General features: G+C 70.3%; 53 protein-coding genes and 1 pseudogene (1 of these 54 only partly in view). 24 read left to right on the forward strand and 30 right to left on the reverse strand.

The window, feature by feature from the left end; genetic code table 11:
- Positions 1-102 precede the first annotated feature (102 nt).
- The gene (locus DDV73_RS07440) at positions 103-741 is read right to left on the reverse strand and encodes a YczE/YyaS/YitT family protein (protein WP_154402648.1); all 639 of its coding nucleotides are present in this window, start codon (positions 739-741) and stop codon (positions 103-105) included.
- Entirely contained in the window at positions 734-1225 is a 492-nt protein-coding gene (locus tag DDV73_RS07445) for a MarR family winged helix-turn-helix transcriptional regulator (protein WP_109506621.1), read from the reverse strand. The genes DDV73_RS07440 and DDV73_RS07445 overlap by 8 nt, the downstream gene beginning before the upstream one ends.
- A gap of 58 nt (positions 1226-1283) precedes the next feature.
- On the opposite strand from DDV73_RS07445, the gene DDV73_RS07450 reads away from it, so the two are divergent.
- Together DDV73_RS07450 and DDV73_RS07455 are read left to right on the forward strand one after the other, a co-directional pair.
- Complete coding sequence (locus DDV73_RS07450) at positions 1284-2201, forward strand: EamA family transporter (protein WP_240617172.1); 918 nt, start codon at positions 1284-1286, stop codon at positions 2199-2201.
- A 163-nt stretch (positions 2202-2364) separates the two neighbouring features.
- Positions 2365-3573 carry an MFS transporter gene (locus DDV73_RS07455; protein WP_109506623.1) on the forward strand — a complete coding sequence of 403 codons (1209 nt, stop codon included), beginning with the start codon at positions 2365-2367 and terminating at the stop codon, positions 3571-3573.
- A gap of 1168 nt (positions 3574-4741) precedes the next feature.
- Here the strand turns inward: DDV73_RS07455 and DDV73_RS07460 are convergent.
- Both DDV73_RS07460 and DDV73_RS07465 read right to left on the reverse strand, forming a co-directional pair.
- Positions 4742-5320, reverse strand: a complete 579-nt coding sequence (locus tag DDV73_RS07460; protein WP_109506624.1) for a hypothetical protein — start codon at positions 5318-5320, stop codon at positions 4742-4744.
- Between the two features lie 66 nt (positions 5321-5386).
- Positions 5387-5806 carry a nuclear transport factor 2 family protein gene (locus tag DDV73_RS07465; RefSeq protein ID WP_109506625.1) on the reverse strand — a complete coding sequence of 140 codons (420 nt, stop codon included), beginning with the start codon at positions 5804-5806 and terminating at the stop codon, positions 5387-5389.
- 46 nt (positions 5807-5852) lie between these two features.
- Between DDV73_RS07465 and DDV73_RS07470 the strand changes: the two genes are divergently transcribed.
- The 3 genes from DDV73_RS07470 to DDV73_RS07480 are packed head-to-tail and all read left to right on the forward strand — an operon-like array spanning position 5853 to position 9000.
- Complete coding sequence (locus DDV73_RS07470; protein WP_109506626.1) at positions 5853-6731, forward strand: TIGR03619 family F420-dependent LLM class oxidoreductase; 879 nt, start codon at positions 5853-5855, stop codon at positions 6729-6731.
- Entirely contained in the window at positions 6728-7870 is a 1143-nt protein-coding gene (locus DDV73_RS07475; RefSeq protein ID WP_109506627.1) for a hypothetical protein, read from the forward strand. Before DDV73_RS07470 ends, DDV73_RS07475 begins: the two co-directional genes overlap by 4 nt.
- The gene (locus tag DDV73_RS07480) at positions 7867-9000 is read left to right on the forward strand and encodes a sulfotransferase family protein (RefSeq protein ID WP_206050765.1); all 1134 of its coding nucleotides are present in this window, start codon (positions 7867-7869) and stop codon (positions 8998-9000) included. Before DDV73_RS07475 ends, DDV73_RS07480 begins: the two co-directional genes overlap by 4 nt.
- Before the next feature lie 69 nt (positions 9001-9069).
- Here the strand turns inward: DDV73_RS07480 and DDV73_RS07485 are convergent, their stop codons facing one another.
- The 12 genes from DDV73_RS07485 to DDV73_RS07535 form a co-directional block, all read right to left on the reverse strand.
- Positions 9070-10257 carry a family 43 glycosylhydrolase gene (locus tag DDV73_RS07485; RefSeq protein ID WP_154402649.1) on the reverse strand — a complete coding sequence of 396 codons (1188 nt, stop codon included), beginning with the start codon at positions 10255-10257 and terminating at the stop codon, positions 9070-9072.
- The gene (locus DDV73_RS07490; RefSeq protein ID WP_161962313.1) at positions 10254-11138 is read right to left on the reverse strand and encodes an exonuclease/endonuclease/phosphatase family protein; all 885 of its coding nucleotides are present in this window, start codon (positions 11136-11138) and stop codon (positions 10254-10256) included. Before DDV73_RS07490 ends, DDV73_RS07485 begins: the two co-directional genes overlap by 4 nt.
- An 86-nt stretch (positions 11139-11224) precedes the next feature.
- A complete protein-coding gene (locus DDV73_RS07495; RefSeq protein WP_109506630.1) occupies positions 11225-12592 on the reverse strand; it encodes a cytochrome P450 in 1368 nt (455 codons plus the stop codon).
- Positions 12593-12778: 186 nt separating this feature from the next.
- Complete coding sequence (locus DDV73_RS07500) at positions 12779-13681, reverse strand: sucrase ferredoxin (RefSeq protein ID WP_109506631.1); 903 nt, start codon at positions 13679-13681, stop codon at positions 12779-12781.
- Positions 13678-14817, reverse strand: coding sequence for a cupin domain-containing protein (locus tag DDV73_RS07505; protein WP_240617173.1), 1140 nt, complete (start codon positions 14815-14817; stop codon positions 13678-13680). Before DDV73_RS07505 ends, DDV73_RS07500 begins: the two co-directional genes overlap by 4 nt.
- 7 nt (positions 14818-14824) lie before the next feature.
- Positions 14825-15112 (reverse strand): hypothetical protein, encoded by a 288-nt coding sequence (locus DDV73_RS28380; RefSeq protein ID WP_154402650.1) that lies wholly within the window; start codon positions 15110-15112, stop codon positions 14825-14827.
- A 100-nt stretch (positions 15113-15212) separates the two neighbouring features.
- On the reverse strand, positions 15213-16055 hold the full coding sequence (locus DDV73_RS07515) for a sucrase ferredoxin (RefSeq protein WP_109506634.1): 843 nt from the start codon (positions 16053-16055) through the stop codon (positions 15213-15215).
- Between the two features lie 103 nt (positions 16056-16158).
- Entirely contained in the window at positions 16159-19116 is a 2958-nt protein-coding gene (locus tag DDV73_RS29450; protein ID WP_161962314.1) for a helix-turn-helix transcriptional regulator, read from the reverse strand.
- Between the two features lie 74 nt (positions 19117-19190).
- The gene (locus DDV73_RS27800) at positions 19191-19364 is read right to left on the reverse strand and encodes a hypothetical protein (RefSeq protein WP_154402651.1); all 174 of its coding nucleotides are present in this window, start codon (positions 19362-19364) and stop codon (positions 19191-19193) included.
- A 160-nt stretch (positions 19365-19524) separates the two neighbouring features.
- A complete protein-coding gene (gene hutI, locus DDV73_RS07525) occupies positions 19525-20688 on the reverse strand; it encodes an imidazolonepropionase (protein WP_109506636.1) in 1164 nt (387 codons plus the stop codon).
- Positions 20685-22064 (reverse strand): formimidoylglutamate deiminase, encoded by a 1380-nt coding sequence (locus tag DDV73_RS07530; RefSeq protein WP_109506637.1) that lies wholly within the window; start codon positions 22062-22064, stop codon positions 20685-20687. Before DDV73_RS07530 ends, hutI begins: the two co-directional genes overlap by 4 nt.
- Positions 22061-23320: an allantoate amidohydrolase gene (locus tag DDV73_RS07535; RefSeq protein ID WP_109506638.1), complete on the reverse strand. Its 1260-nt coding sequence runs from the start codon at positions 23318-23320 to the stop codon at positions 22061-22063. Before DDV73_RS07535 ends, DDV73_RS07530 begins: the two co-directional genes overlap by 4 nt.
- An 87-nt stretch (positions 23321-23407) precedes the next feature.
- On the opposite strand from DDV73_RS07535, the gene DDV73_RS07540 reads away from it, so the two are divergent.
- Both DDV73_RS07540 and DDV73_RS07545 read left to right on the forward strand, forming a co-directional pair.
- Positions 23408-24031 (forward strand): nitroreductase family protein, encoded by a 624-nt coding sequence (locus DDV73_RS07540; protein WP_109506639.1) that lies wholly within the window; start codon positions 23408-23410, stop codon positions 24029-24031.
- A gap of 186 nt (positions 24032-24217) precedes the next feature.
- Complete coding sequence (locus tag DDV73_RS07545; protein ID WP_240617174.1) at positions 24218-25612, forward strand: M20/M25/M40 family metallo-hydrolase; 1395 nt, start codon at positions 24218-24220, stop codon at positions 25610-25612.
- On the opposite strand, the gene DDV73_RS07550 is transcribed toward DDV73_RS07545, so the two are convergent.
- Positions 25609-26784: an ROK family transcriptional regulator gene (locus tag DDV73_RS07550; RefSeq protein WP_161962315.1), complete on the reverse strand. Its 1176-nt coding sequence runs from the start codon at positions 26782-26784 to the stop codon at positions 25609-25611. The genes DDV73_RS07545 and DDV73_RS07550 overlap by 4 nt on opposite strands.
- A gap of 94 nt (positions 26785-26878) precedes the next feature.
- On the opposite strand from DDV73_RS07550, the gene DDV73_RS07555 reads away from it, so the two are divergent.
- Complete coding sequence (locus DDV73_RS07555) at positions 26879-28348, forward strand: MFS transporter (RefSeq protein ID WP_240617175.1); 1470 nt, start codon at positions 26879-26881, stop codon at positions 28346-28348.
- Between the two features lie 4 nt (positions 28349-28352).
- Here DDV73_RS07555 and DDV73_RS07560 read toward each other — a convergent pair whose 3' ends face one another.
- Complete coding sequence (locus DDV73_RS07560; RefSeq protein WP_109506642.1) at positions 28353-28784, reverse strand: HIT family protein; 432 nt, start codon at positions 28782-28784, stop codon at positions 28353-28355.
- A 78-nt stretch (positions 28785-28862) separates the two neighbouring features.
- On the opposite strand from DDV73_RS07560, the gene DDV73_RS07565 reads away from it, so the two are divergent.
- Positions 28863-29471: a TetR/AcrR family transcriptional regulator gene (locus DDV73_RS07565; protein ID WP_161962316.1), complete on the forward strand. Its 609-nt coding sequence runs from the start codon at positions 28863-28865 to the stop codon at positions 29469-29471.
- On the opposite strand, the gene DDV73_RS07570 is transcribed toward DDV73_RS07565, so the two are convergent.
- The gene (locus DDV73_RS07570; protein WP_109506644.1) at positions 29432-29698 is read right to left on the reverse strand and encodes a peptidoglycan-binding protein; all 267 of its coding nucleotides are present in this window, start codon (positions 29696-29698) and stop codon (positions 29432-29434) included. The two genes, DDV73_RS07565 and DDV73_RS07570, sit on opposite strands and share 40 nt — an antisense overlap.
- Positions 29699-30001: 303 nt before the next feature.
- On the opposite strand from DDV73_RS07570, the gene DDV73_RS07575 reads away from it, so the two are divergent.
- Together DDV73_RS07575 and DDV73_RS07580 are read left to right on the forward strand one after the other, a co-directional pair.
- Positions 30002-32575, forward strand: coding sequence for a hypothetical protein (locus DDV73_RS07575; RefSeq protein WP_109506645.1), 2574 nt, complete (start codon positions 30002-30004; stop codon positions 32573-32575).
- A gap of 33 nt (positions 32576-32608) precedes the next feature.
- Positions 32609-33079, forward strand: a complete 471-nt coding sequence (locus DDV73_RS07580) for a DnaJ family domain-containing protein (RefSeq protein WP_109506646.1) — start codon at positions 32609-32611, stop codon at positions 33077-33079.
- 10 nt (positions 33080-33089) lie between these two features.
- Here DDV73_RS07580 and DDV73_RS07585 read toward each other — a convergent pair whose 3' ends face one another.
- The gene (locus DDV73_RS07585; protein ID WP_109506647.1) at positions 33090-34103 is read right to left on the reverse strand and encodes a M48 family metallopeptidase; all 1014 of its coding nucleotides are present in this window, start codon (positions 34101-34103) and stop codon (positions 33090-33092) included.
- A 44-nt stretch (positions 34104-34147) separates the two neighbouring features.
- Between DDV73_RS07585 and DDV73_RS07590 the strand changes: the two genes are divergently transcribed.
- From DDV73_RS07590 to DDV73_RS07600, 3 genes are all read left to right on the forward strand, one after another.
- Positions 34148-34864, forward strand: a complete 717-nt coding sequence (locus DDV73_RS07590) for a hypothetical protein (protein ID WP_240617176.1) — start codon at positions 34148-34150, stop codon at positions 34862-34864.
- 143 nt (positions 34865-35007) lie between these two features.
- A complete protein-coding gene (locus DDV73_RS07595; RefSeq protein ID WP_109506649.1) occupies positions 35008-36918 on the forward strand; it encodes a M14 family zinc carboxypeptidase in 1911 nt (636 codons plus the stop codon).
- Positions 36919-37065: 147 nt separating this feature from the next.
- Positions 37066-39120, forward strand: coding sequence for a hypothetical protein (locus DDV73_RS07600; protein ID WP_109506650.1), 2055 nt, complete (start codon positions 37066-37068; stop codon positions 39118-39120).
- 16 nt (positions 39121-39136) lie between these two features.
- Here the strand turns inward: DDV73_RS07600 and hutU are convergent, their stop codons facing one another.
- From hutU to DDV73_RS07615, 3 genes are read right to left on the reverse strand one after another with little or no spacing between them, the layout of a single operon-like run.
- The gene (gene hutU, locus DDV73_RS07605) at positions 39137-40792 is read right to left on the reverse strand and encodes a urocanate hydratase (RefSeq protein WP_109506651.1); all 1656 of its coding nucleotides are present in this window, start codon (positions 40790-40792) and stop codon (positions 39137-39139) included.
- Entirely contained in the window at positions 40789-42336 is a 1548-nt protein-coding gene (gene hutH, locus DDV73_RS07610) for a histidine ammonia-lyase (RefSeq protein WP_109507143.1), read from the reverse strand. Before hutH ends, hutU begins: the two co-directional genes overlap by 4 nt.
- A gap of 58 nt (positions 42337-42394) precedes the next feature.
- Positions 42395-42832, reverse strand: a complete 438-nt coding sequence (locus DDV73_RS07615) for a hypothetical protein (protein ID WP_109506652.1) — start codon at positions 42830-42832, stop codon at positions 42395-42397.
- Positions 42833-43015: 183 nt separating this feature from the next.
- On the opposite strand from DDV73_RS07615, the gene DDV73_RS07620 reads away from it, so the two are divergent.
- From DDV73_RS07620 to DDV73_RS07635, 4 genes are all read left to right on the forward strand, one after another.
- Positions 43016-43846, forward strand: a complete 831-nt coding sequence (locus DDV73_RS07620) for a hypothetical protein (RefSeq protein ID WP_109506653.1) — start codon at positions 43016-43018, stop codon at positions 43844-43846.
- Positions 43847-43882: 36 nt separating this feature from the next.
- Positions 43883-44857: a hypothetical protein gene (locus tag DDV73_RS07625; RefSeq protein WP_109506654.1), complete on the forward strand. Its 975-nt coding sequence runs from the start codon at positions 43883-43885 to the stop codon at positions 44855-44857.
- A gap of 28 nt (positions 44858-44885) precedes the next feature.
- The gene (locus DDV73_RS07630) at positions 44886-45638 is read left to right on the forward strand and encodes an IclR family transcriptional regulator (protein ID WP_109506655.1); all 753 of its coding nucleotides are present in this window, start codon (positions 44886-44888) and stop codon (positions 45636-45638) included.
- 80 nt (positions 45639-45718) lie between these two features.
- The gene (locus tag DDV73_RS07635) at positions 45719-46288 is read left to right on the forward strand and encodes a type I restriction-modification enzyme R subunit C-terminal domain-containing protein (protein WP_109506656.1); all 570 of its coding nucleotides are present in this window, start codon (positions 45719-45721) and stop codon (positions 46286-46288) included.
- Here DDV73_RS07635 and DDV73_RS07640 read toward each other — a convergent pair.
- From DDV73_RS07640 to DDV73_RS07660, 5 genes are read right to left on the reverse strand one after another with little or no spacing between them, the layout of a single operon-like run.
- A complete protein-coding gene (locus DDV73_RS07640; RefSeq protein ID WP_161962317.1) occupies positions 46183-47259 on the reverse strand; it encodes a Gfo/Idh/MocA family oxidoreductase in 1077 nt (358 codons plus the stop codon). The two genes, DDV73_RS07635 and DDV73_RS07640, sit on opposite strands and share 106 nt — an antisense overlap.
- Entirely contained in the window at positions 47256-48137 is an 882-nt protein-coding gene (locus DDV73_RS28190; protein ID WP_161962318.1) for a hypothetical protein, read from the reverse strand. Before DDV73_RS28190 ends, DDV73_RS07640 begins: the two co-directional genes overlap by 4 nt.
- Positions 48109-49143: a Gfo/Idh/MocA family protein gene (locus DDV73_RS07650; RefSeq protein ID WP_109506659.1), complete on the reverse strand. Its 1035-nt coding sequence runs from the start codon at positions 49141-49143 to the stop codon at positions 48109-48111. Before DDV73_RS07650 ends, DDV73_RS28190 begins: the two co-directional genes overlap by 29 nt.
- Positions 49140-50054 (reverse strand): sugar phosphate isomerase/epimerase family protein, encoded by a 915-nt coding sequence (locus DDV73_RS07655; protein ID WP_109506660.1) that lies wholly within the window; start codon positions 50052-50054, stop codon positions 49140-49142. The genes DDV73_RS07650 and DDV73_RS07655 overlap by 4 nt, the downstream gene beginning before the upstream one ends.
- A complete protein-coding gene (locus tag DDV73_RS07660) occupies positions 50044-50502 on the reverse strand; it encodes an NUDIX domain-containing protein (protein WP_109506661.1) in 459 nt (152 codons plus the stop codon). The genes DDV73_RS07655 and DDV73_RS07660 overlap by 11 nt, the downstream gene beginning before the upstream one ends.
- A 97-nt stretch (positions 50503-50599) precedes the next feature.
- Here DDV73_RS07660 and DDV73_RS28385 point away from each other — a divergent pair, with 97 nt between their 5' ends.
- Complete coding sequence (locus tag DDV73_RS28385; RefSeq protein ID WP_109506662.1) at positions 50600-50818, forward strand: hypothetical protein; 219 nt, start codon at positions 50600-50602, stop codon at positions 50816-50818.
- Here the strand turns inward: DDV73_RS28385 and DDV73_RS29675 are convergent.
- Positions 50789-51208, reverse strand: a pseudogene (locus DDV73_RS29675) (histidine phosphatase family protein); the annotation flags it as partial. The gene DDV73_RS28385 and the pseudogene DDV73_RS29675 overlap by 30 nt on opposite strands.
- Entirely contained in the window at positions 51205-52458 is a 1254-nt protein-coding gene (locus tag DDV73_RS07675) for a methionine adenosyltransferase (RefSeq protein WP_109506663.1), read from the reverse strand. The gene DDV73_RS07675 and the pseudogene DDV73_RS29675, both read right to left, overlap by 4 nt.
- Positions 52459-52733: 275 nt before the next feature.
- Here DDV73_RS07675 and DDV73_RS07680 point away from each other — a divergent pair, with 275 nt between their 5' ends.
- The 5 genes from DDV73_RS07680 to DDV73_RS07700 all read left to right on the forward strand — a co-directional run.
- Complete coding sequence (locus DDV73_RS07680; RefSeq protein ID WP_154402653.1) at positions 52734-54032, forward strand: NsdA family TPR-like regulatory protein; 1299 nt, start codon at positions 52734-52736, stop codon at positions 54030-54032.
- Positions 54019-54600: a GNAT family N-acetyltransferase gene (locus DDV73_RS07685; protein ID WP_154402654.1), complete on the forward strand. Its 582-nt coding sequence runs from the start codon at positions 54019-54021 to the stop codon at positions 54598-54600. Before DDV73_RS07680 ends, DDV73_RS07685 begins: the two co-directional genes overlap by 14 nt.
- A 244-nt stretch (positions 54601-54844) precedes the next feature.
- A complete protein-coding gene (locus DDV73_RS07690; RefSeq protein ID WP_109506666.1) occupies positions 54845-55543 on the forward strand; it encodes a DUF1932 domain-containing protein in 699 nt (232 codons plus the stop codon).
- A gap of 119 nt (positions 55544-55662) precedes the next feature.
- Complete coding sequence (locus tag DDV73_RS07695) at positions 55663-57168, forward strand: methionine--tRNA ligase (RefSeq protein WP_109506667.1); 1506 nt, start codon at positions 55663-55665, stop codon at positions 57166-57168.
- Between the two features lie 7 nt (positions 57169-57175).
- A protein-coding gene (locus tag DDV73_RS07700; RefSeq protein ID WP_109506668.1) for a class IV adenylate cyclase crosses the window boundary here: on the forward strand, positions 57176-57279 show its start. Its footprint extends 433 nt past the window's final position; only the first 104 of its 537 coding nucleotides appear in the window; it begins with the start codon at positions 57176-57178; its stop codon lies off the right edge, out of view.

The following is a 57279-nucleotide window of genomic DNA, read 5'->3' on the forward strand; positions in this document are numbered from 1 at the left end:
CGAACTCAACGACAGGCCCCGCAAACGCCTCGACTACGCTCGCCCCTCAGAGGCCATCCAAGACCTCTTGTTGCGTTGACCGCCCGAACTCGCCCAAGGTACCTAGTGAAACCGTCCCTCCCCGTCGGAAACATCCAGCGGGGAGGGACAGTTTCGCGTGGGCAATGTGGCCGGGAAGAGCGGGATCAGGCGGTCGACGCACCAACCCAGGCCGAGTACGACGACGAAGGTGCCGATGCCGAAGGTGGCGCCGCACAGCCAGCCGATCAGCGCTCCGACGACCTGAACCACGGTGTAGCTCCAGCGGAAGGGCACCGGCGGGTCCCAGGCGAGCGCGGCCACCTCGGTCGGGCCGGCACCGAGGTCGGCGGCCAGGTAGCCGGCGACGCCGATCGCGAGCACTACGAAGGCGAGCGCGAACTCCACCGATCGCGCGGTCCACGACTCCGGCGTCGGCAGCACTGGCAGCAGGGCGCTGACCACGGCACCGACGACGACCGGCTGGGTGATCGTGCCGAGGCCGGGCTTGCGGCCGCGCACCCAGGCCATCGCCACGAGAGCGACGCCGACCACGACATTGACCAGCAGGAACTCCACGTCGCCTGCGAGGGAGAGGCCGTTGATCATCATCGAGTAGCCGTCCGAGCCGAGCCGGGCGTCCAGCAGCAGGGCCACGCCGACGCCGAGGGCCGCACACGACAAGACGAGCTGGACCACCCGGCGTACGCGCCCGTCATACACCGAGCGTCCGGCCCAACGTCTCGAGGAGGCGGGCGAGGCGGGTGCGCTCGAGGTCGGACAGACCGGCCAGCAGCCGGTGCTCGTTGGCGATGTGGGCGGTGACCGCGCGGTCGATCAGCTCCACGCCGGCCGGCGTCAGCGTGATCCGGCGGCCGCGCGCGTCCTCCTCGCGGACGCTCCGGGTGACCAGGCCGCGGGCAACCAGGACATCGACCCGCTTGGTGACCGCGCCGGAGGTCAGCATCGTGCTCGCGCCGAGCTCACCCGGCGTCAGTGAGTACGGCGCGCCCGAGCGTCGCAGCGACGCGAGCACGTCGAAGTCGGTGGTGGTCATGCCGTACTCCTCGAACACCGTCCGCAGCTCGATAGCGAGCGCGTCCGCGAGCCGGTGCAGCCGGCCGATCACACCGATCGGCGAGGCGTCGAGGTCGGGTCGCTCGCGGGCCCACTGCTCAAGGATCCGGGCGACGTGGTCGGGCTCCATGACTTGGAATATATCTTCCGCGTAAGGGATTATAGTTTCCATGGAAGATAAACTGCGCGTGACGCTGCTGACGGCCTTCACGCCGGCCGCGTGGGGCACGACGTACTACGTCACCGCGGAGTTCCTTCCACCTGACCGGCCACTCTTCTCCGGCCTGGTCCGCGCGCTGCCGGTCGGCCTGGTGATCCTGGCGTTCACCCGCGAGCTCCCTCGCGGCATCTGGTGGCTGCGCGCGCTGGTGCTCGGCATCCTCAACATCGGCGCGTTCTTCACGCTGATCTTCCTGGCGGCGTACCGGCTGCCCGGCGGCCTCGCCGCCACCCTCACCGCCACCGCCCCGATCCTGATGATGCTGATGGCCTGGGTGCTGATCCGCGAGAAGCCGCACGCACTGTCGGTGCTCGGCGCCGTGGTCGGCTTCGCCGGGGTCGCACTGCTGGTGCTGCGGGCCGGCTTCGTGGTCGACGCGGTCGGCGTGCTCGCCTCGTTCGCCGCGATCGCGATGGCCTCGCTCGGCTTCATCCTTGTCAAGCGCTGGACACCGCCGGTCTCGCTGGTCACCTTCACCGGCTGGCAGCTGGTCGCCGGTGGCCTGGCGCTGCTTCCGGTAGCGCTGATCGTCGAAGGCGCCCCGCCGGCGCTCGACGCCCGCGCGGTCGGCGGCTTCCTGTGGATCTGCATCGTCGGCACGGGCCTCGCGTACGTCGTGTGGTTCAACGGGCTCCGGCAGCTCGAGGCCGGCTCGGTCGCGCTCATCGGGCTGCTGAACCCGGTCGTCGGCACCCTGGTCGGCGTCGTCCTCGCGGGTGAGGCCTTCGGCTGGACGCAGGCCACCGGCATGGCCCTCGTTCTCGGCGGCGTGCTTCTCGGCCAGCCGGCGGTGCGCGACCGGCTGATGGCCCCAGCGGCCACCCGAGAGGTGCATCACACCCCCGCCCGGCCGCAGCACGAGCTGGTCGGCAGTGCCGCAGACTGAAGGGCGTGTCTAGTGGTTATGCCCGGAGGTTCTTCGAGGGTCTGAGTGGTCAGGGTGCGTGCAGCGCAAGGCGTCGGAGGGAGGCGGGCCGGTGGCCCGTCGACCGACGACAACGCAGCGATGTGCGTGCCCTGGCCGCTCATACCCCGATGAACCTCCGGGCATGACCAATGGCCTGACTGCGACCGAGTTCCGGCTGAGGGACCTCGCCTTCGCGGCGTACGCGCCGACCGTCGTCAGCACGATCGGGCACGGCGCGGTGATGCCGGTCCTGGCGCTGCGGGCCCGCGAGCTCGGCGCCGACGTCGGTACGGCGGCGCTCGTGGTCGCGCTGCTCGGAATCGGGATGCTGGTGTCCTCGCTGCCCGCCGGCGCACTGGTGGCGCGGATCGGCGAGCGGCGCACCTTGATGATCGGCGGCTTCGTCGACGCGGTCGCGATGATCGCCGCTGCCGCCACCGGCTCGGTGCTCGGACTGTCCGTGGCGGTGCTGGTCAGCGGAGCGACCTGGACCGCATTCCTGCTCGCGCGGCAGGCCTACATGATCGACGCGGTGCCGCCGAGCCATCGCGCCCGGGCGCTGTCGCTGCTCGGCGCCAGCGCCCGCGTCGGCGTGCTCATCGGGCCGCTGCTCGGTGCCGGCCTGATCCACGTCTACGGTCTGCGCGCGGCGTTCCTGCTGGCCGCGGCGATGTCGGCGGGCTCGGCGCTGATCGCGATGACCGTCCCGGACCTCGGCGCCGCGAATCGCGCCCATGACGCCGCCAACGGCCGGGCGTCGGTCTGGTCCGTCCTGCGCGCGCACCGGCGCACGTTCCTGACGCTCGGTATCGCCGTACTGATCCTTGGCGCGGCCCGGTCGGTCCGGGCCAGCCTGCTCCCGCTGTGGGCCGACCACGTCGGCCTGGCAGCTAGCACCACCTCACTGATCTTCGCGGCGGCCGCCGCGATCGACATCGCGTTCTTCCTCCCGGGCGGCTGGCTGATGGACCACCGCGGCCGGATGGTGGTGGCGATCCCGGTGGTGCTGTCGGTCGCCGCCGGCGCCTTCCTGATGCCGCTGACGTCGCGCGCCCTGGCCGTCGGCGCGGTCGCCATGCTGATCGCGGCCGGCAACGGCCTCGGCTCCGGGATTGTGATGACGATCGGCGCCGACACCGCTCCCGAGTCCGGACGCTCCCAGTTCCTGGGTGGCTGGCGGCTGTGCGGCGACCTCGGCAACACCGGCGGGCCGCTGCTGATCAGCGCCATCGTCACCGCCGCCCCGCTGGCCGCGGCCTGCGTCGCCGTCGGCGTACTGGCGGTGCTGGGCGCCGCCTGGACCGGCTACTGGACCCACGACCTCGACGTACGCCGAGCGAAGGCCGGCTGATTCTGGACGATCCTGCTCCTGCTCACGTCGCACAGGACCTGAACGTTCAGAACGAGCGAGTCTGTGGATGAGGCGAGCGACGAGCGCCCAGATTCGGCAACATTGCCGACATGGGGGAACACAAGTGGGCTCGCGTGTGCCGACCGCCCAAGGGGTTGGTCAGGCCAGTGCGGGCCGACCCGACCGGAGTCGCCGGCCCCACGCCTGGAGCGGCACGCGGCAAACACTGGCGTCGGACCTCGCACGGTTGGTTTGTACCGGCTGACACTTCGCTCGAGTTACCGGAGCAGCGCATCCTCGAACAGTCGGTGCGACTGCCGGCCGGAGGCGCAGTGACCGGCTGGGCCGCATGTCGCTTGCATGGTGCGGGCCTCATCGACGGCCTCGCACCGGATGGGCGGACCCGTCACCCGGTTGGCCTCGCGCTCGGGGGTGCCGACCGGAGAATCCGGTCGGACCGAGCGGTCCGGTTGAGCTTCGAACAATTACCCGCGAGCGAGGTGATGACCCGCCAGCGTGTCCGAGTGATGATCCCGCTGCGGGCAGCCTTCGAGGTGGACATGATGGGCGCAGCGGAACTGGTCACGCTTGATGACGTACGGCGCGCGAAGCCGGGCTGACTCATCGCTGTAGCGGAGACCCCCAAAGGCCGGCGCTGGTTGGATGCCGCCCCACGTCTGGCTCGGCTAGGAGCACGTGCTGGGGAAGGGCCACTTGACCGTCCACGCGGAGTCCGGACCAAAGATTGGACTGGGGGGAGAGTTGTGACCGGCAGCCCAGACACAGGTATGGCCGGTTTTTGCTGGGCCCGCGTAGTAGGAGAACTTTCCTTGATCCACCTGACTCGCCTGATCGCTGTGGTACTTCCCGATCGCGGCTCCCACCCAGGTCGGCGTTCCAATGTGTCGCGTCTTGATGGTCACGACACATTTCCAACCGTTGGACGGATTGCGCCGCACGTAGGTTGTCGCCACGTCACTGATGACGAAACTGCCTAGCGCTTGGGTGTAGGCAGAGCCGCAGACCTCTTGAGGGGTGTACGGGTTTGCGGCAAACGTTGCGGGCGCTGGCAACAGCACAGCGACAACGAGGGCGACAGCGGACGCCAGGACGGTAAGGAATCGGCGCATCGGATCTCCTAAGCCCGGCGACTTTGACGTAGATTGCCTCAACCGACTCGGACTCGCACCGAGTTGGAAGCCAGGCCCGTGTCAGTATCGACGACCCGGAAGACGTTGATTCCAGGATGGCTGGTCTGGATGACGGTGGTGAAGATTCCACCGCTGACATTCACTGTGACCGAGTAGAAGTCCTCCCAGGCTTTGCCTTCCTGGCGCTGGACCTGGAGGATCGCGCCCTCGCCCTTCTGATAGATGCCGGTAAGGTCAAGGCGCTCCATCGGGCCGATCTGTGTCGCGCCCGCAGACAGCGCGATCTCGGGCTTGGCCGGCTTGGTCGGCGAGGTCTCCTCCTCAGGAGTCTCCTCGTCGTCACCCTCGTCGGCCGTCTCCTCCTCGCCGGCCGGGAGTGTGACGAGCGGGTCGTCGCCAGACTTGGTGGGCTTCGGGTCGGGGAGGTAGAGCGACTGCTGTCCCGTGGAGTCGTCGGAGGCCGAGCTGTCGCCACCGACACCGACGAACTGGGTGCCGGCCAGCACCACCAGTCCGGCGACCAGTCCGACCACCAGCCCGACACCGACCAGCGCCAGCAGACCAGTCAGAACTGGCTTGTCCTCTTCCACCGACACCGAGCGGTCCCTTCCGTCGCACTGCACCCGCGCACATTGTTGCAAAGGGCTGGAAAGCGAAGGTACTCAGAACCCTTTGGTCCACACGTTCTCGTCGACCAGCTTGGCCGAGCGCCAGCCGTCCGGCGTACGCACGAGATCGTGATGGTAGTAGCCGCCGACCTCGAGCAGCGTCTCGGTGCCGTCGGGAGCGCGCGCCACCATCGGGTTGGTGAAGTACGCCGTGGCGCGGGCCCGGTCGCCGTCCAGCTCGATCGCGACCTGGCCGACCAGGTGCTGCCAGCGCTCGAAGCCGGCCAGGTTGGCGATGAACGGCTTGGCCTCGGCGAGGTCGCCGGCCGGCCCGCCGACCGAGCTGTAGTCGAGTACGGCGTCCTCGGTGAACAGCGCGTCGAGGTCGTCCCAGCGCGAGGTGTCGATGGCGCGGGTGTAGCGGGTGATCAGGTCGGCGATCTCGTACCGGTCGCTGAGCTCCTGGTGGTCCATGACTGTCAGCCTTCCACAAAACTGAAACACGTTCTAGGCTGGCGGAATGCGGTTCACCTACGCCGAGGCGATGACCCAGGCCAGCTACTACGCGCCGCTCGCGCAGGCGGCGGAGGCGGCCGGCTACACCTCGATGACCGTCGCCGACTCGCTGATCTACCCAGCGGACTCGGACGCGCGCTATCCGTACACCGACAAGGGCGACCGGGAGTTCCTGGAGGGCAAGGAGTTCATCGAGACGCTGGTGATGTGCTCCTACCTCGCCGGCGTCACGTCCACGCTGCGCTTCACGCCGTTCGTGCTGAAACTGCCGGTACGGCCGCCGGTGCTGGTCGCCAAGCAGGCCGCATCGATCGCGCACCTGTCCGGCAACCGGCTCGGCCTGGGCATCGGCCTCTCGCCGTGGCCGGAGGACTTCGCGGCGATGGGGGTGCCGTGGGCCAAGCGCGGCAAGCGGATGGACGAGTGCATCGACATCCTGCGCGGGCTGTGGACCGGCGACTACTTCGAGTACGACGGCGAGTTCTACCAGGTGCCGCCGCTCAAGATCTGCCCCGCGCCGTCCGAGAACCTGCCGCTGCTGGTCGGCGGCCACGCGGACGCGGCCCTGCGCCGCGCCGTACTCAAGGGTGACGGGTGGATGCACGGCGGCGGCCCCCACGAGGACCTCGACGACCTGCTCACCCGGCTGGCCGCGATCCGGCGTCAAGAGGGAGTCGAGGGCGACGCATCGTTTGAGGTGCACGTGATCTCGTTCGACGCGTATGACGCCGACGGGATCAAGCGGCTGGAGGACAAGGGCGTCACCGACTGCATCGTGGGCTTCCGCGACCCGTACATCGTCGGCCCGGACCAGGAGCCGCTGGAGAAGAAGATCCGGCACCTGGAGAAGTACGCCGAGAACGTGATCGCCAAGGTCTCATGACCGACGACAGCCTCACCGCGCCGTTCCAGGCGGCCATCGCCCGGGCCGAGGAGCTGATTGCGGGCGCGCCGTTCATCCGCACCGAGCAGGACCTGCTCGAGGGCTACGACTACCTCGCCGGCCGGATCCGGGCGTCGCTGCAGATGGCGTTCGACCATGACCTGGACCGGCCGCTGTTCATCAACACCACCCACCAGTTCTCGCGGCAGGGGCTCGACAACCCGGACACGCTGTACTTCCACTGCTACCTCACCGACGACGTGGAGTACGTCGTCCGCGGGCGCCGCGGCAGCACCGCCGACCTGAGCTTCCAAGTGATGGGTGGTGGCTATACGCCGGAAGGGGTGCCGCCGTCGCTGGCGGCCTTCGACGACCGCGAGCTCGACATCGCCTCCGATGGGACCTTTGAGCTGCAGCTGGGGCCGTTCGAGGGAGCCAAGACGCTGATCGTGCGCGAGGTCTACAACGACTGGGAGACCGAGGAGCGCGGCACCCTGTGGGTGGAGCGGGCCGACCGGGCCGGCGTACCGGCGAAGCCGCTGACCAGGCAGCGGCTGGCCCAGCGCTACGAGGTCGCCGGCAAGCTGCTGACCGGCTCCGTCGAGACTTGGCTGGCGTTCCCGCACTTCTTCTACCTGAAGGAGCCGGTCAACACGCTGACCGCGCCAGCGTCGACACCGGGCGGCCTGTCCTCGCAGTTCTCCTCGATCGGCCACTACGAGCTGGCCGAGGACGAGGCGATGATCGTGACCGTCCCGGTCTGCGACGACTGCTCCTACCAGGGGATGCAGATCGGGTCGGACTGGTACATCTCCACCGACTACGAGTCGCACCAGACCTCGCTGACCAAGGCCCAGGCGGCCGTCGATCCCGACGGTCAGCTGCGGTTCGTGATCTCCGAGGCCAACCCCGGCGTGGCCAACTGGCTGGAGACGCTCGGCCACCGGACCGGGCCGATCATGCTGCGCTGGCAGCGGCTGACCCGCGACCTCGGCGCCGCGGACGGGCCGACGGTGGAGGTGGTGCGGTTCGCCGACCTGCCGTCGAAGCTGCCGCACTACACCCCGATCACCGACGACGAGTACGCCGTACGGATCGCCGCCAGGCAGCGGGCGGTGGCGCGGAGGATGCTGTCGTGAGGGAGCGCGACTCGCTGGGCTCGTACGACGAGATCGTGGCCGCCGCGGTCCGGACCACCGGGCTGTCCGACTTCGGCGGCACCGACCACGAGGAGGGCGTGCGGATCCTGGTCGAGGCGCTGACTGCCGAGGCGGGGCTGACGCCGGTCGGCAACTACCGGATGCGCGGCTCGGTCAAAGGGCTGCTGGTGGCGCGGCTGCTGGCCGAGCAGGGCTTCGCCGCGCACCCGTCGTACGCCGACATCGCGATCGAACGGCCGATCTTCATCACCGGGCTCCCGCGCTCGGGCACCACCCTGCTGCAGCGGCTTCTCACCGCCGACCCCGCGCACCAGGGGCTGGAGCAGTGGCTGGCCGACCTGCCGCAGCCGCGACCGCCGCGGGAGAGCTGGCCGGACGACCCGATCCTCAGTGCCATGCAGGCCGGCTACCAGGCGTTCCACGCCGCCAACCCCGAGCTCGCCGGGCTGCACTACTCCGACGCCACCACCCACGAGGAGTGCTGGCGGCTGCTCCAGCAGTCCGGGACCTCGGTCTCGTTCGAGACTCAGGCGCACGTGCCGTCGTACGCCGCTTGGCTGGACAAGCAGGACTGGACTCCGTCGTACGCGCGGTACCGGCGGCTGCTCCAGCTGATCGGGCTGAACGACCCCGGCAGGCGCTGGATCCTGAAGAACCCGAGCCACCTGGTCGCGCTCGATGCGCTGCTGGAGGTCTTCCCGGACGCGATCGTGCTGGTCACCCACCGCGACCCGGTCACCTGCGTGGCGTCGATGTGCTCGCTGGCGGCCGCGTCGACCCGCGACACCTCGACCGTGTTCACCGGCGCGACCATCGGCCGCACCCAGCTCGACCTGCTGGTCCGCGAGCACGCGGCGTACCGCGCCACCCGCGAGTCAGCGGCGCCCGGCCACTTCCTCGACGTGGCGTACGACGACCTCGTGGGCGACCCGGTCGGCACGGTCGAGGCGGTCTACCGGCACTTCGACCTGCCGTGGGAGACCACGGTCGCCGGAGCGGTCCGCGCCGAGCTCGACGCGTCCCGCTCCGGCGTCCGGGCACCCTCCCACAGGTACGCCCTGGCCGACTACGGACTGACCGAGGACCAGGTCAGGTCCGCCCTCAGCTAGCCCGATGCCGGGATAGTCCAGAACGATTCGCATCATTCTGCGGCCGAAAGTGATGTCGAATGTTCTGGACTATCGCCTCCACGCCACGTCGACGTCGATCGAAGTGCCGGAGCCGGTGATCCGGATCGGGGCGATCCGGCTGTTGCGCCAGATCCGCTGGCCCACCACGACCGGGCTGCTGTCGCGGATGTAGTTCCACGACGCCCACCAGCTGCCATCCGGCGCCTGGAAGACGTCGAAGGCGCCGGGTCCGCGCTTGTTGCCGGGCAGCGTCTTGTTCCGCATCCGGGGTGGCAGCGCGTTGGCGAAGCCCGGGCCAGCGTCCGGGCGCGGCTTGTAGGCGAAGTAGGCCCGCTGGGCGTCCAGCGGCGGGCAGCGGCCGTCGGCGAGGTGGGCACCGCAGAGCGCGATGCCGGTGCCGTACCGGTTGGAGTCCCAGTCGTTGCCGGAGAAGAACAGGTACCACTTGCCGCCGCGGTAGATCGCGTTCGGGTTCTCCACCGTGATCACGTCCGCCTCGTCGTCGAGGTCGGCCTCGTGGTGGGTCCACGGGTTGTTGTTGCTGCGCAGGATCTCGGTCGGCGGCTTGACCAGAGTGGCCTTCCGGCCGCCCAGCCGAAGCTCGCTGGCACCGAGCGCGGTGTGGTCCTTCCTGGTCCAGGCGCCGTTGCGCAGCGTCATCCAGAACCGGCCACGCGGCCCGGTGGTGACGTCGGCGTCGATCGCCCATCGGCCCTGCGGGCAGTACAGCGGATTCTTGGCCGCCTTCCAGCTGGTCCACCACTTCGACGACGTCGCGTAGCCGATGCACCGGCGGCCGGTGCTGCTGTCACGGTGCTGCGCGCTGTAGAAGAGGTAGTAGACGACCTTCTTCTGTGGCCCCTCGCGGTGCGGCACCACGGCCGGTGTCCACAGCGTCGAGTCCGGCTTCGCCCAGTAGCCCGCCGGGAACGTGCGATCCCGCCGCTCCCACGCGTCGCCGTCGATCGCGCTCCGGCGGACGAAGCTGACGTTCTTGAACTCGACCGTCGTGAACGGCAGCTTCTCCGCCTTCGGCAGGCTGGCCCCGTACGCGACGTACTTCGGCGTGCCGGGGATCCGCATCAGGTCCGCGCCGGGGAACTTGAAGTCGGCAGCCTCCGACGTCGGGCCTGGCACGGATCCGGGTGGTCGAGCAGGTTGCGCAGCAACCGTCGTCGAGACCACCAGGCTGCCGGCCAGGGCCACGCACGCGACGAGCAGAATCGGCGCTCTCACCGCGTGACCGTGAGGTCGACCTGCACCGGCTTGTGGTCGCCGCCGAAGCCGTCCAGGGCCTTGACCGTGCCCTTGGCGTTCCTCTTCGACCAGACGTAGTCGATCGCCCGGTTGTCGTGGCTCTCGTCGGTCCAGGGCTTGGCCCTGTCTCGAAGCTTCTCGAGAAGGTTGTAGCGGTGGCCGAGGGTGGCGTTGAAGTCGCCCATCAGCAGCGGCTCCGACTTGAGGCCCTTCCACCATGCGGCGCAACGGGCCACCTGCTCGAGGTGGAGCTTCCTGGTCAGGCCGCCGAGCCGCTCCGCGGACGCCACGAGGTGTACGACGCCGGCAGTCCAGCGCAGCCCGTCGGTCTTGATCCGCACCCAGTTGACCCACTTGCGGGCCGCGATCCCGTCTTTGGCGCCGGCGGTCCCCTTCTCCACATTGGCCGCCTCGGTGAGCAGCTTGGCGCCATCGTCCAGCACCGTGACGCCGCGCTTGCGGACCAGGATCGCGTTGTGCCGGCTCACGGGGCCGTAGTCCTTCTGGAACAGCCGGTAGCCCGGGTTCGCCCGCGCCACCTGCTTGAGCAGGTCCTTGCGGTCGGCGACCTCCTGAAGACCGAGTACGGCGGGCTTGCGGTCCAGCAGCCGGCTCAGCTGGGCGCGGAGTGTCGGCGCCGACTTGTCGCCGACGTTGTAGGTGATCACCCGGATCGAGTGCACCCCCGCCCGCTCGGTCTGCTGGCTGGTCGCCGGAGCGGCCGTGGCGGGCGCCGCCGCGGGAGTGAACCCGCTCCCGACGAGTGCGGCGGCCGCCGCGGCAGTGCTGGCCAGCAGGCGAATCCGCCGACTGGTCGATCCGTTGGTCCCCGTGCGCTGCATGTGCTTCCTCCAGGTCATGTTTGGACGTGAAGGGAGTCCATCAGTTCGCATTCCGGGCAACAAGACAGCCGTGGTTACGAAGTCCTTACCCGGCCAGAAGCTGGCTAGCCGACCCGGATCCGGGCGCCCTTCTCCGGCACGCTGGTGATGTTGCGGACCTTGGGCTGCTCGTCGCCGACCGCGGTGACGGCGTACTCCTTGAGGATCTCGCGCAGCGCGGCGGTGCCCTCCATCAGCGAGAACCCGGCCCCGATGCAGCGGCGTACCCCGCCACCGAACGGGATCCAGGTGTTCGCCGGCGGGTTGTGGTCGAGGAAGCGCTCGGGGCGGAACTCGAGCGGGTCGGCGTGGTTGTCCTCGCGGGCGTGGGCGATCAGGATCGAGGTGCCGACGAAGATGCCGGTCGGCAGGTCGATGCCGCCGATGGTGACCGGTGCCATCAGCTGGCGGACCACCATCGGGATCACCGGGTGCAGCCGCATCGACTCCTTGAGCACCGCCTCCAGCCAGGCGTCGTCGCCGTCGCGGGCGGCGGCGCGGGACCGGTCGAGCAGGGCGGGCGATCGGCCGAGCTCGTAGAGCGACCAGGCCAGCGCGGTCGCGGTGGTCTCGTGGCCGGCCAGCAGCAGGGTGACCAGCTGGTCGCGCAGCTCGGTGTCGGTCAGTGCGTCCTCACCCTCGCCGCTCCGGATCAGCTGGGAGAGTACGTCGGTGCGCTCGGCGAGGTCGGGCACCTCACGACGCTCGGCGATCTCGTCGTACATCAAGCGGTCGAGCCGCCGCTGGTTCTCCTCGAGCCGCTGCCAGGGCCGGAGCCTGCGGAGCCGGGGGAACGCCCAGCCCAGCAGCAGCGCCGGGTTGATATCGACGATCTTCTGGACCGTCGGCCGGAGCGCGGCGAGCCGCTGCTCGTCGGCCACTCCGAAGACCACGCGCAGGATCACCTCGAGCGTGAGCGCGTTCATCCGGTCGAGCGCGCGGAACTCCTCGCCGCTGCGCCAGGTCGCGACCTCGTCCCGGGCGACCTCGGTGACCAGGTCCTGGTAGCCGCGCAGCGCGTGACCGTTGAAGGCCGGCATCAGCAGCCGGCGGGCCCGCTTGTGCTCGCCGGAGTCCTGCAGCAGAAGCGAGTGCTCGCCCATGATCGGGCCGAGGATCGAGTTGCCCTTGCCGGCGTGGAAGATCTCGGGGTCGCCGGCGAAGATCTCGCGCGAGTGCTCCGGCTTGGTGAACAGCACCAGCGGCCGCGGGCCGGGCACCAGCCGGACGGTGAACACGTCGCCGTACTTGCGGTGCAGCCAGGGCACGAACCGGTGGCGATAGCGGACCAGCCCGATGCTCTGCGCGACCACCGGCCAGCCGGGGCCGTCCGGGAGCCGGGACCAGTCATGGTTCTTGCGACCTGCCGAGCCGGAGGCGAGCTCGAACCTCGCCGCGCTCAGTCGATCGAGTTCCTCATCGGTGATCGTCATGGCGCACTCCCGGAACGGCGGTGTGTGTCGGTCTTCACATACTACGAGTACGGTCAAGGCGTCCGGGCGGACGTCATACGAACCGCTACCCATGGCGACCGGTCCGTACGACGTTCCGCAGGACGTCATTCGAAGCGCGAGCAATAGGTGACGTTTCGTATGACGTCCGCTCGGCCGCGCGACGAGTCAAGCGTCGATCCGGCGTACGCCGAGCAGCTCGTGCCGGGGCAGCGGGTTGTCCCGGGTCGCCCGGCAGGTCAGCTGGGCGGTGGCCGGGCCGTGGGTGGTCCGGACCGTCACCTGGTACGACGCCGCACCGACCGCGAACACCGCTTCGGTCTCCTCGCCGACGACGCGGGCAGAGACCAGCCGGAGTGCGTCGTTGCGGGTCTCGGCGAGGTCGCGGCGGAGCAGGATCTCGGCGGCCTGCACCGGCATCCGGTAGCCGGACCGGCCGCGCAGGTGGTCGAGGTCGAGCTCACCGGCAAGGTGGGAGCCGGTCACCGAGATCGCGGCGGCGGCGTCGATCCGGCCGTAGTAGAGGCCGTCCGGGAACACGATCATGTTGCCGGCGAACCGGTCGCCGCCGATGTGCGAGATCTCCCAGCCGTCCTCGGGCCGGGCAGCGGCGAGCGCGGCTGCCGCGGGGCGGCCCTGCTCGGCGCAGCAGGCGTCGTGCCGGCCGTGCGTGCACACCGCGAAGACGGGCCGGGCGTGCCGGTCCAGGCCGATCGACCGGCCGGCACCGAGACCGGCCAGGTCCAGCTCGAGCAGCTGCTCGGGGTCGTCGAGGATGGTGGTCTCGGCCCAGGGCGCCGCGGGGTCGGCGTACGCCGCGAACACCCGGAACTGGTGCCGCGGGGCCTCGCGGTGGTGGCGGCGTACCAGCAGCACCCGGACCCGGGCCTCGTGTGCCGGCTGCCGCAGCGCCTGCTTCACCGGCGGAGGAAGTCGGGCGTCGTGGAGGGCATCGACGCCCCACGGGCCGGGGTTCTCGACGAGCAGGAAGGCGCGCACGGTCGAGGCGGTGCCGAGGAGCTGGTCGTCGCGCACCAGGCTGGTGCGGGCGCACCGGAACGCCGCCGTCACGCCTTCGGTCTCTCGACCAGCTCCAGCAGCCCTTCGCGGACCAGGCGCCGGCACAGCACCAGCCGGCTCCGGGGGTCGAGCAGCTCCGCCAGATCAGCGGGCCGGAAGTCGCCCGCAGCACCACGGATCGCCTCTACCGCCAGCCGGATCCAGGCCGGGCCGTCGAGGTACCGGTCGCCGAGCAGCATCCGGACCTTCGGGTCCCGGTCCACCAGGACGCACGGGCGGCCCGCCCGCCGCCGGAGCAGCGAGTCGTCGGTGAGCTCGGCGACGGTGAGTACGTCGCGTAGGCCGCCGCGCAGTCGTGGGTTGCGGGTGGTCAGGAACCGTTCGATCTCGCGATCGACCGCCGCGTCGGCATCGAGGCGGCGCACCTGCTCGGCCAGCTCGTCGAGCCGCCGCCGAAGGCCGACGACCAGGTCGGCCGGGTCGTCGAGGTAGCCGGCCGGCAGATGGTCGCCGTCCACCTCGTCGAGCAGCGGCCGGAGCGTGCGCTGGACCAGGCCGCGCCAGGTGAGCTGGTTGATGCCGAGGGTGACGTGGAGGGAGGCGACCTCCTGGGTGCGCGCGGCGTGCCGAACCCCGGTGGGCAGGTACATCGACAGGCCCGGCTCCAGCAGTACCTCATCGACGCCGTCGTCCGTGTGCACCTCCCACAGCTTGTGCCCGTGGGTCTGGAACACGAAGACGTCGTGGCTGTCGGCGTGCACCGAGAACCCCTGCGCGCCCGGTGGGGTGAGGTAGGCGTTGGCCTGACAGGGGTGGCCGAGTTCGACCTCCAGGTCGGCGACGAGCTCGCCGAGCGGTGGCCAGTAGCGGTGCAGGCCCTGCAGCACCACCGTCGCGCCGTCGCCGAACAGCTTCAGCACCTTGCGCCCGTCGACAAGCCCGGTGAGCGGCCGGCCAGCGAGCGTCGCCGAGCGGGTGTACGACGACTCCGGGAGCACGCTGCCGTCGCGCGCGAGCCGGATCGCCGGCGTCCGGATCGCCGTCGCGGTCAGCAGGTGGTCGACGTCGTCGAAGGAGAGTAGGCCGACCAGCCGCTGCGGGTCGGTGCGGTGCAGGTGGACGCGTGACGCCCACACCTTCGCGAGGAAGGTCTGGGCGTCACCGCTCAAGAGGTCGAGCGCGGACACGCCGCTCTCAGTGGTCTTCGCCGTCGCCGTCGGCCGGGACCGGCGCGCGCTCGGCCGCGGCGGCGTCGACGCCGTCGGCGTCGGCCACGCCTCCGTCCGTGCCGTCCGTACCGTCGGCATCCGCGCCGTCGGTGGCGTCCGCATCGGCGTCGGTACCATCCGCGTCCGTGGTGTCGTTGCCGTCGGCGTCCGCGTCGGTGCCGTCGGCGTCGGTGGCCGCGCCCTCGGTGCTGCCGAGGTCGCCGCCGGTGGTCAGGTCGTCGTCGCTGAGGGGCTCTTCAGGGGTGTTGGTCATGTCGAAGTCCTCACGTCGTTGGAAAGCGTGGGTAACGACGTGAGTCTTGCGCTCGGACCGGACGGCCACAAGAGGCCGCGCCCAGCCCGGATCCGGGCTGTCAGCCGACAGGAACCCGGACGGCGGACACGACCAGCTCGGGCGACGGCTTCGTCCTCAGGTCGGCGCACGACTGCCGGCGAGAGTGACCGGGGCGGGTGGCCACCTCGACCTCCCACTGCTGCCCGGCGGACTCGACCGCGACCGCGCCGCCGTCGGCAGCCACGACCCGCACCTCGTCGACCGCCCAGCAGCCGGACTCCCGGCGTACCGCCAGCTCGGCGACCTGCGCGGCGGCGGACTGTCCGGCCCGGCCCCGGGTCACGGCGTCGTCCACGGTGCCCTCGGCCAGCGCCCGGCAGGCGGTGACCGCGGACTCCTCGTCGAGACGGCCGAGGCAGTAGCCGCTCGGCAGCGCCAGCAGCGTGGCGGCGAACCGGTGTCCGCCGAGGTGGTTGGTCTCCCACGTCTGCGCCGGCCACTCGGCCGCGAGCGCACCGGCGACCGGGCGCCCCTGCTTGGCGCAGCACAGGTCGCGGCGGCCGTTGGTGCAGACCAGCCACAGGTGGTCGGTGTACGGCGTGAGCCCGGGCCGCTGCCCGGCGCCGAGGCCGGTCAGGTCGAGGCTGCAGAGGTCCTCGTGGCTGTCGAGCACGGTGGTCTCGATCCAGGTCTCGTCGGCGCCGAGGTGTGCCGCGAAGATCCGGACCCCGCCGTCGGCCGCTCCCCCGTGCCTGCGGATCAGCTGCACCCGGACCCCGTCGAGCGCCTGGAGATAGGCGCGCACCACGTCCGGCAGCCCGCTTTCGGCCACGGCGTTGCGCGCCCACGGGCCGGCGTACTCGACCAGGAGGAAGGTGCTGTCCGTGGGCGCGGTGCCGGCGAGCGGCTCGAGTTCGATCATGCTCGCGCCCGAGCAGGAGAATGTCACAAAGGTAAGCCTAACCTCACTGCCCCAGCATGTCCGTAATCCGGACGACGACCGTACCGCGCCAGAGCCCACCGAGTCAGTCGAGCAGGCCGCGGCGGCGGGCGATGGCGGCGGCCTCGGTCCGGCCGGAGGCACCCAGCTTGCCGAGGATGTTGGAGACGTGGACGCTGACGGTCTTGGTGCTGATGAACAGCTGCTTGCCGATCTCACCGTTGCTGCGGCCGATCGCGACCAGCGCCAGGATCTCCTTCTCGCGCGGCGTCAGCGTGTCCGGCGCAGCCTCGGCGCGCGGCGTCGCCGTACCGCCGAGGGTCTGCAGCTCGTCGAGCAGCGGCTGCGCGCCGAGCTCGTGGGCGGTCGCCCGGGCCGGGTCGGAGTGCACCCGGGCCGCGGCCAGGTCACCGCTCGCGCGGAGTACGGCGGCCAGGCGGGCCTGCGACCGCGCCAGCTCGAACCGGTGCCCGAACTCGCCGAACAGCCGGACCGCCTCGGTCCACGGCGTCACCAGCTCGTCGACCGACGGCGCGTCGATCCCGGCCCGCCAGCGGAACCGCAGCGTCTCGGCCTCCAGCCGGGCCGCCCAGGCCTGGCCCTCCGGGCCCCACGACTTGCGCTCCTCCGCGATCAGCTCCAGCGAGCAGTCCGCACCCTTGCGGAGCCGGGCGACATCGGCGGCCGCCTGCTCCCGCTCGGCTGCTGACAGCTGCTCGACCGAGCTCGCCAGCGCGCCGATCGCCAGCGCGGCGAGCCGCACCCGGGCATGGAAGAAGCTGCGCCACATGCCGCTCACCAGGGTGACCAGGTCGTCGTGCTCGCGGACCGCGGCCGCGGCGTCGCCGCGGTTGCCGTAGGCGTCGATCATCGCGCTGCCGGCAGTGATCGCGATCAGGCCATCCTTGTCCCAGTGCGGCCGCACCTCGCGCCCGAACGCCACCGCGTCGGCACCGCGACCGACATGCACCATCAACTCCAGGGCCGCGAGCAGTGACTCGGGGCCGATGGGCGGCTGCTGGCCGCTGACGTCGGTGAGCCGGAGTACGTCGTCCCAGGCGCCGGTGAGGTAGGCGACCTGAGCATCCATGAACCGCGCGTCGAAGCCGTACGGCGCCCACGGCTGGCTGGTCTCCTCGGCCCGCACGACCGCCCGCTGGAACGCCTCCCGGGCTCCCGCGAACTGGCCGCGGTCGAGCCTCCGGCGGCCGAGCAGGTAGAGCCCGCGCAGCTCGGCGTAGACCGCACCGGTCTCCGCGGCCCGCTTCACGACCTCGTCGAGGGCCTCGATCACCGCGTCGTCGTCGCCGGCGTTCTCGAGGCCGACCAGGGTGGTCATCACCTCGCTCGCGAGATGGGGCATGTCGAGGGACTCGGCCATCGCGAGCGCCTCGACCGCGACGGGGCGGGCCTGCTCGTTCTCGGCGTACGCCAGCGCGCGGGCGTGGCTGGCCAGCGCCTTGGCCCGCAGCGCGGACATCTCGTCCGGGATGTGGGCGAGCGCCTCGGTGGTGAGCTCGAGCGCGTCGAGCCTGGTCTCGGCCACCATCACCGTGTTGGCGAGCGCGAAGAGGAGATGACCACGTGAGGTCGGCGACGCGTCGTCGGGCAGCGCCGCCAGGTGGGCCTGGATCAGCGACAGGCCGCGGTCCGGGTGACCGGACACGATCAGCGACTCGGCGGTCCGCGACACCAGAGCGGCCATGTCGACGGTGACTTCGGCGGCCAGCCGCTCGTCGGCCAGCAGGTCGAGGGCAAGCTCGTAGTGTTGCGCGGCCTCGTCGGGTCCGCCGACCGCGAACGCGTCGTCGCCGGCGTCGATGCTGGCGCGGAGCGCGGTCGGCAGGTCGTGGGCAGCGCGGGCGTGCCGGGCCAGCTCGGCCGCGGTGCCCTTTGACTGGCCCTGACCTTGGGACTCACTGAGCACCCGGGCGAAGGCGGCGTGCAGCCGGACCCGCTCGCCCGGCAGCAGGTCGTCGTACACCGCCTCGGCGAGCAGGGCGTGCCGGAAGGCATAGCCGTCGCCGCGGGCCGGCACCAGGACGTTGGTCTCGACCGCGTGGCGCAGCGCCTGCTCCAGCGCGGCGTCGTCGATGGAGACGACGCTGGCGAGCAGTGGGTGAGAGACCCGGCGGCCGGCCACGGCAGCGGCGCGGACCACCCGCTGGGCGGCGTCGTCGAGCCGGTCCAGCCGGACCAGCAGCAGACCGGCGAGGTCCTCGGGCAGGCCGCCGCCCCAAGCCGCGTTGACCAGCTCCTCGACGAAGAATGCGTTGCCCTCGGCGCGGTCGACGATGTCGGCGACATCGGACTCCAGCAGCGGGTCGGGGTGAAGCTGCTTGACCAAGGCTCGGACCGCGGGGGTGCCCAGCGGGGCGAGCTGCAGGCGACCGACTCCCGGGATCCGGGCCCACTCGGCGGCGGCGGTGCGCAGCGGGTGGCGGCGGTGCAGGTCGTCGCTGCGGTACGACGCCACGATGGCGACCCGGCGGGCGAACGGGCGGCTGAACAGGAAGCTGAGCATGTCGCGGGTCGAGCGGTCCGCCCAGTGGGTGTCCTCGATGACCAGCAGCAGCGGGGCGGCCTCGGCCGCGGTCTCCAGCAGCGCGTGGACGGCGTCGAAGATGTCGCCGCGGTCGACGGTCGCGGCGTCACCGCTCTCACCCTCGGTCATCACCCGGCGGCCGGGGAGCAGGCGGTTGAGCGCGGGCTGGTCGGCCGCGACCTTGGCGACGATGTCCGGCAGGTCGGTGGCGAGGCGGCCGAGCACCTCGGAGAAGGGAAGGTAGGGCAGCGCGCTGTCACCGAAGTCGAGGCAGTGGCCGGCCACGACCTGCCAGCCCTCGGTGAAGGCGACGTCGCGGAGCTCGGTCAGCAGCCGAGTCTTGCCGACGCCGGCGTCGCCGGACAGCAGCACCGCGCGGACCGGCGGCTGGCTCGAGTTGAAGGAGCCCGAGACAGCACGGATGCCGAGCTGGGAAGTTATCTCCTCCAGCTCGGCATCTCGGCCGATCAATGTTTGGTTGGGTGTCGGTGCTGCCACATCACACATGATGTCGTGCATCACCGACAATATTCCGCCAGACGGCACTCCTGGGGCCGTCGCTGTGCCGGCCATCAGGCCGCGAAGCGCTGAACCAGGCGGGTGCCGGCGCGGTGCCGGCGTACCTTCTGCTCCTTCGGCTTGCGGTCTGCCTTCACCTTGCGGACAAGAGCCCGGTGGCGGGCCTCACGGAGGTAGTCCTCCTGGTCGAGGAGAAGGCGGTCGGTCCAGGTGTTCAGGTTGTTCATCTCGATCTCCTTGTTCGGGCTGATGACAAGGAGATTGCGCCTATGAGGTAGGCCCTCACATCGGACGACTGCCCTATTCGTGGACGGCCGAGGTGGACCTAGGTGCCTTAGGTAGGGGCATGCCGGGTGGCCGGCCGTCTAAGGCAGTCCGAGCCGAGCGTCAGATCGGGCGGCCGGCAGCCCAGACGCCGGCGACGAGGGGTACGCCGGGGCGGTAGGCGAGGTGCACGTGGCTGGGTGCGTCGAGCAGCACCAGGTCGGCCCGCTTGCCGGGCACCAGGGCGCCGACGTCGTCGCGGTCGAGGGCCTCGGCGCCGCGCTGAGTGGCGGCGTACACCGCCTCGGCGGGGCTCATCCGCATCTCGCGCACGGCCAGCGCGATGCACAGCGGCAGCGAGCTGGTGAAGCAGCTGCCCGGGTTGCAGTCGGACGCGATCGCGACCTTGACGCCGGCGTCGATCAGGGCGCGGGCGTCGGGGTAGGGCTGACGGGTGGAGAACTCGACGCCGGGCAGCAGGGTGGCGATGGTGCCTGCGTCGCGGAGGGCAGCGATGTCGGCGTCGTGGAGGTAAGTGCAGTGGTCGACCGCAGTCAGGCCGAGCTCGGCGGCGAGCCGGACGCCCGGACCGGGGCCGAGCTGGTTGGCGTGCAGCCGACCCCTCAGGCTGTGGGCCTTGCCCGCGGTCAGGATCGCCCTGGCCTGGTCGGCGTCGAAGGCGCCGCGCTCACAGAACACGTCGATCCAGCTCGCGTACGGCGCCGCCGCGGCCAGCATCGGGCCGGTGACCAGCTCGACGTACGCCGCCGGGTCGTCGGCGTACTCGGTGGGTACGACGTGGGCGCCGAGGAACGTGGTCTCGTCGGTGAACTGGCGGGCGACCGCGAGGCTGCGGGCCTCGTCGTGGGTGGTCAGGCCGTAGCCGCTCTTGATCTCGACCGTGGTCGTTCCCTGCCGCTGCATCTCCTGGACGAGCCGGGCGGTGTGGGCGGTCAGCTGCTCGTCAGTGGCCTGTCTCGTTGCGGCGACGGTGGTGCGGATGCCGCCCGCGGAGTACGGCGTACCGGTCATCCGGGCCGCGAACTCCTGGGCCCGGTCGCCGGCGAAGACGAGATGGCTGTGGCTGTCGACGAAGCCCGGGAGCACTGCCCGGCCGCCGGCGTCGACCTGACTGTCGGCGGCGGGTGCTTCGGTTATGGGACCTACCCAGGCGACCCGGGAGCCTTCGATGACCAGCGCTGCGTCCGTGACGATGCCGAGCAGCCCGTCGCGCACGGGGTCGTTGGTGACCAGCTCGCCGATGTTGGTGATGAGGGTCGAGGTCACTCCCAGAGCCTTCCGATCGCTGCGTCGAGCTGTCGCCCGATCTCCTCCCGGTCACCCTGCCGGACCACGACTCTGCCGTCGACCATCACCTGGGTGACGTCCTCGGCAGCGGCGGCGAAGACCGCTGTGTTCTCGTCGCGCCCCGTCCCGGCGGTGCGCGGGGTGTTGGTGTCGATGGTGACCAGGTCTGCGCGCTGGCCCTTGGCGATGGCGCCGGCGTCGCTGAACCCGAGGCTGCTGTGGCCGTCCGTCGTGGCAGCGGCCAGGAGCTCGGCCGCGCTCCAGTGGCCGCGCTGCTGGCTGGCCAGCCGCTCGTCGAGCTCGACCGCGCGCATCTCCTCGAACAGGTCGATCACCGCATGGCTGTCGGAGCCGAGCGTGAGGCGGCTCCCTGCTTCGTGGAGGCGCCGGCTCGGCCCGATCCCGTCGCCGAGGTCGCGCTCGGTGGTCGGACAGAAGCTGGCAAACGTCTGTGTCTCGCCGAGGGTGGCGATGTCGTCGTCGGTGAGGTGGGTGGCGTGGACCGCGCTGGTGAGCGGCCCGAGCACGCCGTGGTCGTGCAGCAGGCGGGTCGGGGTGACGCCGTACGCCGCGGCGCAGGCGTCGTTCTCGGCGACCTGCTCGGAGAGGTGGACATGCAGCGGACGCTGCTGTGCCCAATCGGAGACGGTCGGCAGCTGCTCGGCTGGCACCGCCCGCACTGAGTGGATCGCCGCGCCCACGACCGCTGACCCGTCGGCTTGGAGTCGGTCGACTCGCTCGGCCCACGCCTCGGCGGTCCCGTCGGAGTACCGCACCTGCACGCCCTCCGGCGGCTTGCCGAACCCGCTGCTGAGGTAGCAGGTGTCGAGCAGCGCGATCCGGATCCCGGCATCGTGGGCGGCCTGGATGAGCGCGCGGCCCATCGCGTTCGGGTCGTCGTACGGCGTGCCGTCGGGCTGGTAGTGCAGGTAGTGGAACTCCCCCACGCCGGTGATCCCCGCCGCCGCCATCTCCCGGTATGTCGCGAGCGCGAGGTCGTAGTAGGAGTCCGGCTCGAGCCTTGCCGCAACGGCGTACATCTGCTCCCGCCACGTCCAGAACGTCCCCCGCTCCCGCTGCGTCCGCCCCCGCAACGCCCGATGGAAGGCGTGCGAGTGCGTGTTCGCCAGGCCGGGGAGGGTGAGGCCGGGAATGCGCAAAACGGACTGGGTTGTCAGGCTCTCGCTGACGTTGTTGGGCGTTGCAACGGCCGACAACGTCAGGAATCCCCGGCCGGCCGGGGATTCCACCACCACCTCTGCGAACCGCCCATCCGCCACCGTCACCAGCACGTCGTCGCAGACGGCGCCGTCGACCCAGGCGCGCTCGAGGAGGTAGGTCGAGGAGGTGCTCACGCGGCCGCCAGCAGGGCCAGGGTGTCGGCGAGGGCTTCGACGCCGGCGAGGCAGTCGGCCATCGGCGCGAACTCCTCGGGCGAGTGTGAGATGCCGGTTGGGTTGCGGACGAAGAGCATCGCGGTCGGGATGCCGGCCAGCGACAGGATTCCGGCGTCGTGGCCGGCCTGGGTCGGGATGATCGGCCAGCCATGAGGCGTTGCGATCCGCGCCGCCAGCGCCGCGTCGAAGGCGACCGGCCCGGAAACCGACTCGGCCGCCACCTCCAGCGAGGTCCGGTCCCGGGAAGCGCGCTCGACGCCCTGCTTCTCGATGGTCGCGACCAGCTCGGCCAGCGCGAGCTCCGAGGACGCGCGCGCGTCCAGCCAGGCGGTGACCCGCGACGGCACGGCGTTGGTGCCGTTCGGCGCCACCTCGAGGCGGCCGAACGTCGCCCGCGACGATGCGAGACGCGCCTGCTTGTTGGCCGCGAGCGCGGTCATCGCGTAGGTGAGCATCGGGTCGCGGCGGTCCTCCATCCGGGTGGAGCCGGCGTGGTTGGCCTCGCCGGTGAAGTCGAAGCGGTACCGACCGTGCGGCCAGATCCCGCTCGCCACCCCGACCGCGACGTCCCGGTCGACGAGGTCGCGACCCTGCTCGACGTGCAGCTCGACGAAGACCCCGACCCGGTCCAGCAGCGGACTCCGGCCGAGCGACGGCGACAGCCCGGCCGCAGCCATCGCGTCCAGCAGCGGTACGCCGTCGCGGTCGCGCAGCCCGGCCGCTGCGCCGGGCGTGATCGCGCCGACCGCGAGCCGCGACCCCAAACAGGCGAGCCCGAACCGCGACCCCTCCTCCTCGACGAAGACGCCGATTCCGATCGGCCGAACCGGCGAGAAGCCTCGCGACCGCAGCACGTCGATCGCCGCCAGCGCCGAGGCGACGCCGAGCGGACCGTCGTACGCCCCACCGTCGAGGACCGAGTCCAGGTGCGACCCGGTCAGTACGCCACCACGCGATAGTCCAGAACGTTTGACATCACCTTTGGCCGCATACTGATGCGTTTCGTTCTGGACTATCGCAGCGTCGGGCTCCCACCAGGCCACCGCGTTGCCGTTCCCGTCGTGCGAAACAGGCAGGTCGCGGCGGGCGCACTCCTCCAGGAACCAGGCGTGACACTCACGCTCGGCAGCGCCGAAGGGCTGCCGGAAGTAGCCGCCCGAGGAGGCCGACCTGCCGACGGGTTGCAGATCGCGCCATAGCTCCTCGAACGACATGCAACACAGTTCATCCAGCCACCGGCGCCGGGTCAACGACCGCCGCCCGTAGCGCGTCTCAGATCTGAGACTGGCACAGTGGCGGGCATGGAGTTTCGAGAGGTGGTCCGCCGGCGCCGGATGGTTCGCAAGTACGCCGACCGCCCGGTCGACCCGGCGATCCTCGACCGGATGCTCGACCACGCGATCCGCGCACCGAGTGCTGGATTCAGCCAGGGCTGGGCGTTCCTGCGGCTGGAGCAGGCCGAGGAGCTTGAGCGATTCTGGGAGTCCACGACACCGCCGTCCGACTCACCGACCACCAGCGCCTGGCTCGAGGGCATGCGGACCGCGCCTGCGGTCATCGTGCCGCTGTCCCACCGCGACGCCTACCTCGACCGCTACAGCGAGCCCGACAAGGGCTGGACCGACCGCGACGAGGAGCGCTGGCCGGTGCCGTACTGGCACATCGACACTGGCATGGCGGCGCTGCTGATCCTGCAGACCGCGGTCGACGAGGGCCTCGGCGCCTGCTTCTTCGGCATCCCGCCGGATGGCATGAGCGCCTTCCGCGAGGCCTTCGGCATCCCCGCCGAGTACACCCCGATCGGCGCGATCACCGTCGGCCACCGGGTCCCCCGAGACCCCGGCCTGCGCGGCTCAGCAGCCCGCCGCTCGCGCCGTACCGCCGACGACGTCGTCCACCACGGCCGCTGGCAGGACCACGGATAGCGCGCGGCGCGTTAGTGGGCATCTCCGGACGTTCGTCGAGGGTCTGAGTGGTCAGGGTGCGTGCAGCGCCAGGCGGAGGAGGGAGGCGGGCCGGTGGCCCGTCGACCGACGACAACGCAGCGATGTGCGTGCCCTGGCCGCTCAGACCCCGACGAACTTCCAGAGATGTCCACTAACGTCGGGCCCGTGGTCTCCCCCTCTCCGCTCCGTCCGCTGGAGTACGACGCACTCAAGGACCGCGCGGTCGCCAAGCTGCAGGCGCTGGTGCGGATCCCGACGGTCTCCGATCGCGACCCCGACGAGATCGACAAGGCCAGCTTCGACCGGTTCCTCGAGGAGCTCCGACACCACTTTCCGCTCCTCCACAAGCACCTCGACCTGACCCGGATCCACACGCACGGGCTCCTCTTCCACTGGCCCGGACTGTCCGACCAACGGCCGGTGGTGCTGATGGCGCACCTCGACGTTGTGCCGGTCGAGGGCGAGTGGCAGCACCACGCGTTCGGCGCCGACCTGGTCGACGCACCGGACGGCAGCCCAGGAGGCGACAAGAAGGTCGTCTGGGGCCGTGGCACCCTCGACGACAAGGGCTGCCTGACCGCGATCTGCGAGGCGGTCGAGCGGCTTCTGGAGCGCGGCCACACGCCCAACCAGGACCTCTGGCTGAGCTTCGGCGCCGACGAGGAGGTCTCCGGGAAGTGCGCGCCCAAGGCCGTCGAGCACCTGCGGGAGCGCGGCGTACGGCCCTGGTTCGTGCTCGACGAGGGCGGCGCGGTCGCCCACGAGGCGTTCCCCGGCGTGAAGCCCGCGATCGCGGTGATCGGCGTGACCGAGAAGGGCGTGACCAGCGTCGAGCTGCGGGTCGAGGGCCGCGGCGGCCACGCGTCGACCCCGGCGAAGATGGGGCCGACCGCACGACTGGCCCGGGCGATCCTGCGGCTGGAGAAGGCGCCGTTCCACGCGTCCGCGCCGGCTCCCACGATCGAGCTGATCAGCAGGATCGCGCCGCACGCGCCCGGCCCGATGCGCGCGATCATGAAGCGCGCCAGCAACCGCCCCAACATCCTCACCCGGGCGCTGATCGCGGCCGGACCGGAGTCGGCCGCGATGACCCGCACGACCGCGACGGTCACCACCTTGCAGGGCTCGCCGGCGCTGAACGTGATCGCCTCGACCGCCAAGGCCGGCGTCAACATCCGGATCATGGTCGGCGACACCGTGGCGACGGTGATGGACCACCTGAGCCGCGCCGTCCACGACAAGCACGTGCACCTCGACGTGATCGAGGCCAACGAGCCCTCGCCGATCTCGCCGTACGACGATGACGACGCGTTCCGGCTGCTGGAGTCGACGATCGCGGAGGCGTTCCCGGACGCCGTCGCCTCGCCGTACGTCCAGACCGGCGCCACCGACTCCCGCTTCTTCACCGCGATCTGTGAGCGCGTCTACCGGTTCGCGCCGTTCCGGATGAGCAAGGCGCAGCGCCAGGCGATCCACTCGTACGACGAGTACCTCGGCGTCGACGCCTTCGCCGAGGGCGTGCTCTGGTACGAGCGGCTGATCGAGCAGCTGCCGGACTAGCTTGTCGACGGCCGCAGCGGCAGCAGCCGGGCCTCGACGTCGTCGAGCGCGAGCCGGACCGCACCCACGACGACGGCACGATCACCGAGCACGGACAGCTCCAGCTGACAGCTGGCCAGGGTGAGGCCGGCGAGCTGGTCGCGAACCCGCTTCAGGACCGCCTCGCCGGCCAGGGACAGGCCGCCGCCGAGCACCACCATGTCCGGGTCGAGGGTGAGTACGACGGGAGCGAGGCCACGGGCCAGCCGGACCGCGACCGCCTCGATCGCCGCCTTCGCACCGCCGTCGCCCTCCCGGGCCGCGGCGAAGACGTCCTCCGGCCTGGCGATGGCCTCCCCGTCCGGGCGGTACTGCCGCGCCAGCTCGACCAGGGCGGTGGCGTTGACCGCCTTCTCGAGCGGCCCGAGCCCCTCCTCGCCGGCCGTCGCCTGCTCGTGCTCGGGAGTGATGCTGTAGCCGATCTCGCCGGCCGCGCCGTGCGCGCCGCGGTGCAGCCGGTCGCCGATCAGGATGCCGGTGCCGAGCCGGGTGCCCCACTGGACGAACACCACGGTCTCCGCGTCGACGGCCGCGCCACACCACCGCTCGGCGAGCACGGCCAGGTTGGCGTCGTTGTGGACCTGGATCGGCACACTGAGGCGTTCGGCGAGTACGGCGACCAGCTGGCCGCTGGTCCACCCGGGAACGCTCGGCGCGTGCACGATCTCGCCGTCCGCCACGATGCCCGGCGCACCGACGGCGCAGGACAGGACGTCGGACGCGGCCACGCCGGCCTCGGCGAGCAGCGAGTCCACCACGCCACCGACGACGGCCAGTGCGGACTCGTTGGCCGGCACCTCGGTCCGCTGGGTGGCGACGGTCTCTCCCTGCAGGTCCGCGAGCACGGCCAGCACCTTGTGCGGGCCGGCGTCGATACCGAGGACATAGCCCGCGGTGCTCCGGAACCGCGCCAGCCGCGCCGGCCGGCCCGGGGCGGTGGCGTCGCCGGCGACGTACTCCACCCAGCCGGCGTCGACGAGCCGGTCAACGGCGACGCCGACCGTCGGCCGGGACAGGCCGGTGCGCGTGCTCAGCTCGGCGAGCCGGAGCGCGGCGCCGGCATCGGCGCGCAGCGCAGTCAGCACCGTGCCGCAGTTGATCTCGCGCAGCAGCGTGGTGTCGATTCGGGACACCGGACCCCCTACACACTTGGACGGGCTGCGGCGGACGATACCCGGGGCCTCGGGTCATTGCCACGGGCGCCGCCGGTCATCGAGAGTGTCCCCCGTGCCTGACGACGCCGCACCGGCCGGAACCGTCTCCCCACCCCCGCCGACCAAGTGGGCGGGGACCGCTGTGCCCGGCCTGTGGGCCGTGGTCGGCTTCCTGGTCTGCGTGGAGCTGGCCAGCGGCATCCTGCAGGGCTACTACACGCCGATCTTCAGCGACATCGCCGACCACCTGAAGATCTCGGACGCCGACGTCAACTGGTTCGAGGCCGCGCAGCTGATCCTGTCCGCGCTCGTCGTACCGCCGCTCGCCCGGCTCGGCGACCTGATCGGCCACCGCAAGGTGCTGCTGATCTCCACCGCGGTGACCGCGCTCGGCTCGTGGATCCTGGCGTTCGCGCCGTCGTTCACGACGTTCCTGATCGGCTGGGCGGTGCAGGGCGCGTACGTCGTGTGGCTGCCGCTCGAGGTCGCGATCATCCACCGCCGGACCGCGGGCACCGGCAAGCAGGCGCTGCTCACCCGCCGGGCCGCTGCGCTGCTGGTCGCCGGGCTGGAGCTCGGCGTGATCGTCGGCGCGCTGACCAGCGGGATGCTGGTCGAGGCAACGTCGATGTCGTTCCTGCTGGCGCTGCCGGCGGTCGCGGTGACGATCTGCTTCTTCGTGATCTGGTTCGGCATCGAGGAGATTCCCGGGACCGCGACCGGCGGCATCGACCTCGGCGGCCTGGCCCTGATCACCGCCGCGATCGGGCTGGTGATGGCGGGGCTCGTGGTGATCCGGCTGGACGGTCCGGGCAGCCTGGTCGCCTGGGGGCTGATCGTGGCCGGGCTGGCGACGCTGTTGCCGTTCGTCCGCTACGAGAGCGCCCGCGACGAGCCGCTGATCGACGTACACCTGCTGGCGCGGCCCGCGCAGTGGCCAGTGCAGCTGACCGCGTTCCTGTTCGGCGTCAGCGTGCTCGGCGCGCAGATCCCGCTGTCGACGTACGTGCGCACCGACCCCGACGAGGCCGGTTACGGGCTCGGCGCCAGCGCCGGGTTCGTGTCGGTGCTGGTCGGGATGTACGTCGTGTTGTTGCTGGTGGGCGCACTCCTGCTGCCGGTCGGCGCCCGGCTGCTCGGGCCGCGCCGGACCCTGGTGGTCGGTGCCTCGCTGGTCGCGCTGGGCTACATCCTGTTCGTGCCGTTCCACGACTCGGCCGCGCAGATGATGATCAACATGGCCTTCGTCGGCGTCGGCTCCGGGACGCTGGTCGCGGCCCTGCCAGCCGCCGCGGCCGCCGCGGCCCCGCCCAACCGCACCGGCTTCGCCACCGGCATGACCAACGCGACCAAGACCATGGGCGGCGCGATCGCCTCCTCGGTCTTCGCCATCGCGCTGGCCACCACCGGCTCGCTGGAGACCCCGGAGGAGGGCCACGCGGAGCTCTCCGGCTACCTCACCGTGTGGGTGATCTGCGCCGGCACCGCACTGGTCGCCGCGCTCTGCCTTCTCGTCACCCCACGCGACGCCTTCTCCGACTGAGTCGTCAGGGGGCGAGCGCCGCGCGCAGCTCCTTCGCGGTCCGCTCCGCCTCGCTCGGTTCGCAGGGATGCGACTCCAGCTCGGCGACCCGCTGGATGCCGGTGGTCTCGCCGGTACGCCACGGAACCAGCCAGACATGCAGATGGGGGTGGGCCTTCATCGTCGCCCAGGTGTAGACCCGCTCGGCCCCGACGACCTCATGGATCGCGCGGGTGACCCTGCCGAGCACCGGGCCGAACGTCGCGGCCTCCTCCTGGGTCATCTCCGCCGTGTCGAGGAAGTGCCGCCGTGCCTCGACGATGACCAGGCCGGGCGGGCCGTACGACGCCGGCGCGTGGCCGGCGACCCAGTGCGCGTCCTCGTAGACCCAGCCGCCCGGCGGCTCCTCCTCGCCACGACTCGGCCTGCAGAACCAACACGACTCAGTGGTTGTCATTTCGCCCTTCCTCCGTCGATGCTTGAAACGACCGTCATCGGAACATGAAACAAACTGTTTCAACAAGGAGAGGCGCCTGTGAATCGCCAGCTCTTCGACGTCGCCGTGGCCCTGCTGGCCGAGGAGGGCTGGGAGGCGCTCAACCTGGACCGGATCGCCGCGCGCGCCGGCGTCTCCCGCGCCACCGTGTGGCGGCACGGCATCACCCGCGCGTCGGTCGAGCGCGAGCTTCGGCAGCAGCTCGCGGCTGACTACCGCAGCCTGATGTGGCCGGTGCTGGCCCAGTCGGGCAGCGGCGCCGAGCGACTCGAGCTCGCGATCGGCGCGCTCTGCGAGCTGGCCGACCGGCACCTCGCGCTGCTGGCCCACTCGGAGATGTACCTCCACGACGCGGTGGTGGTCGACGAGAGCGAGGACGAGGTGAACCTGCTGGCGCCGTTCGTGCGCTTCCTCACCGACGGCTCCGCCGACGGCAGCCTGGCCCCGATCGAGGAGCCGTGGCCCTACGCCGCCCTGCTCTTCAATGCGGTGACGCTGCCGTACGTGCACCTGCGGGTGCACCACGCCGAGTGGGGCTGGACCCCTGAGCGCACCCGCTCCTACGTCCTCGACCTGGTCGGCCGAGGGTTTCTGCCACGACCCTTGTCTCAGCAGCCCCACATGCCGGAGACGGAGATGACCCGGTAGTACGCCGTCCAGGTCTTCGGGCCGACGATGCCGCTGTCGCGGATGCCGGCCTTGCGCTGGAACGCCTTCACCAGGGCGACCAGCTCGCTGTTGTACTTCTCGCCGTTGCCGACCGCGTCGTAGAACGCGGCGTCGTGCACCCGACCCATCGCGTTGCCGAGCGTGCCGACCTTGGTGTCGTTGGTCGAGCCCGGGTAGACCGTGAAGTCGGGGATGTGCCGGACCATCTGCGGCGCGGTGCCGACCCGGCCGGCGTACTGCTGCCGAGCACGGTCACCGTGGTCAGGCCGGCGGCGAGTACGACGAGCGCCAGCAGGCGGCCGAGGATGCTGCGGATGTTCATGGGTCCCACATCGAGATCGTGCGCGCCGTCCTCGGCCCGCATCTCGCCGGTCCGACGCTCGTACGGCGAGAAAAGTTGCCGCGCGCTTGGTTCACGTTCATGACGCGCTCTGCACCCGCCTGATGCACAATGTGGCGACTCATCTCACTGGCCTACGACCAGGGCCACCACCACAGGGGACGTCTCAATGGGGGAACACCGCCTGCGCACCCGCGCGCTGATTGTCGCCGTCGCCGTCGCCGTCGCCGTCGCCGTCGTCGGCGCCGGGCTCGCCATGATCCCGACCACCGGAACCTCGGCCAGCGCACCGGCCGCCGAGCCGAGCACGCAGGTACTGCCGCCTCAGTACCAGCAGGGCCCGGTTCGTGAAACCTGGTCGTCAGGTTCGTCGAAGTACGTCGTCACCCCGACCGCGCTCATCGACGGCGCCGGGTACCGAACCATCGTGCGCGCCTCTGACGGCGCCGTGGTCCGGAGCTTTCAGGTCTCCAGCTTGGTCGACCGGGGAGGTCTGTACCGGATCAGCGGCGACCACGCGGTCTGGCTGCGGGCGGCCGGCAACGGCCGGAAGGTGGCCTTCGAGGACCTCGACACCGGCACGATGACCGAGATCCAGGTCGGCTACGACAAGGTTCTCGCCGCCCATCCCGGCTGGGTCCTCACCGCCCGCGGCGGACACGGGCCGACGATCCACCTGCTTCGGTCGGACGGCTCGGACACGAAGGTCGACGGTCCGTTCGAAGGCTCGACCGCAAACGGCTTCGACTCCGATCCGACGGGCGCCATCTTCGACGACAGCATGGCCGGCGTGCCCCGCTTGATCGACATCGAGACCGGCGCCGTCAGCGACGTTCCCGGTCACGGCCTGACGCCGAGCCGGGTGTTCCGGTGGGTCGCGAACGATGCCACCACGAAGGTGACCTGGGTTGACCGGTCGACGCTCGACCAGACGCACACAGTCGACGTCCAGACGAGGTCGAGTCAGCTGAGCACGTTCGGCAACGGGTTGGTAGCCCTTGAGGAGTGCGCGGGCTCCGGCTGCGGCGCCGACCTCCGGCTCGTGAACCTCGAGACCGGCGAGCTCGGAGAGACGGTCGCCGGCGACGTACTGGCCGTCAGCTCTGCCGCCGACGGCGCGCTGGTCCTCAAGCTCGCCGATGGGCAACAAGGCGAGATCGCGGTCCTCCAACCGGGCGGGCAGCCGCAGGTTGTCGCCGCTGCCGCGCCGAGCATCGCCGCCGTGGAGAGCGTCGGACTCTCCGGGCACCGCGTGGTAGCCGGGGCGCGCACCGCGTCACCCTCGACGCTCAGCCAGTACCAGGACGACCAGTGGGCGCCGGTGACCGATCCCGCCACCTCGGAACCGTTGCCGACGGATCGGTCGATCTCTACCGGCGATGTCCTCCAGCTCGCCGGTGAGGTGCTCGCTGCCAGGGTCGATACCGATGTCGATCCCGAGAATCCCTGGTGGGCCGACGACCTATGGCGGCTTACCTGGCCGGCCGGCTCGCGGGACGTAGTCTCCTACGGCCCTGTCGACCTCGGGCGCCTCGGCAAGCTCGTCTCGCTGCGCCTGTCACCGGGCGACGCCGACTCGTTCGTCGTACAGGACGCGCGAACCGGCAAGGAGCTCCGGCGTACTGCGTCGCGGCCGGCGCTCGACGGAACCTGGATCTGGGAGCTGAGCCGCGGCGTGCTCACCGGTCGCGACACGGCGGGCAGCGGCTCTATCAAGCGTGTCCAGGCCGGCGTCGACTGCCAGAAGACCCCGTGGCTCGAGGATGTCCGCGGTCGCTGGGCCTTGATCGGCTGCCCGGCGTACCTGGGGCACACACTTCACGTCATCGACCTTCGCGGCGGACTCCGGAACTGGCGGGTCCCCGGCGAAGACTGGCAGCTCGGCAACGACTTCCTGTACGTCTCGGACTTCCGTGGCGACTGGACCTGGCGGGTGCGCGCGGTCGACCTCACGGCAGAGCATCACTCTCAGGTCGTCGGCGAGTCGACCGTCCCCGCGACGGTCGACGACGGATCCGGTCGCCGGCTTGCCTACGCCGACCTGTTCGGTCGCGTCGTCGTCCGCACCCTCGACTGGGTCGGCGACCCCGCCGCCCGCTCCGACCGGACCGCACCCAAGCTCCTTGGCACGAGTGGATCGCCACGGGTCCTGGTGACGTCGAAGTGGAAGGCGCCGGTCACGTTCCGGTGGCGGTACGCCGACCTCGCGAGCGCCGGCGAGGAGACGCCCGGAGGCGTGGACTCCTACCGGGTTCGGCTTCGCCTCAGGGACACCGCACGTGGCGGATGGTCGGACTGGTACCACTACGGCCTCAAGCGGACCTACCTCTCGGTCCCGGTGGATGCCGGCCGGACGATCTGCTTCCAGGTCCGTGCGAAGGATGTCCACGGCAACGAGTCGTGGTGGTCGAAGGCCCGATGCACAAGCGTCGACCGCCTGCCTCCGCGCCTCACCCGCAGCAGCGCGTACGGCGGCGGTGCGTCGATCTACTTCTCCTTCGGGGCACGTGACGAAAGCGGCGTCGCGTCGTACCACGTGCAGTACCGGATCGGTGCGTCCAGCCGACCCTGGGTCAGCCCGTGGGCGTGGCGCAGGATTGAGGACCGCAGCCCTTCCCGCTTCGGCAACGAGGTCTTTCGCCGGGTGGCCGTCGGGCAGCGGATCTGCTTCCGTGTGAAGGCCACGGACAAGGTGGGGCGGCGCAGCGGGTGGAGTGCGGCTGACTGCGTAACCAGGCGCTAGCGACAACCGGGAAGTAGGTAGCGTGGAGGCCTGATGGGCAGCCACGACGAAGAGCCGCTGCGGACGCCGGAGCGGGCGCCCGCGACCGACGCGCGGACCGGGCGGTCGGCGGCAGCGGCCCGGATGCAGCACCAGCAGCAGTGGGTGGACCTGCAGATCCAGGAGGCGGAGGCGCGCGGCGAGTTCGACGACCTGCCCGGGAAGGGCAAGCCGCTGCCGGACCTCGGCGCCCAGCACGACCCGGACTGGTGGGTCAAGCAGCTCATCGAGCGCGAGCGGATCACTGGCGTGCTGCCGCCGGCGCTGCAGCTGCGCAAGGACGACGCCGACCTCGACGCCGTGCTCGACCGGCTCCCCTCCGAGCGCGAGGTACGCCGCGAGCTGGAGGACTTCAACCGGCGGGTCGTCGAGGCCCGCCGCCAGCTGCAGGGCGGGCCGCCGGTGATCACGCCGACGCGCGACGTCGACGCCGAGGTCACCGCCTGGGCCGACCGCCGCCGCTAGCCGCTAGCCGCTAGCCGTTCCGGCGCAGGGTCTCGTCCAGCCAGCCCTTGACGCTGCCGAGCACCCCGGCCGCCTCGTGCAGCAGCTTGCCGAGGGCGTCCTGGGACTGCCGGAAGCTGTCGGCGTACGACGCCGCCGCCTGCTGGGCGGCCGCGCTGACCTTGGCGTCCTCGTCGCCGTCGCGGCGCGGGTACTCGCCGGCCAGCACCTTGGTGTAGGCGCCGGAGTCGACCCAGCGCCGCAGCTCGGAGGCCCGCACCACCAGGAACGGGTGCGACGAGGCCTCGATCAGCAGCAGCTTCAGCACCGAGTCCCGCAGCGACCCGGAGTCCTCGTACTCGCGGCCCTGGTCGAAGAAGGAGGTCGCGTCGAGGTCGTCGAGGTGGCCGCCAGAGGCGAGCTTCATGTGCACCCGAGTCGCGACGGACGGGTCCTGGGTGGCGAGCAGGCCGGCCCGGTCGGCGGACAGCTCGGACTTGCGCGACCACTCCATCAGCGCGGCCAGGATGGCGCGGGCGGCGAGGCCGCCGATCGGGACCGCGTTGAGTACGCCGCTCAGCGCGAGCAGCCGCAGCAGCAGGGTCTGGTAGACCGCGTGGCCGCTCAGCGCGTGCCCCAGCTCGTGGGCGATCGCGAATCGCAGCTCCTCCTCGTCGAGCAGGTCGACCAGCCCGGACGACAGCACGATGATCGGCTTGTCCATGCCGATGGTGACCGCGTTCGGGACCGGGTTGGCGGAGACGTAGAGCTCGGGCAGCTCGTCGGCGTCCAGCGTCGCGCCGACCTCGCCGAGCAGCTTGTGCAGCCGCGCGAACTGCCGCTCGTCGACGCGGATCGCCGAGCCGAGGTAGAGCAGACGCACCGCCCGTTCGTTGAACAGCCCGGACAGCGCCTTCACGACGGTGTCGAACCCCTTGAGCTTCCGGAGCGCGACCAGCGCGCCCTGGTCGGCGGGGTGCTCCCATGCACGGGAGCTGATCTGGGTGAGTACGACGCGGCGGCGCGCGGGCTGCTTCTTCGGCATGACGCCAAGTTTGCATGTCGTGCCGAGCCGCTATCTTGAGCCCCGTGACTCATTCGGGGAGGAGCGGCTATCGGCGGCTGGCCGCGCCCGCCGTGATGTTCACCGCCCACCGCCTGAAACGCCGGATCGAAGCGCGCTTCGGCGACCGCGGCCTGACCCGGGTGGCGGCCGAGGTGGCGCGGTCGGTGGCCCAGGTCGCGGACGCCACCGAGGCGTCGCGGGCGCGGGTCCGGCGAGCGACGTGGTACGCCCGAGCGGCCGGCGCAGTGGTGATCCTGATCGGGCTCGTGGCGCTGGCCGCCGCCCTGCGCGACGCCATCGGCAACGGCCCGGACAACTCCTTCGACTGGCTGCCGCTGGTGGAGTCGACGATCCAGAACATCGTCTTCGGCGGGCTGGCGGTGCTGTTCGTCTGGGCACTGCCGCAGCGGCTGGAGCGGCAGCGGCTGCTGTCCGAGCTGTACCGGCTGCGCTCGCTCGCCCACGTGATCGACATGCACCAGCTGACCAAGGACCCGGAGCGGGCGCACCCGACGTACACGCCGACCGACGAGAGCGTGGACATCGAGCTCACCGCCGACGAGCTGCACCACTACCTCGCGTACTGCTCGGAGCTGCTGTCGCTGGTCGCGAAGACCGCGGCGCTGTGCGCGGAGGACACCTCGGACTCCGTCGTACTCGACACGATCAGCACCCTCGAGCGGCTGACCGTGGACCTCAGCAACAAGATCTGGCAGAAGATCAGCCTGTTGCCCGTCTGACCTGGCAGTTAAATCTTCCGGCGGGAAGCGCGAGTACCCACCAGATATCCAGTTTGAGCATCTGGTATAGGGCCTCGCCTGGGACTACCTTCCTGCTACCGCGGGCCGCACCCCCCGGCCCCATCTCGGAACGAGGTCCACCAATGAAATCTCGTCGCAGATTAGTCACGACCATCGCGGGGGGAGCCCTCGCGACCGTCCTCGCCGCCACTCTGGTCAGCGGCCCGCCCGCCACCGGTGGCGCCTTCCAGGAGACCCGCGCCAGCGGCGAGTACCACGTCGCCGGCGTCCGCACCGCCGCCGACCGTACGGCCATCGCCAAGACCGGCGCTGCCGTCAACGGCCAGGAAGACAGCCGGCTGATGATCACGGCCACCGCCGCCGAGGTCAAGAAGATCGAGAAGCTCGGGTACGACGTGGTCGCGGAGGCCGCACCGGCGAAGGCCAAGAACGCCTCGCCCGAAGCGTTCCCGCCCGCCGACGCCGGCTACCACGACTACGCCGAGATGACCGCCGTCATCAACCAGGCCGTCGCCGACCACCCGACACTGATCTCGAAGCAGGTCTACGGCCGCTCATACCAGGGCCGCGACCTCTATGCGCTGAAGATCTCCGACAACGTCGGGATCGACGAGGCCGAGCCCGAGGTGCTGTTCACCCACCACCAGCACGCGCGCGAGCACCTCACGGTCGAGATGGCGATCTACCTGATCAACCTGTTCACCGACAGCTACTCCTCCGACACCGCGATCAAGAACGCCGTCGACACCCGCGAGATCTGGATCCTCCCGGACCTCAACCCGGACGGTGGCGAGTTCGACATTGCGACCGGCTCGTACCGCAGCTGGCGCAAGAACCGGCAGCCGAACTCCGGCTCGACGGCCGTCGGCACCGACATGAACCGCAACTGGGGCTACAAGTGGGGCTGCTGCGGCGGCTCGTCGGGCAGCCCGAGCTCGGACACCTACCGCGGCGCCTTCGCCGAGTCGGCGCCCGAGGTGAAGGCGGTCGCCGACTTCGTCCGCGGCCGGGTCGTGGGCGGCGTACAGCAGATCACCGCCAACATCGACTTCCACACCTACAGCGAGCTGGTGCTCTGGCCGTACGGCTGGACCTTCGACGACACCGCGCCCGGCCTGAACGCCGACGAGGAGCGGACGTTCCGCACGCTCGGCACCCAGATGGCCAACATGAACGGCTACACCCCCGAACAGTCGTCCGACCTCTACATCACCGACGGCACCATCGACGACTGGCTGTGGGGTCAGTACAAGATCTGGGGGTACACGTTCGAGATGTTCCCGTCGTGCTGCACCTTCTATCCGGGCGACGAGATCATCGCCCGGGAGACATCCCGCAACAAGGCACCGGTGCTCCACTTCCTGTCCTACGCCGACTGCCCGCCGCGGGTGATCGGCCAGACCTGTGCGGCGCCGGGCTCGGTGACGGTTACCAACCCGGGCAACCAGACCTCGACGGTCGGGACCGCGGTCAACCGCACCAACAGCGCGAGCGGCGGCACCGCGCCGTACACGTGGTCGGCGACCGGTCTGCCGGCCGGGCTGTCGATCAGCGCGTCGACCGGCACCATCACCGGTACGCCGACCACGGCCGGCACGTCGAACGTCACCGTCACGGCGCGGGACAGCTCCAACCCGGCCAAGACCGGCTCGGCGTCGTTCTCGTGGACGGTCAACCCGGTGGGCACCTGCTCGCCGCAGACCAACGGCACCGACTTCGCGATCGGTGACCACACCACCATCGAGTCGCCGGTCACGGTCAGCGGCTGCACCGGCAACGGCTCGGCCACGGCCAAGGTCGCGGTCAACATTCAGCACACCTACATCGGTGACCTGAAGGTCGACCTGATCGCACCCGATGGCACCGTCTACGTGCTGCACAACCGCTCCGGCGGCAGCGCCGACAACATCAACACCACCTACACGGTGAACCTCTCCTCCGAGGTCGCCAACGGCACCTGGAAGCTCCGGGTCAACGACAACGCCAACATCGACACCGGCAAGCTCGACACCTGGACGCTGACAGCGAAGTAGCACTCGGGGTCGTGGGTCTGAGGGTGCGCTATGGCGCACGCTCAGACCCACGATCGTTCATCGTCCAGGTTCTACAGCCCAAATCGACCGCGGCATGGTCTAATTTCCGGGCTCAACTGCTCGCACACGCCGACCACGGGGGCCCGGATGCGCACTCTGCTCGCCACATTGTTGACCACAGCAGCCTTGCTGTTCGTTCCGCCAGCTACGGGCGCAGTGCCGGGACCACAGCTTCACCTCGAGTGGTACGACAGGGACGCCGAGTATGCCGACCCGGTGATGATCGTTGGCCGCGCGACGCGCACGCACGCCAAGAGCCTGGTGTACGTGCAAGAGGCGCGAGCCGGCTCGTGGGTCAACGTCGCGAAGCAGCGAGTCGACCCAGGGCGACTGTTCAAGTTCCGGCTCTTCCCCAAGGTCGGCCGTCACTACTATCGCCTGCATATGCCGCGGCAGTACGGACAACCTGCGAAGCGCCTGTACGTCGGGCCCACCGTGGTCACCCGGCGCACCGTCAAGATCGCCATGGGGAAGCCTAGATTCGGCGTCCCCTTCAATGGGACCACGGCCGTCTTCTCGGGTCGCCTCGACTACGCGCGGCCTGGGACCAGGGTCGTACTGCAGGTGCGGACCGGAGACACGTGGAGCACCAAGGACTCCGCCGCAGTCGACGCAGATGACTCGTTCTCTCTGACGACGACCACACCGACGACGGGCGCACCGACGTACAGAGTCGTCAAGGCGCAGGACGCATTCACTCGGTTTGCGGCTGCCGAGGTCCGCAGTCCGGTCTACCAGCACCCCATCGTGCTGAATCGTTGGGACGACAGTCGCGCGTACCGGGTGACCGACGAACATCCGATCCGCCTGCAGTTCCAGAGCAGCGCAGGGGTCACGCTCGCGATCCGGAGCCTCGTTGACGACTGGCGGTTGGAGCGCTATCTCACGTCCTACCTCTGGTCGTGGGACGGGACGCTCGTGAAGACGTGGTCGGGCGACGGCCGCGCTGCCACCCTCCCGCGCACGGGGACCTATTACCTCGACCTGTACGCCGACCCCGGTCGAGACATCGTCCTCGAGCCCTACGTCGCCGAGGCCGAGAACCGGGAACTGGACTCGTCCGTCATCGACTTCGTGGGCGACGGCCGCCCAGCCATTGCCTTTCAGGCTGGGGCCGGCGAACTCGTGTCGCTGGCAAGTCCCGACCATTGTGGCAACGTCCTCGTCGGAACAGGCGTCGGGATGTCGGCGATCGACCGCACGCTGCCAGGGATCTGGCGGATCCCCGCCGACGGCACCTACGCCGTCTTCACTGACCGGTGCTCCCGACAGGGCCGCCTCACCCGCGCTCGAGAAGTGGCCGCGGACCTGGACGAAGCAATCACGCTCGAGCCGATGGGCGCCTACCAACCAACGGTTGTCAGCTTCGAGGCAACAGCCGGGGACGAAGTGCACCATGAGGTTGGCCCGCCTGGAGTATCCAGCACCGCCCTTACCGGCCCGACGGGGACGAGGTACGGCCCGTGGATCGAGCGGGTGGGGGAGTCCGGGACCCATTACTACACCTTGACCTCATACGAGGGCACGACCGACAGCCTTTCGTTCCAGATCTGCAAGACTCCCCGCTACGAGGGCAGCCTGACCGAAGGTTCGATCACCGTCGATACCAAGGGGTGCCGGTTTGCACGGGCCAACGTGCAGTTCACTGGCAAGGCCGGTGAATACCTACTCCGCAACACCGGAGATCGCTTCACCGGTGACCATTGCAGGTGGCATGCGATCGAAGCTGAACGCTGGGGCGACTGTGATGACGATCCGATGCCCGTCGACAGGCATTACGAGGTCACCATGGATGTTGGTGAGCCCCGCGACCTGTACCTCAGCACTCCGACACGCACCTCAGCACCCGCCGACTCGACCGAGGTCGTTGCGCCACTTGGTCGGCCGGGCCAGGAAGCTTGGCTACGGGTCGACACGCAACCCGGCGGCCGCTACCGACTCGTCCTGGACTCGGCAACAGTGGGCGACAACTACAACGTCTGGCAGGGCCTCGGAGACAGCTCGGCCCACATTCTGAATGGCGTCGGCGGCACGACCGAAGTCGAGTTCACCGCCTCGGCTGACACTGTCTGGCTCCGACTCGATCGTGGCGACAGCGACGACGTCGGGGACTTCAAGGCGAGGGTCTCGCCAGTTCCTTAGGCGACTGCGGCCCGGATCAACCGTCGGTCATCGGAACCCGTACGCCACGCTCGGCGGCGACCTCGGCCGCCTTCTCGTAGCCGGCGTCGACGTGGCGGATCACGCCCATGCCCGGGTCGTTGGTGAGCACCCGCTCGATCTTCTCCGCCGCAAGCGAGGTGCCGTCGGCGACGCAGACCTGGCCGGCGTGCAGCGAGCGGCCCATGCCGACGCCGCCGCCGTGGTGGAACGACACCCATGACGCGCCGGACGCGGTGTTGACCAGCGCGTTCAGGATCGCCCAGTCGGCGATCGCGTCGGAGCCGTCGAGCATCCCCTCGGTCTCCCGGTACGGCGACGCCACCGAGCCGCAGTCAAGGTGGTCGCGGCCGATCACGATCGGCGCCTTCAGCTCACCGGACGCGACCATCTCGTTGAACTTCAGGCCCGCCAGGTGCCGCTCGCCGTACCCGAGCCAGCAGATCCGCGCCGGCAGCCCCTGGTAGGAGACCCGCTCGCCGGCCATCGTGATCCACTTCCGCAGCCGCTCGTTGTCGGGGAACAGCTCGAGGATCGCGCGGTCGGTGGCCGCGATGTCGGCCGGGTCGCCGGAGAGCGCCGCCCACCTGAACGGGCCCTTGCCCTCACAGAACAGGGGCCGGATGTACGCCGGCACAAAGCCCGGGAACTCGAAGGCCCGGTCGTAGCCGCCCTTGCGCGCCTCGTCGCGGATCGAGTTTCCGTAGTCGAACACCTCGGCGCCGCGGTCCTGGAACTCCACCATCGCCCGCACGTGCGTGGCCATCGACTCCTGCGCCCGCTTGGTGAAGCCGGCCGGGTCCTCGCTGCGCTCGGTCTCCCAGTCCTCGAACTTGGTGCCGGCGGGCAGGTAGAACAGCGGGTCGTGGGCGGAGGTCTGGTCGGTGACGATGTCGATCGGCGCGTCCTTCTCCAGCAGCTCGGGCAGCAGCACCGCCGCATTGCCGAGTACGCCGATCGACAGCGGCCGCCTCTCATCACGAGCAGCCACCGCCATCTCGACGGCCTCGTCGAGGGTCGCCGCCTGGACGTCGAGGTACTTGTGGTCCAGCCGCCGCTGGATCCGGGCCTGGTCGCACTCGATGCAGATCACGACGCCGTCGTTCATGGTGACCGCGAGCGGCTGCGCGCCGCCCATGCCGCCGAGGCCGGCGGTCAGGGTGATCGTCCCGGCCAGGGTCCCGTTGAACCGCTTGTCGGCGACGGCGGCGAAGGTCTCGAAGGTGCCCTGCAGGATGCCCTGGGTGCCGATGTAGATCCACGACCCGGCGGTCATCTGGCCGTACATCGTCAGCCCGAGGTCCTCCAGCCGCCGGAACTCCTCCCAGTTGGCCCAGTCGCCGACCAGGTTGGAGTTCGCGATCAGCACCCGCGGCGCCCACTCGTGGGTCTTCATCACGCCGACCGGCTTGCCGCTCTGGACCAGCATCGTCTCGTCGGCCTCGAGCGTGCGCAGGGTCGCGACCAGGGCGTCGTACGCCTCCCAGCTGCGGGCGGCGCGCCCGGTGCCGCCGTACACCACGAGGTCCTCGGGGCGCTCGGCGTTCTCCGGGTCGAGGTTGTTCATCAGCATCCGCAGCGGTGCCTCGGTCTGCCACGACTTCGCGGTCAGCTCGGTCCCGTGCGCTGCGTGAATGGGTAGGCGGTTGTTCACTTCAGTTCTCCAATCTCGGCCTCGGCCGCGGCGAGTACGGCGCCCGAGCGGACCAGCTCGACGGTCTTCTCGATCTCGGGTGACAGGTGACGGTCGGGTCCCGGGCCGGCAATCCCGGACTCCCGGAGCAGCCGTACGACGGCGCCAGTGGCCGGCGACGGGGTGAGTGGCGCGCGGAGGTCCAGCGCGCGGGCGGCGGTGAGCACCTCGATCGCGACCACCCGGGTCAGCCCGTCGACCGAGCGGCGCAGCTTGCGGGCGGCCGACCAGCCCATCGAGACGTGGTCCTCCTGCATCGCGCTGGACGGGATCGAGTCGACGGACGCGGGTGCCGCGAGCCGCTTGAGCTCGCTCACGATCGCGGCCTGGGTGTACTGCGCGATCATGTGTCCGCTGTCCACGCCCGGGTCGTCGGCGAGGAAGGGGTTCAGCCCGTGGTTGCGGGCCTTGTCGAGGAAGCGGTCGGTACGCCGCTCGCTGATCGACGCCACGTCGGCGGCCACGATCGCGAGGAAGTCGAGGACGTAGGCGACCGGTGCGCCGTGGAAGTTGCCGTTGGACTCGACCCGCCCCTCGTCGGCGAGGACGACAGGATTGTCGATGGCGGACGCGAGCTCGAGGCCGGCGACCGTGGCGGCGTACTCGACGGTGTCGCGGGCGGCGCCGTGCACCTGCGGTGAGCAGCGCAGCGAGTAGGCGTCCTGGACCTTGTTGCAGTCGGGGCCGCGGTGGGACGCGACGATCCCGGAGTCGGCAAGCAGCGCGGACAGGTTGGCGGCGCTGAGCGCCTGGCCTGGGTGCGGGCGGATCGCCTGCAGCTCGGGCGCGAAGACGCGGTCGGTGCCGAGCTGCCCCTCGACGCTCATCCCGGCGGCGATGTCGGCGGTCCTGAGCAGCCGGCGCAGGTCGGTGATCGCGAGGACCAGCATGCCGAGCATGCCGTCGGTGCCGTTGATCAGCGCCAGCCCTTCCTTGGCCTCGAGCTCGAGCGGCTTCAGCCCCGCCTCGGCGAGCGCGTCGGCCGCAGGGACCACTGCGCCCTGCGCCGTACGCACCGTGCCCTCGCCCATCAGCGCCAGCGCGCAGTGCGACAGCGGCGCCAGGTCGCCGGAGCAGCCGAGCGAGCCGTACTCGTGCACGATCGGCGTGATCTGGTGGGTGAGCAGGTCGGCGATCAGCTGCGCGGTCTCGGGCCGTACGCCGGTGTGCCCAGTCGCTAGGGTCGACAGCCGGAGCAGCATCAGCGCCCGGGTGACCTCCCGCTCGACCTCGGGGCCGGAGCCGGCCGCGTGCGAGCGGACCAGGCTCTTCTGCAACTGAGCGCGCATCTCGGTCGGGATGTGCCGAGTCGCCAGCGCGCCGAACCCCGTCGAGATGCCGTACGCCGGAGTCGGCGCCGCCGCCAGCTCGTCGACCACCGCCCGCGCCCTCACGATCGCGTCCTTGGCATCCTCGCCGAGCACCACCCCTGCGCCACTCCGAGCGACAGCCACCACGTCCGCGAACGACACCGGACCTACTCCAACCACGACCTGCGAGCTCATGCCGCCCATCAAACTCCGCGGCGACGGCGTGGGCCATCGCCGCGCCGTACTCGCCGTCTCACATCCGAGACCGCGCCCAGAAGCTCGGGTCGTACTCGATCCAGATCCGCTGCGGATCGTCGGCCGCGACCCGGACCTGGGTCACCCGGCCCACCGTGAGGTAGCCCCAAGCCGTGGACTCGTGGACCGCGACGTACGGCTCGCGGCCGGGCAGCTCCACGCTCAGCGTGTGGTCGTAGTACGCGCTCCCGTCGTGGAAGCGCCCGTTGCGGCGTACCTCCATGACCGTCGCGATCCCGAGGATGCCGGCCTTGCGGGCCCGCCTCTCCGCCTGCCGGAGCCGACGGTCGGCGAACCCGCCGATCATGAAGACCACGTTGACGACGGCCGCGGACGCCAGCCAGAGGACCACGCCCTCGGCGACCCGCCCAGTGCTGTACAGCACGACACCGATCACGAACAGGGCGATGGCGGCGAGGACCAGCAGACGACGCATACCCACGAGGCTAGGCGAGTAGCGCGTCATAGACCGGACCTGACGCCGTCTCGTAGCGGGGCAACCCAGTGCCCCGCCGGTAAGCGGCCGCCCGGACTGGTCCCGGGCGGCCGCTTACCTTGGTCGGCAGGAGGCGGCCAACGCCTGCGCGGCGACGCGGCCGCCAGCCTAGGATCGGGACCCGTGTCTCGTACCCGCCTCGCCGCCCTCGCCGGTGTCACCGGCCTCGTCCTCACCGCCGTACCCGCCATCACCTCGGCTGCCGCCACTCCGGCGCCGGCCGGCCCGACAGCCGCACCGCCGACGCTGACCATCACCACGACGGGAGCCGGCGCGCCGCCGGTCGCGGCCGGGATCATCGGCGGCAACCAGCGCTGGCTGCAGGACGCCGACCACGCCCTCGGCCAGGACGGACAGGTCCGGGATCGGATCGTCGAGCTCGCGAAGAACGCCGGCATCAAGGCCGTGCGCTACCCGGGCGGGACGGTCGCGAACCTCTTCGACTACCGGCACGCCGTGGGCACGCCCGGCTGCCAGACCAGCGGCGGCTTCGCATTCACCCAGTTCGCGCCGATCCCGGCGGCGAAGTCGAGGTACACGCTCCCCAGGCACAACACGCTGATGAAGGGCATCGGCGGCCGCACCAACCTGATGCTGCCGATGGTCAACACCACGCCGGAGCGGGCCAAGGCCTTCGTCCGGGCGGCGGCGAAGGCGACCGGCCAGTTCATCGTCGAGATCGGCAACGAGCCCTACCTCGGCAACCAGCGCTACTGGCGCTCCACCGACACCACGCAGCGTCTCGACGAGTACATCAAGGGCGGCAAGCGGCTCCAGCCCACCGGCTCCGGCGTCTACAAGAACAACAACGGCCTGTTCGACACCGACAACTGCGACCTCCTCCACCCGAAGACCGCCGACGGCACCGCCAACCAGGTCTACCGACCGCGGTTCACCCCGATCTCGCTCGACCCGGCGCCGGTGGTCACGGTCGCCGGCCAGACCTGGCGGTAGGTCGCGAGGCTGGGCGCCCACCGTCCGGGCGCCCGGGTGTTCACGCTGGACAAGCTCCGGCAAACGGTCCGGTTCGGCGACGGCGTGCACGGCGCCAAGCCGATCGGCACGATGCGGATCAAGTACACCGCCGGCCGGATGCCCGGCTTCTCTGACTTCTACAAGGCGCTGAAGTCGATGGACGACATCGACGTGCAGGTCTGCGCCGGCTGGGGCCGGCCGGACTTCGTCGCCCGGATGAAGCAGCTCGGCCGCAGGTACGACTGCCTCGGCGTCCACGAGTACGCCAACATCTCCGGCGTCTCGGAGTTCCCCGACGTGTACCGCAAGCTGATGGCCGAGGGCGACGCCGAGACCGCCGAGCTCGGGCTGCTGCGGCGGTCGATGCGCGCCAGCGGCCCGGACGCCGGCAAGCGGTTCCTGATCGTCACCGAGTTCGGCAGCCTGAACCCGCCGTACCCCCAGCAGGGCCAGCGGTTCCTGCACGACCTCCTGCTGGCCCGGCTGCTCGCCGGGCAGGTCCTGAACGGCGTACCCGTCTCCAACCTGTCCAACTTCGCCAGCTACTTCGAGAAGTACGGCGCCGGCGACAGCGCCCGGTTCGCACTCGCCAGCCGCGGCTACCTCACCCGGCTGTTCCGGCATGTGGTCGGGCAGCGGCCGGTGCAGGTGACCGGCAGCCACGACGGCGTCACCGTGCTCGGCACCCGCCGCGGCACCACTGCCAGCCTGCTGGTCGTCAACAAGCGCTGGTCCGCGGCATATGTCCCGGAGATCCGGCTGCCCGGCCGGGACGCGCCGACCTGCGTCGGCATCCGCACCCTGCGGACCGACCCGCACACGATCACCCGCGGCGACAGCGCAGATGCGCTGCCCAAGTCGGTGCGGCCGGCGAAGTCGCAGGTCTGGCAAGCCGGTACGCCGTTCCGACCGCGCTTCGGGTCGCACTCGATCACCCTGCTGACGTTCCGGCCGAAGGGTGCCGCTCCCTGCCCGACGATCACCCCATAGCCGACCCGACCTCTGAAAAACTGGCTCCATGAGCCAGGTACCTGCGGCAACGCGTGCACTCCGGGTGCTCCGGTTCCTGGCGAGCCAGCCGGACCCGGTGCCGCTGGACCGGATCGCGCGGCAGTGCGAGCTGCCGCGGAGTACGGCGTACCACCTTCTCAACGCGATGATCGACGAAGGCTTCGTGGTGCACCTGGCCGACGAACACCGCTACGGGCTCGGAGTGGCGGCGTTCGAGGTCGGCAGCGGCTACTCGCGGCAGGGCCCACTGCAGCGGATCGCCCGCCGGCCGCTGGCCGACCTCGCGGACCGGGTCGCCGAGACCGCCCACCTCGCCGTACTGCACGGGCGCGATGTCCTCTACGTCATCGAGGAGCGGGCCGCCGGCCGGCCGCCGCTGGTCACCGACGTCGGCGTCCGGCTCCCCGCGCACCTCACCGCCAGCGGCCGCGCCATCCTCGCCGCGCTGCCGGCCGCCCAGGTCCGTGCGCTCTACCCGGACCGGACCGCGTTCGTCGACCGGCACGGCCACGGCCCGGACTCGCCCGGCGCGCTGCGGGTGGTGCTGACCGAGACCCGCACCCGCGGGTACGCCGTGGAGGACGGCGAGGTCACGCCCGGCTTCGCGAGCGTGGCCGCCGCCGTACTCGACCACAACGGCCACCCGGTCGCCGGGCTGGCCGTGACCTACGACCTCGGCCGCTCCAAGCCCGCCGACCTGCCCGCCGCCGTACGGCGTACCGCCGGCCTGCTGTCCCGCCGGCTCAGCGGCCGGGCTTGACGGTCGGCTCGCAAGAACTGTCGGTGGTGGCTGCGAGCCTGTTCGGCTGGTCACCGTGACCGGCAGAACAGGAGCTGGTCATGACGACCACACAGCCAATCGGTGACATCACCGTTATCCGAGAACGGCAGAGAAAGAACACTGCGTACGTCGCGCGGGTCCTCGCATCGGGCCTCTTTACCGCGGGCGCCATCACGGCCGCAGTGGGATTTGCGACGCGATCCGAGCCAGCCAAGGAAGAGGCCCCCGGCCTCGGGCTCTTCATCCGCTCGCTTGTCGGTCTCGACCGGGCGGCCGCAACCGAGGCCTTCTCGCAGTTCCTCGGTGACTCGACCTACACGGCTCAACAGATCCACTTCGTGAACCTGATCGTTGAGGAACTCACTCGGAACGGAGCCATGCAAGCCCGCCGACTGTTCGAGTCACCCTTCACCGACCACGCCCCTCAGGGCCCGACCGGGGTCTTCAGCGAGACCGAAGTCGAGGGAATCGTGGAGATCCTCAACGAGATCGAATCCCACGCGGCACCCGAGATAGCCGTCGCCTATGAAGCGGTGGCACGCCGCACGATCCGGTCGATCAAGGCGTGGTCTGCAGCGGCGGAGCTGCCGTCGACGGTCGGCGCTGTCCCGCGACTCACCACGGCGTGAAACTCGTCGAGCTGCCGCTGGAAAGGGTCGGCGAACGAGACGGGCTCAGTCGGCTCGCCGACCTGGTGGGTGTTCAGCGTTGCCGGGGCGTGGGGCAGGTAGGGCGAGGGCAGGTGCGCGGTCCAGCGGTGGCGGGGTCCCACGACCCGGATGGTCTCCTCGTAGCTGCCGGCCTCGACATAGGAGTAGGTGAGGGTGCCGGTCAGCTGGTCGGACCACGAGAAGGAGATCCGACCGTCGAGTCCGGCGTTCCAGAAGTGGGCGTGGAGCACCTGTGCAGGTTCTCCGGCGAGGCCGTGGATCAGGTTGATGTCGTGGATGACGCTGGTGGTGAGCAGGACGTAGGCGCGTCGGGTGGCGACGTCGTCGGCGGGTACGCCGAGCGCTGCGAGGTGAGCGGAGATGTCCGAGCGGGCGGTCTCGGAGTCGAGATAGGTCGGTAGGTCGGTGCTGAAGCCGCGGCCGTGACCGATCACGGGCTGGAGGTAGCCGTCCTCGGGCGGGTGGAGGAGGTCGATGGCGATGCTCGTGGCATGGCCGCCGGCGATGGCTTCGGAGAGCCGGTGCACGGTCTCGTACTGGCGCTTCATGTAGCCGACCTGGAGCGGTACGCCGCGGCTCGAGAACGCCGCTGCGGCGCTGGCTGCCGCCCGGTGCGTGTAGGCGATCGGCTTCTCCGCCAGGGTGGGAATCCCGTGCCGGGCGAGCGCCTCGAGCGGGTCGCTGTGGTCGCCGGTGATCAGCAGCGCCGCACAGTCAAGGTCGGTGGCGTGCCCGAGCAGGTCTTCGAGGGAGTCGTGGCGGCGGGCGTTCGGGAAGTTGGTCCCGGCCCGGGTAAGGGCGTGCGGGTCGGCATCGCAGAGGGCGCGCACGTCGTACAGGTCCACGAGCTGCTGGAGCGCGGGGAAGTAGCGGGCACGGGCAACGATGCCGCAGCCGATCACGGCGAGAGCGAGCCGGGTGGTGGTCATGCGCTGCCTCCGTTGCTCGAAAGGGCGGTCTGGTGTCGCCAGAGGCTGCACTGCAGCACGACCCGTTCGTCGCGATGCAGGAGCAGGTGCCGCTCGAACGGCTGGGCGAGGGCGCCGTGCTGGTGGAACGGCGCGCCGAGCGCTTGCCCGAAGACAGCCGCTCCCGCCCGTGCGGCATAGGCCCGGAACGGCGACTCGAGCTGGTCCGCCGGCGTCGGCAGGACGCGTCCGCTCCCGCCCCTCCCGTCCGAGGCGGTCGCGGCCAGGATGATGCGGCACAGCGTCGCGGCCCGCTGGACCGTGGCGGCGGGGTGGCCGGTGGCATCGAGGACGGCGAGCGGACCGTGGCGCAGCCTGGGCGCCTCGGTCAGGTAGAAGCGGAAGTGGGCGTCCAGGAAGGACTGGTCGTACCACAACGGTCGGTCGGCCCGGTCGGGCTTGCATTCGCGACGGCGGAGGCTGAGGGCGACCGGCCCTGCGAAGACGACGGTCCTGGCATTTACGGGCAGGTGGGGTCTGACATGGGTCAGGTACTCACGGCGTACCTGCTGATAGGCGGAGTCCTCCGCAGTGCCGGTGCGGCTCAGGGCGTAGAGGTAGGCGAGGGTGGCGAGGGCGCCCTTGTCACAGATGACCGCCGCATTCTGGCCGCTGGCTGCGAGGCTCGCGGCGTAGTGGCTGCGGGGGATCTCGCCATGCAGGTACCACTGGGCTGCCTCGACCGGGTCGAGATCGGCGACGGCCTTGTGGTCGGCGGGCGCTGGGTTGTTCTCCGACACCAGCGCCGCGTCGTCGGCTTGGGCTGCCAGCGTGATGGCGGTGGTGGTCTTGCCGAGGCCGGGTAGCCCCTCAAGGTAGGTAAGCCGCGAGGTGTGCACTGCCTGTCACCTCCGTGGGCGGGTGGTCGACGGCGGTCCAGGCGCCGGCCTGCTTGGCGGACTGCGCAGCGGCGACGGCCACAGCGAGGGAGGCGAGGTGGTCACGGCCCGAGTGTGGCAGCGGGTCCCCGGTGGTCAGGTGGCGAGTCAAGGACAGGAGTGGGCCGCTGAAGGCGTCGGGCGTCCACTCGCCAAGGACGTCAAGTGTTCGTGGCGGACTGCCGTCCGCGGGGAGGAGGTCGGCGGCGAAGAGCGTGGCCTGCGCGGTAGCGTCCACGCCGTCCACGATGAGTCTGAAGTCGAACCCGGCCGGCGCGGGCGCGGTGTTGACGAAGGTCAGCACGACGTGGGGTGCCTCGTCGTCGGCGTAACGCAGGTTCACCGAGTAGATGACCGGACCGGCGGGCCGCTGGCCTGGGCGGGTGCCGGCGACGGCGGCCACGGCGGTAGGGGTGCGGCCGGTGAGGACGCGGGCGAGGTCGACGTAGTGGATGCCGTGGTCGAGGAACAGGTAGTCGGGGTGGCGGGTGTACCAGGTGTCCACATCCTCGTTGAAGCGGTTGTGGTGCTGTACGGCATACACCTGGCCGAGGGCACCGTCGATCATCTGCCGGTAAATCGCGCAGTGGGCCGGCGCCCAGCGGGCGTTGTGGTTGACGGCCAGGGCAACCCCGAGATCCTCGGCCTCCTGGACCAAGGCGGTGGCGGTGGGTAGGTCGTAGGCGAGGGGCTTCTGGGACAGGATCGGCTTGCCGGTCCGGTACAGCTCGCGCAGCAGGTCGGGGCGGCCGGACGGCGGGGTGGCGACATCGATGACGTCCACGTCGTCGCGCTGCGCCAACTCCTGTGCGGTGGTCGCCACGGCGGCGCCGGTCGCCCGGGCGGCGGAGGCTGCCCGGTCCGGGATCAGGTCGCAGACAGCGGCCACCGTGATGCCCGCTGCGGTGTAGGCGGGAACGTGCGCCTCGTGGGCGATCCGCCCGCAGCCGACCAGTCCGACTCTCATGACTGCCTCCGGCCCGCCGCAACGGTGGCCGGCCGATGGGGCCGCAGGTGAGCGGTGCTGTCAAACAGTTGCGCCGCGGCGTCGGCGGGCGCGAGCTGCCAGAGCTCTGGCGAGAACAGCTCGATCGACAGCGGCCCGTCGTACCCGGCGGCATCCAGGTCGGGCAGCAGGCACTCGAAATCGGTGCCGCCGGTGCCCGGCAGGCAGCGGACGGCATCGGTCAGCTCGCCGGGCGGGAGGCCGCGCGGGACGTCAGCGACCTGGACGAACCCGATCCGCCCGCGCAGATCCGGCAGGTCGGTGAGGCTGTCGCCAGAGGCGTAAAGGTGGCTCGTGTCTAGCAGTACCCCGACCGTGGCCCGGTCGAGCTCGTCCAGCAGACCGAGCAGGCCGGCGGCGGATCCGATGAACGGGTGGGGGCCGTCGAGCGTGGCGTTCAGGTCGCGCCGGACGCCGATGAACTCGACGGCCAGCCGGATCCCGTGCCGGTCGGCGTGGTCGGCGAGCTGGTCGAGTCGGTTCAGCGCGCAGTCCGTCGCCTCTGGGAGTGGCAGGCTGGTGCGCGGGTTGACCACGATGGCGGCTCGGCGGCAGTCAAGCGCGTCGGCCACGGCAAGGTGTCGATCGAGCGTGCTCAGCGCGGTGGCGAAGTCGGCGTCGTCCACGAGCAGCGGTGCGGGCAGGACCGGGCCGGCCGGCAGGATGCCGCTGAACTGGACGACCTCGACGCCGGCCTGGCGGCGCCACTGGCGCAGCGCGTTGAGGCCGCCGAGGGCGTCTGCGAGGGCGGCGGCCTGCTGAATGCTGACCTCGACGCTGGTGAACCCGGCCGCGCGGCTCACGGCGACGAACTCCGCCAGGGTGGTGCCCCACCGGTAGCACGCCGGGTTGACGCTGATCTCATGGCTCATGTCGGTCCTCGATCCGGTCGGACGACAGGTAGATCGGCCCCGGGTCCGGCGCACCGTCGGTGAGCGTGCGGGTGATCCAGGCCGGATGTACGGTCATGCCTGCCAGCTGGGCGGCGTCGAACAGGCCGACCGAGGTGACCGGGCCGCCGGTGTCGTGCCAAGTGCCGATCGCGTCGGGCGCGGCGGTCAGTTCAGCGGAGAAGAAGCATTCGACCTTGTGCTCGCCGGTCTCGGGGTCCAGGTACTCCGAGACGGCGACGATGTCGCCGATGGTGACCTCGGTGCCGGTCTCCTCCTGGACCTCCCGGGCGACGCACTCGGGTAGCGTCTCGCCGGGCTCCAGCCGGCCGCCGGGCGTGTACCAATAGCCGCCGTCCGTCACGAGGAGGAGGCGGTCGTCGTAGCGGATCACGGCGCGACCGGCGACGGTGGTGTGGGTGATGGTCATGGCCTCTTCCTCTGCTCAGGGGTACCAACCTGCGGGCCTCCGGGCCGATACCCGGTGGTTGGGCGACCGTAGCGGCCATCGCCGTCGCACTGGCTCCTTGGGCAAGGTGGCGGGTGGTGTCGTCGACGAGCTGCCGAAGTTCGTCGTCGGTCAGGCTGAGCGGGTCCAGGTAGCCGGCCTCGGGGAAGAGCCCGTCGGTCGCCCGGCCGTCGGCGTGAACGTGGCGCAGCACCGACAGCAGCAGTCCGTGGGTCACCACCAGCCGCGGCCACGGCAGCGACAGGACGCCGAGCAGGCCGGCGCACATGCGCAGTAGTGCCTCCCGCTGCGATTCGCTGCCCTCGGGCGGACGGGCGTCGATGCCCTCGCGGGTCAGCCAATGCGCGTAGTGGGCGAAGGGCTGTCCCTCGAAGGTGCCGTAGTCGATCTCGTTGAGACGCGCGTCCGCCGTGATTGACACGGGCCCGGCCGGTAGCAGGATCCGGGCCGTCTGCCCGGTCCGTGGGAACTCGCTGACGACGCAGGACCGTACGACGCCGAGCGGCAGTGTTCGGCGCGCGCGGTGGCACTGCTCGACACCCACCTCATCGAGACCGATCGTCAGGTCCGGGCGCCCGGTCGCGAGGTGTGCTGCGCTGTAGCTCGTGCGGCCGTGCCTGAGCAGGTGGGTGACGCCGGCAGCCGACGAACCGTCAGCGGCGGTCACTGCCGGACCAGGAGGTCGGTGGCGAGGATCTCAGCGGTCATCTCGGGGAACGCGTCGAGCGTCTGGCGGACCGTTGCAGCCACCTTGTCGTCGTCCACGCGCCGCGCGGCGAGTCGGACGAGGATCCGCCACGGACGGTCAAGCCGCTGCCCGGTGGCGCTGATCAGGTGGACCTCGGCGTGCTGCCCGGTGGCATCGGACAGGTCGACGGCGATCCGCTGTGCGGCGACGTTGTAGAGCTTGCCCACGTGGTAGACGGGGTTCTTGCCGGCCACGCCCTCGACGTTCATCGGGCGCAGCGGCGTGATCAGCCCGGTGATCCGATTGCCGCGGCCCACTACACCCTCGTCGCCCGACTCGATCGAGCTGCCTGTGTAGGTGAGGTAGAGCTCGTCCCGCTCGGGCAGGTCGCGGACGTTGAGCTGGAAGGTGGCCGACAGGCCGGGCAGCCGGTCCGCGGCAAGGCGGTGGCACTCGGCCAGGACCGCTTCGCAGTTGTCGAGGTACGTCGCCCGGTCGGGTACGTGCGTGCACTTCTGCGGCACGCACAGCACCATGTCGAGCCCGTCGGCGGCGGCGTGCGCCATCAGCTTCACATCGGAGCCGAGCCAGGGGTTGGTGGCGGCGAACCGGTCCGGCCGGGAGAGGTGGTCGGCCAGGTCCCGGACGAACACCTCCACGGTATGTTCCGGCGCCCAGCCGGTGCCGAGCGACGTGTCGTTCGCCAGCGGCGTACGGCGCTCTCGCAGGTCGCCGACCGAGCGCGGCCGGAACCACACGGCGCGGTCGGAGGGCTCGTCACCGGTGATCACGGCGCCAGGGCTGGGGTTGGTCGTGATGTTGTGCTCGATGCTGAGGTGGCCGGCCAGCTCGGGCAGCCGCTCGGCGAAGAAGTCCCGCACCGTCTGGTTGACCAGGTCGGACACGGGCACGTCCTCGTCGCCGCATCCCGGTGCTGCGCGGCCGTTGACCAGCACCCGGACCGGCTCACGCATCCGGCCTCGCCCGTACCGCACCTCGCTGGCGCCGCCGAGCAGCGCGAGCTTGTCGAAGTTGTGGTGCAAGACGGCGCCGAACCTGTCCCGTGTGTACGTCGAGTAGGCGCGGGACAGTCGCTCGGCGAGGTGGTCGGCCAGCGTGTCCGGGTGGCCCCACCCCTTCCGCTCGACGATGACGACGTCGCTCGGGTCGGGGATTCCTGCCTCGATGGTGAGGACGCTGCTGTCGATCGTCAGGACTGAGCGACGCATGCCCCTCACCTCCTTCCTTGGTCGGGTGATCTGGCGCGGGGTCGCTGGGTTGGCGACATCGCCAGTCCACCGCGAGAACGCCATTCAGGACGAGGACGGATCACCGGACAGAGTTCGCTCGGGCACGTCCGTGTGATCACTGCGTCGGTACGGTGTGACCGGATTACATCGATCGTGCGGTTGCCCGGGCTGACGGCGAGGAGGCGGGGGATTTGTCTGGTGCTCGCCTGCGCACGCCCAACCTCGTGCTGTCAGTCTTGCGGGAGCTTCGCGGGATGAGTCAGCAGGATCTGGCAGAGCGCCTGACCGAGGCGGCTGCCCGCCGCGGTGACCGCCAGACGCTATGCGATGCACGGATGGTGCGGCGCTGGGAGAGCGGCGAGGTCCTGTTGCCCCAGGACCGGTACCGCGTGCTCTTGGAAGATGTGTTCGGCAAGCCGACATCAGAGCTCGGGTTCGTGCGCCGCTGGACCAGGACCTCGGCGGGATGGACCCTCGTCTCCAGTGGCGGCGGCGCATTCTCAACGATGCGGGCCGCCGACCAGGCGGCGTTCCTCAGCGACCTCCACGACGTGAGCTTCGGCCTGCCCGCCACGGCGGCCGGCGCGCCACGGGCCTGGCTCGCCGCGGAGGCGTCCATGAGCGCAGCCGGAGTCGGAGCGCGCCGGATCGGCATGGACCACGTCAAGCAGACAGAGACCCTGTTCGAGAAGCTGTACGCACTCGATCACCGACAAGGCGGCGGCGCACTTCTGCGGCAGGCCATCAACGGTGTGAAGGCCACCCGCCTCCTCCTCGAGCACGGCAACTACCGGGACGTCGTGCGGTCCCGACTCGAAAGCGCCACCGGCGAGATGCTGATCCTGTCGGGATGGCTGGCATACGACGCCGGCCACCAACGGCTCGCGCGCCAGCTCTACAGTGAGGCGATGGTCCTCGCACAGGTCACCGGCCGCCAGAATCTGGCCGCTCATGCGCTGTCGAACATGAGCATCCAAGCGAACGCGCTGGGCCGCGGCCGTGACGCCGTCCGGTTCGCCGAAGCCGCGCAGCAGCAGTCCACCGGCTGGGCGACGCCGCGTGTCCGCTCAATCTTCGCCATGCACGCGGCCCGCGGGTGGGCGACGCTCGGTGCCGCCACTGAGTGCGGCCGCGCCTTGGCGGCGTCAGCGGCACAGTTCGACGCCGGCGCGCGCGACGGTGATCCGGCTTGGATCGGCTACCTCAACGAGCCAGAGCTTGCGTCGCTGTCCGGCATGTGTCACATGGACCTCGGCCGCCACGATGATGCCGACGCAAGCCTGACTGCCAGCGTCGGCGACTTCGAGGTGTTCACCCGGAACCGGCTGTCATCAGCCACCTTCTACATGCGCAACCTCGTCGCGAAGGGCGAGGTCGACCATGCCTGTCGAGTCGGGGAATCACTCACGCCCGGCATCTTCCGCCTCTCCTCGATCCGCATCCTCAACCAGTTCCAGCGAGTCTGTGACCAGATGGGCTCGCAGGCCCGCCACCCGGCAGTCCGTGACTTCCTCTCGCGCGTGGCGCACCGCACCCAAAGTGACGAGGACTGAGATGCCCCAAGTCTCGCTGCACCCGTTCACTGGCGTCGAGGGCAGAGCGTTGTTCCGGGCGGCCAGTTCAATCCACGTCGACGTGTACGCCGAGCCGCTCTTCGGGGGCCACCCCTTCTTCTCCGAGGAGGCGTTCGAGCAGCGATTCACAATGGCCGTCGAACAGCCCGGATTCGAGATCATCTTTGCCCGCCAGGACGACGGCACCGACGTGGCGCTGATGTACGGCTACACGCTCACGCAGGAGCTCCGATGGTGGGATGAGGTTCGCTGGCAGCCGGACGTCATGCGGACCCTTCCAGGCGGATACACAGACGAGGATGGCACCCGCACCGTGGTGATCCCGGAGATCCTTGTCCGGCGGCCCTACCGACGCGCCGGGATCGCCCGAACCATGCACGATGATTTCATGGCGCGACGCAAGGAGGAACGAGCTGGCCTGCGCGTACTGCCTGACAACCTGCCCGCTCGCGCTGCGTACCTCGCGTGGGGGTGGTCAACCGTGGGCACCGTGTGCCCCGTGCCCCAGGCACCGACTTATGAGTGCATGGTCAAGAACCTGCACTGAGAGGCGCTTCGAGGCCGTGCGTCAGTCAATGGAGAGCAGCGTGACAGCGAAAGCTGCGTGCCGCACTTGCTGGGGCAACGCGTGACGACGGTGGGCCTTCTGCATCCAGGGCGGATGGGAGCAGCCGTCGGCGCACAACTCGTCGCGAACGGTCACCGCGTTGTGTGGTGCTCGACGGGTAGAAGCGACGCAACGCGCCAACGGCCAACGGGCCGGCCTCGAGGATGTCGTCAACACGGCTCAGATGCTCTCCATTGCCGATCTCGTGCTGGTGATCTGCCCATCCCAGGCGGCCAGCAGCATCGCCGCCGAAGTGGCCGGCCACAGCTACGACGGGGTCTACATCGACGCCAACGCGATCTCACCGCAGCGGATGCTGGACATCGTCGCCACGGCGAGCGCTGCTGGCGCCACAGTGATCGACGACTCGATCTTCGGCGCCCCGCCAAACGACCAGCGCAGCATCCGGCTCTACCTCGCCGGCAACGGCGCCAGTCAGATCGCTGGGTTGTTCGAGGGCAGTCAGGTCGAGCCGACGGTGCTCGAAGAGCCGTTGGGCAGCGCAAGCGCGCTGAAGATGGCGTTCGCGTCGTTCCAGCGCGGGAGTCGCGCCCTGGCCGCGCTGGCGCACGCTTTAGCGGACGACCACGGACTGTCCGACCAGCTTGTGGCGGAGGCGGAGCGCATGGGTAGCGGGATCCTCGCCGACCGGGACTACCTTCCTAGCGTCGCCGCACGGGCCTGGCGCTGGCAGCCAGAGCTTGACGAGGTTGCAGCTACCCAACGGGCATCAGGTCTACCCGATGGTCTCGCGGTCGCGACCGGTGACGTATTCGAACAGTTAACTCCCCTGAAGGACGACTGGACTGCGAACCTGCGCGACGTGTTGGCGCGGCTTCACGTGGCGACGACCGATGTGCGGCCATCCGACCCTCGCCAGTAGGGGCCAAGCACGGGGCGTAGGAACCCGAAAGAGAAGACGCGATGCCGACCGGGTTCAAGGCGGGTCCTGGTCGATAGCCTGACCGCCTCCGGCCAACAACCGAGATTTCCGAGGAAGCGATGTCACGCCGCTACATCACCACCGCCATTCCGTACGTGAACTCCAAGCCGCATCTGGGGTTTGCGATGGAACTGGTGCAAGCAGACGTCATCGCCCGGCACTGGCGCCAGCGCGGTCACCAAGTGCGCTTCCTGACCGGTACCGACGACAACTCGCTGAAGAACGCGCTAGCCGCCGAGGCCGAAGGAATCCCGACCCGAGAACTCGTCGACCGCAACGCGCAGACCTTCCACGACCTTCGCGGACCACTGATGCTCAGCTTCGACGACTTCATCCGTACCAGCGCTGACCCGCGCCACCAGGTCGGAGTCGACCGGCTGTGGAAGGCGACCGAGGAGTCCGGCGATCTCTACCGGAAACACTACGAGGGCCTGTACTGCATCGGCTGCGAGCAGTTCTACGCCGAGGACGAGCTGCGCGACGGCCTCTGCCCCGAGCACCACACGCGACCACAGCTGGTCAGCGAGGAGAACTGGTTCTTCAAGCTCTCCCGCTACGAGGACCAGCTCCGCGACCTCATCGAGTCCGGTCGGCTGCGGGTCGAGCCCGCGAGCCGCCGTAACGAGGTGCTGGGCTTCATCAGGACCGGCCTCCAGGACTTCTCGATCTCCCGCTCCGTCGAGCGCGCCCGCGGCTGGGGCATCCCGGTTCCCGGCGATGACGACCAGGTGATCTACGTCTGGTGGGACGCCCTCGGCAACTACATCACTGCGCTCGACTACGGCACCGACGGACCCCACTACCGCGACTGGTGGGTCAACTCTGAGGACCGCACGCACGTGATCGGCAAGGGCATCGTTCGGTTTCACGCCGTCTACTGGCCGGCAATGCTGCTCAGCGCCGGCGTCTCCCTGCCCTCAACGATCTTTGTCCACGACTACCTCACCGTCGACGGCAAGAAGTTGGGCAAGAGCCTGGGCAACGCCATCGACCCCACCGCGATCATCGACGAGTACGGCGCCGACGCGCTGCGTTGGTGGCTACTCCGCGACGTACCCCGAGTAGGCGATGCCGACTTCACCACCGATCGTCTGATCGGCCGCTACCACGAAGACCTCGCCAACGGCCTCGGCAACCTCATCAACCGAACCGTCAGCATGATCCACAAGTACCGCGACGGCCGAGTGCCGGACGTCGTCGAACCGTGGCGGGCCAACAAGCTGACAGCTGCCATCGATCAGGCGCCCGGAGCGATCGACTCAGCCCTCGAACGCTTCGACTTCCGGCAGGCGACGGCCGCGCTCTGGCAGATCGTCGACGAGGCGAACCGCTACGTCGTCGAAGTCGAGCCATGGACGCTCGCCAAAGCAGAAAAGGCCGGGGACGAGGTCGCAGGCCGCCGCCTCAGTGACACCCTCGGACTGCTGCTCCAGACGTGCCGAGTTGCGGCGAATGAGCTGACGCCGTTCCTCCCGGACGCAGCCGCCCGGGCGATCGCACAGGTCAGCCCATTGGCCGAGCGGCTACCGCAGCCGGAGCCGCTGTTCCCGCGGATCGAGACGTGATCCCACCGTGCCGACCGAGTTCGAGGCGAAGGTCCTAGACATCGACGCCGAGGCGATCGCCGCCAGGATCGTCGCGGCGGGTGGGGTGAAGGTCGGAGACGAGGCCCTTTT

The sequence above is a fragment of the Nocardioides speluncae genome (assembly GCF_003121585.1).
Classification (GTDB): Bacteria; Actinomycetota; Actinomycetes; order Propionibacteriales; family Nocardioidaceae; genus Nocardioides; species Nocardioides speluncae.

Bases quoted from the DNA above. Each gene is read 5' to 3' on its own strand.
- DDV73_RS07445 (WP_109506621.1), bottom strand. From the start codon at position 1,225: ATGGAGCCCGACCACGTCGCCCGGATCCTTGAGCAGTGGGCCCGCGAG.
- DDV73_RS07455 (WP_109506623.1), top strand. From the start codon at position 2,365: ATGACCAATGGCCTGACTGCGACCGAGTTCCGGCTGAGGGACCTCGCC.
- DDV73_RS07465 (WP_109506625.1), bottom strand. From the start codon at position 5,806: ATGGACCACCAGGAGCTCAGCGACCGGTACGAGATCGCCGACCTGATC.
- DDV73_RS07470 (WP_109506626.1), top strand. From the start codon at position 5,853: ATGCGGTTCACCTACGCCGAGGCGATGACCCAGGCCAGCTACTACGCG.
- DDV73_RS07475 (WP_109506627.1), top strand. From the start codon at position 6,728: ATGACCGACGACAGCCTCACCGCGCCGTTCCAGGCGGCCATCGCCCGG.
- DDV73_RS07490 (WP_161962313.1), bottom strand. From the start codon at position 11,138: ATGACCTGGAGGAAGCACATGCAGCGCACGGGGACCAACGGATCGACC.
- DDV73_RS07495 (WP_109506630.1), bottom strand. From the start codon at position 12,592: ATGACGATCACCGATGAGGAACTCGATCGACTGAGCGCGGCGAGGTTC.
- DDV73_RS28380 (WP_154402650.1), bottom strand. From the start codon at position 15,112: ATGACCAACACCCCTGAAGAGCCCCTCAGCGACGACGACCTGACCACC.
- DDV73_RS07515 (WP_109506634.1), bottom strand. From the start codon at position 16,055: ATGATCGAACTCGAGCCGCTCGCCGGCACCGCGCCCACGGACAGCACC.
- DDV73_RS27800 (WP_154402651.1), bottom strand. From the start codon at position 19,364: ATGAACAACCTGAACACCTGGACCGACCGCCTTCTCCTCGACCAGGAG.
- DDV73_RS07535 (WP_109506638.1), bottom strand. From the start codon at position 23,320: ATGTCGTTCGAGGAGCTATGGCGCGATCTGCAACCCGTCGGCAGGTCG.
- DDV73_RS07540 (WP_109506639.1), top strand. From the start codon at position 23,408: ATGGAGTTTCGAGAGGTGGTCCGCCGGCGCCGGATGGTTCGCAAGTAC.
- DDV73_RS07560 (WP_109506642.1), bottom strand. From the start codon at position 28,784: ATGACAACCACTGAGTCGTGTTGGTTCTGCAGGCCGAGTCGTGGCGAG.
- DDV73_RS07570 (WP_109506644.1), bottom strand. From the start codon at position 29,698: ATGGTCCGGCACATCCCCGACTTCACGGTCTACCCGGGCTCGACCAAC.
- DDV73_RS07575 (WP_109506645.1), top strand. From the start codon at position 30,002: ATGGGGGAACACCGCCTGCGCACCCGCGCGCTGATTGTCGCCGTCGCC.
- DDV73_RS07580 (WP_109506646.1), top strand. From the start codon at position 32,609: ATGGGCAGCCACGACGAAGAGCCGCTGCGGACGCCGGAGCGGGCGCCC.
- DDV73_RS07585 (WP_109506647.1), bottom strand. From the start codon at position 34,103: ATGCCGAAGAAGCAGCCCGCGCGCCGCCGCGTCGTACTCACCCAGATC.
- DDV73_RS07595 (WP_109506649.1), top strand. From the start codon at position 35,008: ATGAAATCTCGTCGCAGATTAGTCACGACCATCGCGGGGGGAGCCCTC.
- DDV73_RS07600 (WP_109506650.1), top strand. From the start codon at position 37,066: ATGCGCACTCTGCTCGCCACATTGTTGACCACAGCAGCCTTGCTGTTC.
- hutH (WP_109507143.1), bottom strand. From the start codon at position 42,336: ATGAGCTCGCAGGTCGTGGTTGGAGTAGGTCCGGTGTCGTTCGCGGAC.
- DDV73_RS07615 (WP_109506652.1), bottom strand. From the start codon at position 42,832: ATGCGTCGTCTGCTGGTCCTCGCCGCCATCGCCCTGTTCGTGATCGGT.
- DDV73_RS07630 (WP_109506655.1), top strand. From the start codon at position 44,886: ATGAGCCAGGTACCTGCGGCAACGCGTGCACTCCGGGTGCTCCGGTTC.
- DDV73_RS07635 (WP_109506656.1), top strand. From the start codon at position 45,719: ATGACGACCACACAGCCAATCGGTGACATCACCGTTATCCGAGAACGG.
- DDV73_RS07640 (WP_161962317.1), bottom strand. From the start codon at position 47,259: ATGACCACCACCCGGCTCGCTCTCGCCGTGATCGGCTGCGGCATCGTT.
- DDV73_RS07650 (WP_109506659.1), bottom strand. From the start codon at position 49,143: ATGAGAGTCGGACTGGTCGGCTGCGGGCGGATCGCCCACGAGGCGCAC.
- DDV73_RS07655 (WP_109506660.1), bottom strand. From the start codon at position 50,054: ATGAGCCATGAGATCAGCGTCAACCCGGCGTGCTACCGGTGGGGCACC.
- DDV73_RS07660 (WP_109506661.1), bottom strand. From the start codon at position 50,502: ATGACCATCACCCACACCACCGTCGCCGGTCGCGCCGTGATCCGCTAC.
- DDV73_RS07675 (WP_109506663.1), bottom strand. From the start codon at position 52,458: ATGCGTCGCTCAGTCCTGACGATCGACAGCAGCGTCCTCACCATCGAG.
- DDV73_RS07680 (WP_154402653.1), top strand. From the start codon at position 52,734: ATGAGTCAGCAGGATCTGGCAGAGCGCCTGACCGAGGCGGCTGCCCGC.
- DDV73_RS07690 (WP_109506666.1), top strand. From the start codon at position 54,845: ATGCTCTCCATTGCCGATCTCGTGCTGGTGATCTGCCCATCCCAGGCG.
- DDV73_RS07695 (WP_109506667.1), top strand. From the start codon at position 55,663: ATGTCACGCCGCTACATCACCACCGCCATTCCGTACGTGAACTCCAAG.